We start from the raw sequence: 57,671 nt of genomic DNA, 5'->3' as shown, positions 1-57,671 counted from the left end.
CCGGTAACCCTGCTGGCTCCTGTCAAGGACGCCAACGGCATGGCCAGTACAGCGCCGGTCACCGTTTCTTCCGCAGACGTTGTGGCGCGCCCCTTGCCCCTCACGCCGGACAACGTGGCCGCCGTGGGCAATGTCATGATGGGCCAGCGTTACGGCTGGGGGGGCATGTTTGGCGAAAGGGACTGCTCTGCCCTCACCCGCGACCTGTTCACGCCATTCGGCCTCTGGCTGCCGCGCAACTCCAGCGGGCAGGCCCGCGTCGGAACCGTCAGTTCTCTCGAGGGCATGACGGCCAAGGAAAAAGAAGAGACCATCATGCGCTACGGCGTGCCCTTCCTGAGCCTTGTGGGCATGCGCGGGCACATCATGCTCTATGTGGGCAAATACAATGGCCGCCCTGCCATCTTCCATAATGTCTGGGGCGTCCGTACCGTGGAAGGCAATGACGATAACGCCCGCTTTGTCGTTGGCAGAGCGGTGGTCACATCCATCACGCCCGGCGACGAACTGAAAAACCTGTACAGGGGCACAACTTTTGTGGACAGGCTGCGCACGCTTTCCACCCCGGCGGACACGCTCCAGTGAACCGCCTGCAACTGGAAATCACAGCCGCGCAGGCGGGCCAGAGGCTTGACCGCATACTGAGCGCCGCGCAGCCGGACATGTCGCGGGCGGCCTTGCAGAAAGCCATTCAGTCCGGCCACTGCACGGTGGACGACCAGGCCGAAACCAAACCGGCAGCCAAGGTGAAAACAGGGCAGGTGGTCGAGTTCCACCTGCCGGAAGTATCGGGCCAGCTTGCGCCTGAAGACGGGGAACTGGAAGTGCTCTGGCATGACGAGCACCTGGTGGTTTGCAACAAACCCGCAGGCCTCACCGTGCACCCCTGCCCCTCCTGCCCGGAACAGACGCTGGTGCAACGACTGCTTGCACGTTTTCCACAACTTGGTAAGATTGAGGGGCAACGGCCTGGCATTGTGCACCGGCTGGACAAGGATACCAGCGGCCTGCTGGTTGTGGCCCTGACCGAGACCGATCGACTCATCCTCAGTCAGGCCTTTGCTGATCGTCAGGTTCACAAGGAATACCTGGCCCTTGTGGCCGGGCTTCCCCCTTTGAGTGGTCAATGCCTTGAACCTGTGGGGCGTCACCCCACGGCCAAGGTAAAAATGGCGGTTGTTCCAGAGAACAGGGGCGGCAGAAACGCCCATACGGAATGGCGGCGGCTCTGGCATTCAGAAGATAACAGCGTTTCACTGCTGGCCGTACGCATCCATACCGGCCGCACCCATCAGATCCGGGTGCATATGTCCCATCTGGGATACCCCTTGCTGGGCGACAAACTCTACGCACCCAAGGCAGTGCAGGCCATGGCCCCGCGCCAGATGCTGCACGCATGGCGGCTGACATTTGCCCATCCTGTCAGCAATGAAACCATGAGCTTTACCTGCCCGCCGCCGCAAGACATGCCCGATGCGGCCCTGAAAGCCAACCTGCGCATGCAGAGGCTGATTGTTACAGGTAACCCCGGCAGCGGTAAATCCGCCCTCACGGCCCTTCTGGGCCAGATGGGCGTGCCCGTTGTCAGCGCCGATGCTATTGTGGCAGACCTCTACGCCCCTGGCGGCGCTGGCAGCCAGTGGATAGGACGCCTGCACGGCGGCAGCCTGCTTGAGGCGGACGGGGCTGTAAACAGAAAGGCGCTTCTTGCCGCCATGCAGCAAGACATGGTCTTGCGCCGCGATGTGGAACAGGTTGTTCATGCCCTGACCCGGCAAGCCCTGGAGGATTTCTGGCGGCGCACGGAAGCGGCAGGCGCGCCGCTGGCCGCTGCGGAAATCCCCCTGTATTTCGAATGCAGCTGGCAACAGTTGTTTTCTCCGCCGCCCCTGACCGTGGGGGTCTCCTGCCCCCTGCCCCTGCGCAGCGCGCGCACAGCGGAAACCAGAGGCTGGGATCAGGAAAAAATGGCCGCGCTCGAGTCATGGCAGTGGCCTGAAGACCGCAAGATGGCTGCCTGCGACATAGTGCTAAAAAATGATGAAGATTTGCAGCATCTTAAAGACGAAGCTATTTGCCTGCTTGAAAGACTGCGCCTCCATGACCAAAAAAAGCGTCAGGAACTGTTCCAACGCTTGAATTTACTTTGGATTTAACCTCGAAAAATAAGGCTCTACAGAGCCTCTTTCATTGACACCTCTTACTCCAAGCGGATATGCTGATTAATTATCACAAGAATTTGCTAACCTTTTTGGAGCGCGCCGCATGTCAGTCCCTTTCAAGGCCTCTGACGGCCCTTTTGCCAATCCTCTGATTCTGGCACTGGAAATTTCCAGTTCAGCGCTCCTGCACGATCGCAAGGAACCTTTCCTGCGGGCCAGCCTGTCCAGCATTGGCGAAACCCTGCACTGCGGCCAGGTGCTCCTCGTTGAGTACATCAACGACCAGTGGGCAGAGCCATATATCTGGACAAGCTCCCTGCAGAGTATGGCCTGCAACCTGCTCCCGCCCGATCTTGCTGAGATGGAGCCCATACTGCAAGCCTTCAGCGAACACAGAAGCATTTGCATCGCCGATGTTGAAGACCTGCCCGAAGGCCCGCAAAAAACAAACTTTCAGGCCCGCCAGATCAAGTCTGCTTTCTGCATACCCATTTTGCACGAAGGCCAGCTTTGTGGTGGCCTCTGCCTTGCCCGGCGCGCCTCCGAACAGCAATGGGCAGTGGAAGAAACCAGCATCTGCCACCTGCTGGGCAATATCCTGGCCATGGTGCTGACGCATTTTCGCCTTTACGGCCAGTTACGGCTGAAACACAGGCAACTGCGCGACATCCTGGACGCTTTTTCCAATCCTGTCTGTATTATAGACATGGAAACCAACAAAATACTGTTTTCCAACAAAAGCGTGCAGGAAAATTTTCCCGACTCGGACGATCCAGAAAACGAATTCTGCTACAGCAAACTCATGGGCCGCGACAGCCCATGCCCCTACTGCACCAACTCCATCATTTGCGAAACGGGCGAACCCTATCAATGGACCTACCAGAACGAACTGTCCAAACGCACCTATTCTGTGGTGGACAAGGTCATCAAGTGGGACAACGACAAACCCGTGCGCCTGTCCATTTCCACGGACGTCACCGACATCCTCCGCACCAGGCATGAAAAACAGTCGGCTGTCATAGCCTCCCAGGCCAAAAGCGAGTTTCTGGCCCACATGAGCCACGAAATACGCACGCCGCTCAATGGCATCATTGGCCTGACCCATCTGGCCCTGCAAAGCGCCCCCGCCGGAGAACTCAAGGACTACCTGCTCAAAATCCGCTCTTCTTCCACCAATCTGCTCGCCATCATCAACGATATCCTCGATCTCTCAAAAATCGAGGCCAACAAGATGGTGCTGGAAAACGTCAACTTCAGGGTCGAGGAAGTCCTGGACTTTGTGCACACCTCAATACGTTTTCCCCTTGAGCAAAAGGGGCTTGAGTACACCTGCGAACTGGCGGAAGATGTCCCCCTCAAGCTCTGGGGCGATGGCTTGCGGCTCAAACAGGTGCTGCTCAACCTCATGAGCAACGCCGTCAAGTTCACGGCCAGAGGCAGCGTTGGCCTGCGGATCGCGAGAGAACAAACTCAGGGAGTCGATAGCCTGCACTTTGTGGTTTCTGACACTGGCATGGGCATCAGCCGCGAATATCAGAGGCATCTTTTCGATCCGTACACGCAGGCCAGCTCCAGCATCAGCCGCCGCTTCGGAGGCACGGGGCTTGGCTTGACCATCTGCAAACGCATTGCGGAACTCATGAAGGGCAGCCTGTGGTGCGAGAGCGAACTCGGAACCGGTTCACGGTTCCACCTGTGCATCCCCTGCGCGCCAGCCCGCAACGTTTTTTGCCAGACAGACGATGAGTCGCACAACGTGCCGCCGCTGGAAAACACAGAGGATCTCAAAATCCTCCTGGTGGAAGACAATGAGATCAATCAGGAAATCGCCAAGGCCATGCTGCGCCACCTCAACATTGAGCACGACCTGGCCAGTAACGGGCGCGAAGCCGTGCGCATGGCTCTGGCAGGCTCGTACGACGCCGTCCTTATGGACGTGTATATGCCGGTTATGGACGGCATGAGCGCCACCAGGGAAATCCGGCAGCAGATGAAAACCGGCAAAAAAGACCTGCCCATCATTGCCATGACCGCCGTGACCCTGCCTGAAACTGTAGACGAAATCATGCGCTCCGGCATGAACGACCACATTGCAAAACCCGTCAACCTCGCGGCCTTGCGAAAAACACTGGCCCACTGGCTCAACCGCTCCTGACCGTTTCGCCTCAGCCGCCGCAATAACAGAATAATGGCACCCAAAATCAGCAAAACCAACGCCGCCCGGCAACTGGAAAATCTGGGCATAGCCCATACCCTGCACCAGGTCGCCGTGGATGAAAACGACCTCTCCGGTGTCACCATGGCCCGCCAGTTGGGGGTCGCCCCGGATATTGTATTCAAAACCCTTGTGGCACGGGGCGACAAAACGGGCGTGCTCATGGCGTGCATCCCCGCCCATGCCGAACTGAATCTCAAGGCCCTGGCCGCCGCTTCCGGCAACAAGCATGTGGAAATGACGCCCCTCAAGGACGTGCGCCCCCTCACAGGCTACGTGCGTGGCGGCTGCTCCCCCCTGGGCGGCAAGAAGAACTATCCCGTATACCTGGATGTCAGCGCTCTTGCGCATCCGCAAATCTACATAAGCGCGGGGCTGCGCGGCGTGCAGATTTTTCTGAACCCCGAAGACCTTGTGCGGGCCGTGAATGGCACTGTGGCCGAACTGGCCCGCAACCCCGGCGCATAGAGCATTTTACCTTTGAAAGATGAAGCATTTAAAGGAAGCACTGGTTAAAGAGCCTCCTGGAAACGCGCTGGTATTTCCTTTGGCAAGGCGCAATCTTTTTTCAAGCAGGAGTGGACTCTTCCGTCCTCGACTGTTCAAAAAAAGTGAAGCAAGTCCGCCAAACGGAATACATCAGCGTTTCCTAAAGGTAATCTGCTCCAGTTGTCGCAGCCCTTTATCAACCCGCGCGTAGGGAGAAAAGCATGCCCAGGCCCCGCATTCTCGTGACCGACTTTGACGGCACCATCACTGCGCACGATTTTTATAAGCTGGTGGTCGGCAGCCTGCTGACGCCCCAGGATATTGCCCCCTGGCAGGAATACCGGGATGGTAAAATCACGCATCTGGCCGCCCTGCAGCAGATTTTCGCCAAGCTCCGCGCTCCGGAGTCTGAGTTGAACCGTCTGGCTCTGGCCATGCAGCCCGATCCACGCCTCGGCAGCGCTGTCGCCAGCCTGCGGGAGGCGGGCTGGGAAATCGTGGTGGCTTCCGCCGGATGCGACTGGTACATCCGCCGTGTGCTGGCCGCAGCCGGGGTCAGTCTTCCTGTTTACGCAAATCCCACAAGCCATGAGCCCAACGGCAGCCTGCGCATGCTGGCCCCCACAGACTCACCCTTCTATTGCGCCGAAACAGGTGTGGACAAGGCGGGCATTGTGCGCTCATACATACGCCGTGGTTTTACGGTCGCCTTTGCTGGCGACGGCTTTGCCGACCTGCCTGCAGCCCTTGGCGTATCCCCGAACCTGCGCTTTGCGCGGGCGGATCTGGCTGTGGCTTTGGGCCGCTACCACGAAGATTTTCACACCTTTTCCGTCTGGTCGGATGTGGCCGACGCCCTGCTTGCCATGGAAAATCAAGGTAAACTCCAATGAACAACAGCCAGATCCGCGTCCCCAGTCTTGTGCGCATCAAGCCGGGCGCGCTGCCGCGCCTTGGCACCTACCTGAGCCGCTCCGGCTTTACCGATGTTCTTGTGGTGTCCGGGCAACTTCCCGAAGCGGTCACCCAAATGGCGCGGCAAGGGCTGGAAAACAACCGCATACACTCCGGCCCCTGGGTTGAGGTGGACGACAACAGCTTTGAAAACGTGGTGGAGCTGTTCGCCCTGCTGCCCAAAAAGACCATGGCCATTGTGGGCCTTGGCGGCGGCAAGGCCCTGGACATGGCCAAGTATCTGGCCTTTCTGGCCCGCCTTCCTTATTTCGCCGTGCCCACGTCTCTTTCCAATGACGGATTTTGCAGCCCGCAATCAAGCCTGACCATGCACGGCAAACGCCGCTCCCTGGCAGCCACCCTGCCCCAGGGCGTCATTATCGATGTGGACGTGTGCCTTTCCGCCCCTCGCGCGCTCTGGCTGTCCGGCGTGGGCGACCTCGTTGCCAAGCTCACCGCAGTTCATGACTGGAAGCTGTCCTTTCACAACACGGGAGAGCCGGTCAACGACCTGGCGGCCCTGCTTTCTGACGCCACTGTGCACCAGTTTCTGGCCAACCCCACCCACGATGCCTCGGGCATGGCCCTGTTGGGCACGGCCCTCATGCTTAACGGCATAGCCATGGAAATTTGCGGCAGTTCGCGCCCCACCAGCGGCAGCGAACACCTCATCTCGCACGCCCTGGACGCCACGTCCGCCCACCCCCGCCTGCACGGCCTCCAGGTGGGCATGGCCGCCTACTTTGTCAGCAAGTTTCAGGAGCGCAACACAGAACTTCTGGCTCATGTCTTTACCAAGACCGGTTTTTGGGATGCCGTGCGCGCTGCCCCCTTCTCCAGGCAGGAGTGGCTTCACGCCATAGCACTTGCCCCCGACATGAAGGAAAACTTTTTCACCGTGCTTTCTTTGCGGGACTGGCTGCCCGAGACGCTCCGCATCCTCGACAACGATCCCTTGCTGGCCGGCTGCTTTGTATAGACCTGCCGCCTGATGCGCGCGCTTTTCACTGCCGGAATGACACACGCCCGTCCGCGCTTGTCATTCCGGTTCAAATTCTGTACTTAGCAGCCAAACCGGATCCGGCTTGTGCCAGACAAGGTTTCCCGCCACTCCCGGCAGTGTTGAAACAACACATCCTGTGGTCGAGTGGTGGCATGCTCCTGGATATTTTAGAGCATTTAACGCCTGACCTACCCATTCAAGCAGGCAAAAGTCCGTCTACGCATATTTCATGGCACGGATGGGTGTGATCTTTGAGACGCAGATTCTCAAGAAAGCGCTGATTTATTCCGTTTGGCGGACTTGCTTCACTTTTTTTGAAACAGTCGAGGATGGAAGGGTCCACTTCTGCTTGAAAAAGAATCGCGCCTTACCAAAGGAAATAACTGCGCGTTTCCAGGAAACTCTTTAATCAGTGCTTCCTAAGGGGCTGTTTTCAAATTAATGATTTTGCGCAAAGGGCAAGGAAAAAGGCTTTTTACGAAAGGAGTGTACTTTTGCGGTACATGACGAGAGTAAAAAATGGCCTTTTGACGCAGCCAATTGAACAAAAGAATTATTTAGAAACAGTCCCTAAAGACCCTATACTCAAGATGCCGTTTTACAGGCACTCCCTATGCAGCCCGATATCGCTGCCAGCAATCAATAGCAAAAAAGTATGTTATGAGCATCAAGCAAAAGCTGTTTACAATTTTTATCGTTGCGCTTCTTGGTTTCACGGCCGTTTTCCTCGTGAACTACTTTGGAACGCAAACAATAAACAGGGCATTACAGGCCAGCCTGAACGCACAGCAGGCAAAAATATTCATGCTTGAAGCCCGCCGTTCCGAAAAAGATTTCCTGTCAAAAAAGGCGCTGGATCTGCTGGAAAAAAATGACATTGCCGTTTCCAGCGCCATGCAAACCCTTTCGGCTGTCGCGCAAGACCAACCAGACCTGTCCAGCGCCAGCAATGGGGCAAAAACCCTGCTGCAAAGCTACCGTGACAGGTTCAGAACAGCTGCCACCGATGTGCAGGTCATGGGCCGCAACGAAAATGAGGGGCTCAGCGGCAAACTGCGCACCGCCATCCATCAGGCAGAGAGCATTTTCTCGGCAGCGGGGGATGATGCCCTTATGGCGGGCATGCTCATGCTGCGCCGCCGCGAAAAAGACTTCATGCTGCGAGGTGACCCCAGCTATCTGGCATCTTTTGAAAAAGATACAGCGGCGCTACGCCAGAAAATCGCTGCATCTGAAAAATACCCGCAAGATCGTAAAGAGTTGCTGACGGGCTTGCTTGAAACTTACCGCTCCGCTTTTGCCGAATACGGCAAAGGGGCCGCTGCGCTTGAAAAAACCATGGGCGAACTTCAGGAAACGAGCCGGACTCTGGAACCCCTGCTGGACGAACTGGCCGTTCAGGCCGCCAATGAACTGCAACAAGTCCGCAACCAGGTAGCCTTCATGATGGACGGGGCCGAACTGGGTACGGTACTTCTGCTTGCCGGGCTTATCCTGTGGGCCATCCGCTCCATTCTCAATTCGCTGGCGCGGCTCCAGAACTGCTCGCGCAGGGTTGCCTCCGGGCAGTACGAGGCTTGCGAACAAGAGCGCTTTACCGCTGAACTGGAATCGCTGCGTAAAGACATTTCCACCATGGTGGCGACGCTGCGCACCAGTATGGAGGAGGCCGCGCGGCAAGAGGCGCAGGCAAAAACCGAATCCGCAAAGGCCCATGACGCCATGCGCGAGGCCGCACGCGAAAAAGACACGGCGCACAACCTGCTTATTACCATGCAGGATGCGGCGCGCACGGCTGAAGGTATTTCACGCCAGCTGACGGAATCCGTTGCCGCGCTCGTGGTGCAGACGACCCACGTACGCGATGGCGCTGAAGACCAGAAGGGCCAGATTCAGGAAGTCTCCATTGCTATGGAAGAAATGAATTCCACCGTGACGGATGTGGCGCGCAACGCCGCTGGCGCAGCCGCAGGCGCGGAACAGGCCCGCGCCATCGCCTTTGAAGGGGGTCGGCGCATGGGCGAGGTGGTGGCCGCCACCGGCTCCGCCCATCAGGAAGCGCTGGTCATGAAGCGGTCATTGCATGCGCTTGGCACAAGTGTCGCGTCCATTGAGCAGATCATGGACCTGATTACCGATATTGCCGACCAGACCAACCTGCTGGCCCTGAACGCGGCCATTGAAGCCGCCCGCGCGGGTGAGACCGGACGCGGCTTCGCTGTGGTGGCTGACGAAGTGCGCAAGCTGGCTGAAAAAACCATGGGCGCCACCAGCGACGTTAACAAGGCCATCCGGAACATACAGCAGGGAACCGAAGACAACATGGCCGCTATGGACAAGGCCTCCGCCACCATAGAAAAAAGCACCGCCCTGGCCGACGAAGCGCAGCACTCGCTGAACGCCATTGTAAAAATCGTTTCTGACACGGCGGATCAGGTCCGCTCCATTGCCACCGCTTCTGAGGAGCAGTCTGCCAGCAGTGAAGGAATCGTCCGTTCATCGGAACGGATTCGCATGATTGCCGAAACCACCACGAACGAGATCGGGCACGCCGCCCTGGCCATCGAAAAACTGAACGCGCTGGCGCTGGATCTCAAGAACATTATCGCCAATCTCCACAGCTCCTAATAGCCACCTTTAGTTCAGCGTGTCTTCTGGCCGCGGTGCAGTCCTGCACTGCGGCCTCATTCATGCGATCACCCACATCCCCCATGCCTGCGCCCCCGGTCTTCATCCAGAACCGCGTAATCCACGGCCTCGCGGCATCTCCGCTTGATTCCGACCGCACACTTCGGCCTGCACGATTCGGCCCACGTCACCTGCACCCCGCGCTCACTGCTTCCAGCCCTAAAACAGCGTCAGGCTTGACTTGAGGGCATAGTGCGCTACCTTTTTTACACAGTAACGCCCCGGTGCTTCTTATTTTCAAGAGCACTTTCATTTTACAGTTGCTCGGATAATTGTGGGAACAAATGTGCGACAAAAGGCGCGACAGTGCAGATGACCTGTGCTGCCTGGAACCCCAAAGAAGGAGTGCGTAATGCGTTGCGGATGCCTATTTTCAACGTGAATTTCCCCAAAGATCAGCTGAGCTGTTTTCGCTCGGCTCGCACTCTGCCCGACGGCCCACATTGCAAACGGGATATGCTGATGACAATGACAAATAACACCGCAGCGTCCATGCCGGACTTACAGCCCGCTCTGGATGCAACCCTTGAAAAAATACCCTCCTTTCCCAGGGATTTTGTCCAGCACCGCCAGCTGCTTTCAGACCTCAAGGAAGAGCTTGTGGATCTTTGCGCCGCAAAAGCCGCCAGCGCCGATATCCCGGAAGACCTCCGCTGGAGCCTCGCACGCGACATGCCCGATTTTTCCACTGGTGCCCTCTATGTGAAGCGCTACTCCCTGCCGAGCATGGCAGGCATCGTTTTTCTTGGCTTTTTTGTTGGCGGCCTGCTGTCAAAACTGCTGGGGCTCATTGATATGGGCGGGGAAATCATAAGGGTGGCCACGGTGCTCGGCATGCTTTACGGCGCGGAGTTTCTGGCGGGCAACCCCAGGGCGCGCAGCCGCCTTTTGCTTCTCCTTGGCCTTGGCGCGCTGACAACCTTTGCCGCCAGCATGGTGGCAGGCGTGTTACGGCTGGCTTCCTGGGCGGACTTCAAAAGCGCCGTCTTTGGTTCCAGCGGCGCACCGGGCCTGCTCAAACGCCTGTACCTGCTGCTTGGGGCCGCCTTTCTTTTTGTGCTGCTTGCCAAAAAAACCACCGCGCTCGATATGGCGGCGTTCAGGATTTCGCTGGAGCAGCAGGCCCAGGCCCGTGCGCGGAATCTCATGACCTTTTTCACGGCCTGGGAGCAGTTGCGCACTGAACTGGACAGCCTCAGGGAACAGGGCCAGGTAGATACGCACACAGGCAGATGCCCCAGAAACGACTGCCCGCTGGCCCTTGGCGTCATCCATCTGCTGGACGGCATGAATACGGAAGCCAGGCGCTTTCTCTCGGAACAGCTTGCTTTTATGGGCTATAACCCCGGCGAGGGGCTCAGCCACATTGTGTGGGACGACGCCCTGCATGCCGAACTTTACGACACCGTCGGGCTTGTGCGTAACGGTGACCGCTGCCGCGTTTTGCGCCGCTATTCCCGTTCTGGAGACACTGTCGTCAAAGGGCACGTGCAAAAAGAATTCCCGCCAGCCAAGGGGGCGCATCCACCGGGGGGGGCGTCCACAGCGGAAGCATCTGCAGGGGGAGCATCTGCGGGGGGAGCATCTGCGGGGGGAGCCACGGCATGAAGATACTGGGCATCGACCTTGGCACCAGCAATACCTACATCTATGGCGCACACAAAAGCTCCACGGCCCCGCAGCCTGTGCTGCTGCCCCGCGTCAGCGCGCCGGACGGCTGCGTCGAAACCGCCATCCTTTATGAAGACGGTTCGCCCCTGCTTATCGGGCATCTGGCGGAGAGCGAGTATTACGCCAACCCCGGCATGCGGACGCGCCGCAGCCTGCGCTGCCAGTTCAAGCCCGAAATAGGCGAAGAAAATGCCGAAGCGGTTGGCTGGATGACGGACTTTCTGCGCATGCTGCGCGAGGCCTTGCCGCAGGACACGCTTGAGCCCGACAGCCAGCTGTATGTGGGCATTCCCGCCCGCACGCGCGAAAGCTTCGGCATACAGCTCGCGCACTGCTTCAGGGATGCGGGCTGGCCCGTGCCCGCTCTTATCAAGGAATCCGACGCGGCCATGATCTCCTGCCTGCAGTCCGGGGCCATTGAACTGGATGATCTGGAACACAGCCTGCTTATTCTGGACTTCGGCGGCGGCACCTGCGACTTCACCCTGGCGGAAAACTCCAACATCCTGCACAGCGGTGGCGATCGGCTTTTGGGCGGGCGTCTGTTCGACGATCTGTTCTTTCAGCTTTTCTGCCGCCAGAATCCCCACTTGCAGCAAGAGGTGCAGGCCGACAATTGCGAGTATTATGTCCATTGGGTTTTGTGCAAGGCGGAAAAGGAACGCTTTTCCAAGATACTGCAAAAGGATGCCGACAGCGACGTAAGCCTGCACCTTTCGTGGTACGATGCGGCGGGCACGCAAAAACACGCCTATCTGCACGAACTCACCAGGCCGCAGGTGGTCAGCGCGGCGGAAAGCTATGTGGCTTCAGAATCCCTGCTAACCATGCTCAGCCAGTATGCCAACAGGGGTTCGCTGGGCACTGTGGCCGGAGAAATGCTGCAGGGCCGCCAGGTGGGCCTCATCTCCTGGTTCAAGGACGTGCTTTACGACATACGGCGGCTAAAAAGCGTCGACAAGGTCATCCTCACGGGCGGCAGCAGCGGCTGGTTTTTCGCCAGCGAGGCTGTTCGCGATGTTTTCGGCACCGACAATATCGTCATGAGCCCGCGTACCTACGAGGATATTGCCTTTGGCCTGGCCCTCTACCCCATGCTGCTGCACACCCACCTCAAGATAAAAAACCTGCTTGAAAAACAGAGCGAAGACTTCTGCCTGCGCGTTGCCGACCTTGCGCAGGGCATCTTTGAAAAACACACAAAGATGGCCGCCAAAACCTGCGCCGAACGCATCGCGGTCAAGGATATCCTGAGCGTTCTTGAGGCCGCCCAGGAGGACAGAAAAACCGTTGAAGAGATCGAGCGGGAAATCAGTGAAAAAATCCAGAATGATTCCGGTCTGCTGGCTATTGTTCAGGAACGCACGGAAGCCGCCCGCAAGGAAATTGAAAGGGAATTGCGCCTGCAGTTCAGCCGCTGGCTGCGTGAAAATGGCGTGTACCTTGTGCCGAGGCTGAATTTTTCCGCCCGCACGCTCAGCACCAGTTTTTTCGACGCGGTACAGGTGAAAGTCTCGCGCCTTACCTTGCTCAACACCATGGATGTGATGGCTGTGGCCGTGCTGCCGGGCATTGCGGCCCTTGCCATTGGCGAAAAAATGCTGCTCACCACGGCTGAGCCGGTTTCCGCCGTCATCGGCGGCGCTGCGGCTTTTGCGGGCACATGGGCGCTGGGCAAATTCGGCAAGAATTTTCTTCGACGGCAAAAGCTGCCCAAATTTCTTCTCAATGAAAAAAACCGTGAAAAAATCACGGCCAAAAACAGGGAATATATTGAAGAAATTCTGGGGCAGGCCTTTCAGGAGATTCGTCAGGATCTCATGGAAGATGCCAGGGGCAAGATACGGTATTCCCTCAAAGCCCTGCTGCAAAGGCTTACGGTATTGAACCATATCCGCGTGGAGCGCGGCGCGTCTCCGGCAGGCCAGGCAGGCCAATGACGTCTTGAAGTGGACGTTTCAGCACGTCGCCCGCGTCAGCAGGAACAGTGCAAAGGTACGACGAGGTACTGCCTTGAAGCCGCGGCGGCTGCCCTCTCTTGAGATCAGAACATTCGCTATACTATGCCAAAGTACAGCAAGCACTCAGACAGTGTCGCAATGGGATGAATTTCCTGCTATATCAAGGAGAACGAACCTTTTATGCAGGGAGTGTACTCTACTGGTACTCGACCGGAATAAAAGGTGAAGTTCGACGCAGAAATAACTGGAAAGGCGCTCGTGGCGACACTGTCGAGGATGGCCGCCCCTTGTGGAGGCGGCCATATCTGTTTGTGCAACTCTGCGTGAAAAGGCGGCTTTTTAGCACCGCACGTCTGTTATAACCAGTTGTCAGCGTCAAGCCGGGGGGGCCTTTTCCACAGAATATCCTGTGCCCCGAAGTAGAGCCTTGATGGAAACCCGTGCCATTGCGGCGCTCCATCAGGCATTACGGCATGCTGTACTCACGCACAAAATTGAACACGTTGCCTTCCACTTCCAGGCCCTGCGCCCTGGCCTTGCCATACCAGACCTGCGCTTCGGCCTTGTTTTCCGGCACACCCACGCCATGGTCATAGCAGGCCCCTACATAGCGCTCGGCCTGCGCGTAACCCTTGTCAGCCGCCAGCTTGGCCAGGCGGAAACTTTCAGCGGGGTCTTTGGCAAAACCATACTTGCCCTGGCCGTGATACAGTGCCAGGTTAAACAGGGCTTCGGCATTGCCCGCATTGGCCGCGCGGGTCATAAGGTCCACCACGGTCGCGTCGTTTCTGGCTACGCCAATGCCCAGTTCGTACTGGTAGGCCAGAAGCACCTGGGCTTCGCTATTGTTCTGTTCCGCCGCAAGACGAAACCACTTGGCAGCCATTTCCATATCCTGCGGCACGCCAAGGCCGTTCTCATAGCAGCGGCCCAGGATGATCTGGGCGCGGGCATTGCCGTCCGAGGCCAGGGGCTGCACCAGTTGCAGAACTTTCTGGTATTGGCCGATATTGTAAGCGGTCCAGGCCTCGTCAAGCTTCTGTTCCACCTTGTCCACGGGTTGCGCGCCCACAGTCAGGGCCGAAAACACAAAAAACGTCATTGTCAGAAAAATCGCAGCAAAATTTTTTTTCATAAAAACCTCCTCATGGTCGCGGCCAAACGGCCACGCCTGATACCTGATACCTGATGCCCAAAAGAATAGCGCTGCCAAATGGACTTGGCAAGGCGGGCCAGGTTCGTCACCCAGGCTCGTCGCCCCCTTGCGGCGCTTCCGCGCCTGGCAGCCTGACCACGGCCATGCCCTTGACGCCCCGCCATGGAGCAGGCACAACCACGGCAAGCCCTTATTCATTTCCAGCAATAATCCGCCCCCAAGGCTGACATACATCAGGAGGCCGAGCATGAGCCACCCCCCGAACAAGCCCCCCCAAGGCTCCGACAACGCGCATACGCCGCACGATGCCAATCTGCCCGTGCCATCGGGGCAAGAGCACGGCGGCCAAGGCTCCGGGGAAGAGCAAAGGCGCGTGATCGACGCTGAAGTGGTTTTTATGTCGGACAGGCAACAGAACCAGGAGCAACATCAGGATACGACATATGGCCGCAACGGCCGTCAGGACGGGTCTGAAGGATACGGCCAGACCGACGGGCGGGGCCGTTTTTATCAACGAACCTTTGGCGGACGCAACTTCGGCGGCTTTCAGTCAGGATCGCCCCTGGGGCAGATATGGATTACCGGTCGGGACAGCTCCAACGCCTGCCTCGCCCCCTGTATCACCTTTGCCATTTTTCTTGTGTGCCTTGCGCAGTTCGGCTTTCTGGCGGGACTTGGCTTTGTGTTCTTTCACACCATAGGGTCACTGGCGGGGACGCTGCGGCAGATGCGCCTCATGACGGCTGGCGTCATGCCCAACCCCTGGCTGTGGCGCATGGGCAACTGGATGCTGTCTTTTCTTGTTACCGTCTGGCTTGCCGGAGGGTTTGACTAGAGCAGATGAACTTTGAAATGCTTCACATTTCAAAGTTTTCATTCAGCCGAGCTTTAGCCGTTGCGACGAAGGAAGCTACGGCTAAAGCTCGGCTGAATCCACGCCACGTTGTGGCGCGCTGCACCTTCGTGCAGCGTTAGAGCATTTACACTTTTTCAAAGTTAAAATGCTCTAACACCGTTTCTCCGTGAAGGCGCTCGGCGTCTGCGAAAGCAGGCGTGCGCCGTGAGGGTGGAGAGGATTTTTGTCCGCGCCGCCAAAGGAAATACCTGCGCGTTTCCAGGAGGCTCTTTAATCAGTGCTTCCTAAAAAAGTCTGGCCGCAGGCGAAGACGGCTTTGCAAGCCCTTCCGGACGGCATCATGAAATTGTGGAGAAGCCAATGACGCCTGACAGCTGGCAGGTCTATGTGCTGGAATGCGCCGACGGCACCCTGTACTGCGGCATCACCTGCGATATGGAGCGGCGTCTTGCGCAGCACAATGGCGCAGCGCCCGGCGGCGCGCGCTATACGCGCGGCAGACGCCCGGTACGCCTGCTGGCCAGCCGGGCATGTTCCTGCAAGGCGGACGCCCTGCGTCTGGAATGCGCGGTTAAGGCCAAACCGCGCAACGCAAAAATCACTTTTTTGCTTGAGGGAGAAAAAAAGCAATGCTGACGGTGGACATAGCTCTGGCTTTTTTTGCGGCGTCTCTTCTGCTTGGTATTGCTCCGGGGCCGGACAATATTTTTGTGCTTACCCAGTCCGCCGTCTATGGCGCAGGCGCGGGCATGGTCACAACACTTGGCCTCGTCACGGGGCTCTGTGTGCACACCACGGCCGTAGCGCTGGGCGTGGCCGCCATTTTTCAGACATCGCCCCTGGCCTTCACCATACTCAAGGCCGTGGGCGCGGCATATCTGCTATGGCTGGCCTGGCTGTCGTTCAGGGCTGGCGCTGCGCTGGCCGTCACCAAGGGCGACGGCGCGCCCTTTCCTGGCTATGCCTCACTGTACCGGCGCGGCATTGTCATGAACGTGACCAACCCCAAGGTTTCGCTTTTTTTTCTCGCTTTTCTGCCGCAGTTCTGCACTCCGGCACGGGGCAGCGTGGCTTTGCAGGTTCTCAGCCTGGGGCTGCTGTTCATGCTGGCCACCATTATTGTTTTTTTCAGCGTGGCCCTGCTTGGCGGCAAGCTGGCCGTGTGGTTCAACAAATCTCCGGGCGGTCAGGTGTTCATTCACCGCGCCGCAGGGCTGGTCTTTGCGGGGCTGGCGCTGGCACTGCTTTTTGCCACGCATTGACAATTGCCATCAGACACTTAAAGCATAGATTACTTCAATCATAGATTGCTCAAGGACGGAACGGCGCAAAATGTCCGCATCCACCGGCACATGTTCTTTCGCACCGGAACGCAGGGCGTTTTTGGCAAAAATGACGGGCCTTGCCTGCCTTGCCGGATTAAGCGCCCTCGCTTCCCCTCTTGGCGCAGCAGCATTTTCAGGGGGCATGGATACTGATCTCACGAATGCCGGTCAGACAGAACTTATTGAAAAAATTTCGCGGCTTGAAAAATTATCTGGCGGCAGACTCGGGGCGGCCCGCCTTGATTGCGCCACAGGCAGCCTGTTCACATACCGGGGCGATGAAGCCTTTCCCATGTGCAGCACATTTAAGGTGCTGGCTGCGGCCGCTGTGCTCAAGCTGCATCCGCAGAAACTGGACAGTCTTGTCCGCATCGGGCCGAAAGAAATTGTCGCGTGGTCGCCTGTAACTGAAAAATTCGTGAACAAGGGCATGCGTGTGCGGCAATTGTGCGCTGCGGCCCTGCAATACAGCGACAATACGGCTGCCAACCTGCTTTTGGGAATGATCGGCGGCCCTTCGGGCCTGACGGCCTTCGCCCGTTCGCTGGGGGACGGCAGCTTTCGCCTGGACCGTACGGAACCCGCCCTGAACAGCGCGGAACCCGGCGACATGCGGGATACGACAAGCCCCACGGCCATGGCGGTTACGCTTGATGCACTGCTGATGGGCGCCGCCCTGCTCCCTGAGCACCGTGAACTCTTGAGGCAATGGCTGACGGAATGCGCCACCGGAGCAAGCCGCATACCCGCGGGAGCGCCCGTCGGCTGGAAGGTGGGGCACAAGACCGGCAGCGGGGCCAACGGCACCTCCAATGATGTGGGCATACTGTTGCCTGCGGCAGGAACGCCGGTCATACTGGCGCTATATCTTACGCAATGCACGGCAGCCCCGAGCGATCGTGATGCAATTCTGGCCGCGACCACCAGCCTGCTTTGCCCGGCAGGGGCGTGAGCGCAAGTTTTAGCGTCTTCTTGACAACTGTTATGGGCAAGGGTATGTAGCCAGACTTTCGAGGTACCTCATGCAGAATTACCGCATATTACTCAACGAACTGCCCCCCGAAGGCAGGGAGTTTCATCTGGACGATCAGGCCATCTGGCAGAACTCCATTGAGGAGTTTCAGATGGACTGCCGGATTACCAAACCCCTGAGCGCCAGTATCAGCGTGCTGCCCACTGACGGCGGCTGGCTTGTACGCGGCAGTCTGACAGGCGAGGTGGTTCTGCCGTGCAGTCGCTGCACCGAGGATGCCCTGGCTGTGGTCAACGCGCGCTTTGAAGATTTTGAGGAACTGCCGGAGAGCGACGAGCTTGACGACGCTGCCGGGCCTTCCGCCGAGCGCTTGCAAGAAGACACTCCGGAAAGCCGCCTTGTTTTTGAGAACAACGTGCCACTGCTGGATCTTGCGGCCATCTGCTGGGAAGAGCTTATGCTCGCCCTGCCCGTGACGCCCCTGTGCGCCGCCACATGCAAGGGGCTTTGCCCCAGCTGCGGAGCCAACCTCAATGAGGGGCTCTGCGCGTGCGAGCACGAAGAACTTGACCCCCGCATGGCTGTCTTGCGCGGGCTCACGCTGCACAAGAACTGAATGGGCATCACAGGCCGCCCCCTGAGATGATATGGCGGCTGTGAAAAAATGGTTTCCGCTGACGGATTGCCGCAGACGGAGCCTAGACATTTCTAAACTTTTTTACTAAACTGCTGAGTCTTGCGGGCAAGTCCTACCTCTGGTCCTGCCCGCCATATCTTTGCCTTACGTGTCCGCAAGGACTGAAAAGGAGAACACCATGGCTGTGCAACAGAATAAAAAATCCCGCTCCCGCAAGGGAATGCGCCGCTCTCACGATCGTGTGGCCATTCCTGCCGTTATTTACTGCTCCTGCGGCGAGCCCACCGTGCCCCATTGCGTCTGCCCCAGCTGCGGCACGTACAAGGGCCGTCAGGTCGTTGCCAAGACCGATAGCGAGTAATGAGCGAGCGCCCCATCATCGCCGTAGATGCCATGGGAGGGGACTTTGGCCCCTCCGTGGTAGTGCCGGGTGCCGTTGAGGCCGCCCGACTTCATGATCTGCATATCCAGCTTGTGGGCGACACCCCCAAGCTTGAGGCCGAGCTGAACAAGCTTGACCTCAAGGACGTGCATTATGATATCGTTCAGGCCGATGATGTGGTGCACATGAATGAAAAGCCCTCGGACATTCTGCGCCGCAAAAAGAACGCCTCCATCCAGGTGGCCTGCCGCCTGGTGAAGGACGGCGCCGCAGACGCTGTGGTCAGTGCCGGACATTCCGGCGCCACAGTGGCTTGTGGCATGTTCATCATGGGGCGCCTTCCCGGAGTGGAGCGTCCTGCTCTGGCCGCGTTGCTGCCTACGGAAAAAGACCCCGTGGTTGTGCTCGATGCCGGAGCCAATGTGGATTGCCGCCCCTATCATCTCTTTCAGTTCGGCCTTATGGGAGACGCTTTTGCCAGGGATCTGCTGAGCTATCCTTCGCCCCGCGTCAGCCTGCTGAGCATTGGTGAAGAAGAAGGCAAAGGCAACTCTCAGGTCAAGGAAGCCTATGAACTGCTAAAGATGGCCCAAAACCTCAACTTTGTGGGGAATGCCGAAGGGCGGGACATCTTTACCGGCGATCTTGATGTCGTGGTATGTGACGGTTTTGTGGGCAACGTCGTGGTCAAGATGAGCGAGGGCCTGGCGTCATCGCTGGTGCGCATGCTCAAGAAAGTCTTTACTACCGGCGTGCTGCCCGCTCTTGGCGGCATGCTGGCCAAGGGCGCTTTCAAAAAGTTTGCCAGCACCATTGACTATGCCGAGTACGGCGGCGCGCCGCTGTTGGGCCTTCAGGGCCTGGCCATAGTCTGTCATGGTCGTTCCAGCTCGCTTGCCATGACAAATGCCATCAAAATGGGCGGTACTTTTGTTCGCAAAGGCACCAACAGCCACCTTGCCGAGACCATCCTGGCCAACGAGGAGCTCACGCGCTTCTCACGCGCCATCTAACCGGCGGTACTACAGAATGAACCCTCTCTGCCATTTGCTTGCGCTGAGCGCCTATGTGCCGGACGCGGTCCTGACCAACGAAGACCTCGCCAAGGTGGTTGACACCAACGAAGAATGGATTGTTACCCGTACTGGCATAAAGCAGCGACACAGGCTGGCCGATGACGAGAACGCTTCCGACCTGGGCCTCAAGGCCGCCCGCAAGGCCCTGGCCGACGCAGGTATGGAAGCCTCTGAACTCACCCACGTTATCGCGGCCACCTGCACGCCTGACGTGCTTTCGCCTTCCCTGGCCTGCATCATGGCGGGGCAGCTTGGCACAGGGCCGGTCATGGCCTTTGATTTTGGCGCAGCCTGCTCCGGCTTTATCTACGGCCTTTCTATCTGCCGCGCCCTTCTGGCCCAGCAGCCAGATGCCAAAATTCTTTTTGTCTGCACCGAGGCCCTGACCCGCCGCGTAAACTGGGCCGACAGAAGCACCTGCGTGCTTTTCGGCGATGCGGCCACGGCCTGCATTGTCGCCGGTTCACCGGGCAATGTTGTGGCCGGGCTTGAAGACGTCATCTGCCAGAGCGACGGCACGCAGCGCGATCTTATTGTGGTGGGCGGCGGAACCAGCAGCCGCTACGCCAAGGGCGATCCCGTCGGCGACGACTTTTTCATCACCATGCAAGGCCGCGAGACCTACAAGCATGCCGTGCGCAACATGGTGCACATTTGTGAAGATGTGCTGACACGCAACGGCCTTACCGCCAAAGACGTGAACCTGCTTGTGCCCCATCAGGCCAATATGCGCATCATTGAGGCTGTGGGCAGCCGCCTGGACATGACCGGCGACCGCGTCTTTGTCAATGTTGACAAGTATGGCAATACGTCCTCGGCCTCCATCCCCCTGGCTATTACGGAAGCCCGCGCCGCCGGGCGCATCAAGGCCGGCGACCGTATGCTCGTCACCGCCTTTGGCGCGGGTTTGACCTGGGGCGCGGCCCTGCTGCGGTTTTAATATTTTCAGGGCTATCCGCGCTCAGGCCGCCAACCTGTAACCACTTTGCCGCGCGGATTTTACACAGACGTCGCGGGATAGAGTCACACTCCATCAAACGATGTTGTGCAGGCCAGAGCGCAGGCCGCCGCGCAATTTTTTTCTTGTCGGCGGCATTGAAATGAGCGCATGGTCACGCTATAAACAGCACACTCAAGCAAAGGCAGAACGAGCATGAGTACAGAGCATTCCGCACCCACCGCTACGCCCACCGCCATTGTTACGGGCGGCTCGCGCGGCATCGGGCGGGCCATTGCCCAAACCCTTGCCCGCGACGGTTTTCAGGTTTTTCTTACCTATGTGAGCCGCCCCGCTGAAGCGGAACAGGTGGCAGCCGAAATCAGGGCACAGGGCGGTCATGCCAGGGCTTTTGCCCTGAATGTCAGCGACAGCGCCGCTGTTTCTGATTTTTTTGCCAATGAAATCAAAGATAAAGTCAATCTTGCCGTATTGGTCAACAATGCGGGCATCACCAAGGATGGCTTTCTTGTGCGCATGAAGGACGAAGACTTTGATCAGGTCATCAACGTCAATCTGCGCGGCGCTTTCATCTGCACCCGCGAAGCCGCCAAAATCATGAGCAAGGCGCGCAAGGGCCGCATTGTAAATATTTCTTCGGTGGTGGGCCAGATGGGCAACGCTGGCCAGGCCAACTACGCCTCGGCCAAGGCCGCCCTGTTGGGCCTTACCAAGTCCTGCGCCAAAGAACTGGCTTCCCGGCAGATCACGGTTAACGCCGTGGCCCCCGGGTTCATCGAAACGGACATGACCGCCGCCCTCAGCGACGAAGTGCGCAAAAGCTATGAAGAATCCATTCCTCTCAAGCGCATGGGCACTGCTCAGGATGTGGCCGAAACCGTCGCCTTTCTCGCGTCGGACAAAGCTGCCTATATCACCGGGCAGGTGCTCGGGGTGAATGGGGGCATGCACTGCTAGGCGGAAAGTCCGGAGACTCTCCCGGCGCACCCCTGAGGCCGGGTTTGGAAGTGATCATTAAATTACCTGGAGGATACCATGTCTGATGTCGCTGAAAAAGTTAAAAAAATTATTGTTGACCAACTTGGCGTGAGCGCTGATGAAGTGAAGCCCGAAGCCAGCTTTGTGGAAGATCTGGGCGCTGACTCCCTGGACCTGACCGAGCTGATCATGGCCATGGAAGAAGAGTTTGAAGTCGAAATCGCTGACGACGATGCTCAGAAACTTCTGAAGGTTCAGGACGCCATTTCCTATATTGAAGAAAAGAAATAGCCAGAGTTTGATCGCCAGATCTGCTGCGTGTGAGGGGGCCTGCAAACCCCCTCCCGCATCAAAGGAGCATGCATGACCCGTCCCCGCGTAGTAATCACTGGTGTTGGCGGCGTTACGCCCCTCGCCAACGATATTGAGAGCACATGGAAAAAACTGCTCGCAGGCGAGTCGGGCATTGCGCCCATCACGCTTTTTGACGCCTCGGCCTATGATTCACGGATCGCGGGCGAGGTGAAAAATTTTGCGCCCGAAGAGTTCATGCCTGTCAAGCAGGTTCGACGCATGGACCGCTTTACCCAGTTTGCCGTGGCTTCGGCCCAGATGCTGCTCAAGGACTCGGGCTATCAAGTGACGGACGCCAATGCCTACGACACCGCCGTGATACTCGGCATCGGCCTTGGCGGCCTGCACACCATTGAGACCTACCATGCCAAGCTGCTGGAGTCTGGCCCCAACAAAATTTCGCCCTTCATGATTCCCATGCTCATTTCCAACATGGGGCCTGGGCAGATATCCATCTTCACAGGGGCCAAGGGCCCCAACATCGTCACCACCACGGCCTGCGCCTCGGGCATTCACGCCATGGGCACGTCCTTCAGCGAGCTTTTGCTCGGCAGGGTCACGGCCGTTATCACCGGCGGCGTCGAAGCCACGGTCACGCCCCTTGGCGTGGCGGGCTTTACGGCCCTCAAGGCCCTTTCGACCCAGCACAACGATGAGCCCACCAAGGCTTCACGTCCCTTTGACGCCAACCGTGACGGTTTTGTCATTGGCGAAGGCGCGGGACTGCTGCTGCTTGAAACGCTGGAATCGGCCCAGGAGCGCGGCGCGAAGATTTACGCTGAAATGGTTGGATACGGCGCTTCCGGCGACGCCTACCATATGACCGCCCCCTGTGAAAACGGCGAAGGCATGGCGCGCGCCATGCAGAACGCCCTGCGCGAGGCGGGCATTGCCCCCTCGGCCATCGGGCACATCAATGCCCACGCCACGTCCACAATGCTCAATGACAGCATTGAAACCAAGGCCATCAAACTGGTTTTTGGCGACCATGCCAGAAAAATCAAGATTTCGGCCACAAAATCCATGACGGGACATCTGCTTGGCGCTGCCGGCGGTATCGAATCCGTGTTCACGGCGCTGGCGCTGCATGACGAAATGCTGCCCGGCACCATCAACCTCGACACCCCCGACCCGGCCTGTGACCTTGATTACATGGCTGACGGTTCAAAGCATATCGCCTGCGAGTATGCCATGTGCAACTCCTTCGGCTTTGGCGGCACCAATGCCAGCCTGATTTTGAAGAAATGGGATAAATAGCGCCCTGTCGCCGCCCTGCCTGAACCAGCAGGAGCGCTCGGGAAACGCGCTTCCCACAGATCCGCCCCCCTCCGCCGGGTCCAGCCTATCCACAACACTGCCCGCCACTGTGGCGGGCAGTATATTTCACTGAGGACCACGTTCATGGATGAAATTCTCCTTCAGGACCCGGAAATCGCACGGGCCATCTTTCTGGAATCGCAAAGGCAGATGGGTAAGCTTGAGCTTATCGCTTCGGAAAACATTGTTTCCACTGCCGTGAGGCAGGCTCAGGGCAGCATACTCACCAACAAGTATGCAGAAGGGTATCCCGGCAAACGCTATTACGGCGGCTGCGAATATGTGGATATGATCGAAACCCTTGCCCAGGAGCGTGCCAAGCTGCTTTTTGACGCCCAGTACGTCAACGTGCAGCCCCACTCCGGCTCGCAGGCCAATATGGCCGCGTACCTGGCTTTTCTCAAGCCTGGCGACACCATTCTTGGCATGGACCTTTCCCACGGCGGGCACCTCACCCATGGCAGTCCGGTGAACTTTTCCGGCCGCCTCTTCAACATCGTGTCCTACGGCGTGCAGCGTGAAACCGGTCGCATCGACTATGACGCGGTGGTCGAGAAAGCGCGTGAACACAGGCCCAAGGTCATCGTGGCCGGTGCCAGCGCCTACCCCCGCGCCATTGACTTTGCCCGCTTCCGTGCCATTGCCGATGAAGTTGACGCCAAGCTGGTGGTCGATATGGCGCATATCGCCGGTCTTGTGGCCGCCGGTCTGCACCAGAGCCCCGTGCCCTACGCCCACGTCACCACAACGACCACGCACAAAACCCTGCGCGGCCCCCGTGGCGGCATGATCCTCTCCACCGAAGACATGGCCAAGACGCTGAACAGCCAGATCTTCCCCGGCATTCAGGGCGGCCCCCTGATGCACGTGGTGGCAGCCAAGGCCGTGGCCCTGGGCGAGGCGCTGCACCCCTCCTTCAAGGCCTACCAGCAGCAGGTGATGGACAATGCAGCCACCCTGGCGGCATGCCTGACCGAAGCCGGATACGACCTTGTGTCCGGCGGCACCGACAACCACCTCATGCTGGTAGACCTGACCCGCAAGGACATCACCGGCAAGGACGCTGAAATAGCTCTGGATACCGCTGGCATCACGGTCAACAAAAACACTGTTCCTTTTGAAACACGCTCTCCCTTTGTGACGTCGGGCGTGCGCCTGGGCGCTGCGGCCCTCACCACGCGCGGCATGAAGCAGGATCATATGCGCACTGTGGGCCAGTTCATTGTAACGGCCATTGAAAACCGTAATGACGCTGCTGCCCTTGAAAAAATTCGTGCGGAAGTTGAAGAGTTCGCCCTTCAGTTTCCCCTGTTTGCCCACTAGGGCCTGACGCTTTTTATGGCCTTTGGCGGCCCGAAGGCTCACCACCTTCGGGCCGCCCCTGCTAGAGCATTTTACCTTTGAAAAAGTGTAAATGCTCTGACGCTGTACGAAAGTACAGCGCGCCACAACGTGGCGTGGATTCAGCGGAGCTTTAGCCGTTGCGACGAAGGAAGCTACGGATTAAGACAGCAATTGGTTAATAGAGCGAACAGCCTGCTGATGGCTGGCGCAAATCGCATTTTTCGGCTGAATGAAAACTTTGAAATGTGAAGCATTTCAAAGTTAATCTGCTCCAGAAATCGGCCTCTGCGCCCTTACGTAAGCACCGTGTTTTTTCGCTCTCAAGGCCCCGGTTCTCCGGCTTGGCTTTTGTGTCTCCACTATGTACACTGTGTGAAATTTTAACGGGTATCTTATGCAACGTCTGCCTTGGCCTGAATATTTTATGAACATCACCTACCTTGTCAGCGGGCGCTCAACGTGCACGCGCCGCAAGGTCGGCGCTGTGGCCGTGAAGGACAAACGCATTCTCGCCACAGGGTATAACGGCGCACCCGCTGGCGTCCCGCACTGTCTTGACATCGGCTGCCTGCGTGAGCAGATGGGCATTCCCTCTGGCCAGCGGCATGAAATCTGCCGGGGCCTGCATGCGGAACAGAATGTCATTATTCAGGCTGCGGTACACGGCATCAATATCAGCGGCGCTGAACTGTACTGCACGACCCATCCCTGCGTTCAGTGCAGCAAAATGCTTATCAACTGCGGCATACGGCATATTTATTACACGGAATACTATCCTGACGAACTTGCCACCACCATGCTTGCTGAAGCGGGGGTGCACGTGGAACGGCTCAACTTCATTCCACCAGTCATCAGCCCCCAGCCGGAGTAGATCCCATGTCTGAACTGGATTACGCCCCCTTCATGCGCGAAGCCATCGCCCTGGCGCGGAAGGGCCGCTGGAAAACCTGCCCCAACCCCATGGTGGGCGCGGTGCTTGTGCGTGACGGCCATGTTGTGGCCAGGGGGTGGCACCATGCCGCAGGGCTTGACCACGCCGAGGTGGCCTGCCTGAAAGACGCTGCCGCCAGGGGAGTGGATCCGTCCCAGTGCACTCTTGTTGTGACGCTGGAACCCTGCTGCCACCAGGGCAAGACGCCTCCCTGCACCGATGCCGTGCGCCAGGCGGGGATCAAGAAAATCGTGGTGGGCCTTGCCGACCCCAATCCCGAAGCCTGCGGCGGCGCATGCCAACTGCGCGAAAGCGGCCTGGAAGTTATTGAAGGCGTCTGCGCTGATGCCTGCCGTGACCTTGTGGCCGACTTTCTGGTCTGGCAGCAAAAGCAGCGGCCCTACGTTATCCTGAAGATGGCTGCCACTCTTGATGGCCGCATTGCCACACGCCGGGGCGAATCCCAGTGGATCAGCTCCGAAGAATCGCGGCAGGAAGTGCAGCGACTGCGGGCTGGCATTGGCCGTTGCGGCGGCGCTGTGCTTGTGGGCGGCGGCACCTTTCGCGCGGACAACCCGCGCCTCACCGTGCGCCCCCTCAGCGATGACGAGCCTGACTGCCGCCAGCCTCTGGCGTGCGTGCTCACATCGCGCCTGCCGCAGCCCGACGCGGATTTTTTCCTGCTGAAAGAGCGGCCCGAGCAGACAGTGTTTCTGGCTTCGCCCGCTGCCGCCGCTTCGACCACGGCCAAAGCCCTGCGCGATATCGGCGTGCGTGTGCTTTCTCTTGGCCCGGCGCTGCGCGGCGGCCCCGACCTGACCCACATGCTCAAGGCCCTGTGGGAAGAACTGCACTGCCCCTACCTTTTGTGCGAAGGGGGCGGGCACCTGGCTCTCAGTCTTCTGGAAGCCGGAGTTGTTGACGAATTTCGCCTGCACATGGCGCCCATAATCCTGGGTGATGAAGACGCGCACCCGCTTTTTTCCGGCCGGGCTCCCCTGAGTCTGGACGAAGCGCTGCGCATGCGCGTTATGGGAACCCATACCAGCGGCGGCGACATCCATATAGAACTGCGCCCCCTGCACACTGCGGAAACAAAGTAGGACACATGTTTACAGGCATTATTCAGGGGCAGGGCGAGGTGCGCTCCTTGCGCAAAACCGGCAACGAGTGCCGTATTTGCCTGCGTCCTCTTTTTACCCTGCCTGACATTGTGGATGGCGAATCCATTGCCGTCAACGGAGCCTGCCTTTCCGTGGAAGAACACGGGGCAGACACCTTTACGGCCTACGCTTCAGGTGAGACGCTCTCGCGCACTACCTTGGGGACGCTGCAAACAGGGCATCTGGTCAACCTTGAACGGGCTCTGGCCCTGGGCGACCGCCTGGGCGGCCACCTTGTGAGCGGCCATGTGGATTGCATGGCCACTGTGCGCGAAGTGCGCCAGGCGGGCCAGTCCCTGCGCTGCCGCATTGCCTTTCCCGCCGAATTTGGCGTCGAGGTTATTCCCAAGGGTTCGGTGACCCTTGACGGCATCAGCCTTACAGTCAATGATTGCGGCCCGGATTTTCTTGAGGTCAACATCATACCCGATACCCAGAAGCGCACCACCATGCTGCACTGGCGTCCGGGTGTGGCCGTCAATATGGAAACTGACCTCATCGGCAAGTACGTGCGCAACCTGCTGCGTCCGTGGGCTGCCGCCGCCAGCGGCGATACCGCCGCGCCCAAAGCCTCAGGGCTGAACATGGATTTTCTGCTGCGTCAGGGTTTTTTGTAGGCGTGACCCGGGGTCGTGCCCTCTGTCGTTTTTGCAATCGTATCACTATAGAATGAACTGCGCACACCATGCGCCGAGGAGTTGCCATGAGCACTATGACAACCATTGCGGGCCAGTTGGACGCCAAGGGCCTTAAAGTGGCCATTGTGGCCACCCGCTTCAACGACTTTATTGTGGACCGCCTGGTGGGCGGCGCACTCGACTATCTGGAGCGCCACGGCCTTGCCTCCGAAAACATCACGCTTGTGCGTATTCCCGGCGCTTTCGAAATGCCCCTGATTTGCAAAAAGCTCGTGGCCTCCGGCAAATACGACGGCGTTCTCGCCCTTGGCGCCGTCATCCGTGGCGGCACTCCGCATTTTGAATATGTCTGCGCCGAAGCCACCAAGGGCATTGCCCACTGCATGCTGGAGCACAGCACGCCCATCGGTTTTGGTCTGCTCACCTGCGACAATATCGAGCAGGCCATTGAGCGTGCCGGTTCCAAGGCTGGCAACAAGGGCGTGGAAGCTGCCGCCGCCATGCTGGAAACCATCCGCGTCATGGAGCAGTTGTAAACCCATGGCCAAGGCCAAGAATGCAACACGGCGCGGCGAACGCGAACTGGCTTTTCAGGTTTTGTACGGCCTTTCCTTCACGCCGGCCCGCACCCTTGAAGAGCTGCGCCGCAGTTTCCGCACCTCGCCGGACAACCTTGCGCGCAGCGAAGAAAGCGGCGTTCCCGTTGATGCCAGCGGCTTTTCCTGGGAACTGGTGCAGGGCGTATGGAGCAACAGCGCAGCCCTGGACGATGCCATCACCCGCTTTTCGCACAACTGGCGCGTGGACCGCATGGGCCGGGTGGAACTGACACTGCTGCGTCTGGCCGTGTATGAGCTTTTGTTCCGCAACGACGTACCGCCGAAGGTCTCCATCAATGAGGCCCTGGAACTAAGCCGCCAGTTCGGCGAAGGCAATGCCAAGAATTTTATCAACGGCATTCTCGACGCCGTGGCCAAGGCCCTTGATGCAGGCGAACTGCAAAGGCTCGCCCCGTCCGCCAATCCCTCCATCTGAATCGGTATGCCCCATGACACAAGAACGCTATAATCCCGAAGCTATAGAAGAAAAATGGCAGGCCCGCTGGCAGGCTGACAATTCTTTTGCCTGCAGCCATGAAAGCAGCAAGCCCAAGTACTATGTGCTGGAGATGTTCCCCTACCCTTCGGGCAACATCCACATGGGGCACGTGCGCAACTATTCCATTGGCGACGTGGTGGCGCGCAGCAAGCGCATGCAGGGTTTCAACGTGCTGCACCCCATGGGCTGGGACGCCTTTGGCCTGCCCGCTGAAAACGCGGCCATAAAAAACAATACCCACCCCGCCGAGTGGACCTACGCCAACATACGCAATATGCGCGCCCAGCAGAAACGCCTGGGCTATTCCTACGACTGGTCCCGCGAAATCGCCACCTGCCGTCCCGAATACTACCGCTGGGAACAGATGTTCTTTGTGCGCATGTTTGAAAAGGGCCTTGTCTACCGCAAAAAAGCCCCGCAGAACTGGTGCCCTTCCTGTCATACGGTGCTGGCCAACGAGCAGGTCATTGACGGCCTGTGCTGGCGCTGCGACAGCCGTGTGGAGCAGAAAGACCTCACGCAGTGGTTTCTTAAAATCACCGCCTACGGCGACGAACTGCTGGACGATCTCAACAAGCTTGAAGGCGACTGGCCTGACCGCGTCATCGCCATGCAGCGCAACTGGATCGGCAAATCCACAGGCGCGGCCATTACCTTTGGCCTTGAAAAAGCCATTGAAGGCGTAGAGGGCATAGACGTCTTTACAACCAGGCCCGACACGGTGTTCGGCGTCACCTTCATGACGCTGGCTCCCGAGCATCCCCTGGTGGAAAAGCTCATTGCGGACTATTCTAACGCTGCTGAAGTGCGCGCTTTTGTGGAACGCATCCGCAATATGGACCGCCTTGACCGCCAGTCCGACAGTGCGGAAAAAGAGGGTATCTTCACCGGCGCTTACGCCATTCACCCCTTCACGGGGCAGCGTGTGCCGCTGTGGCTCGGCAACTTTGTGCTGGCCGACTACGGCACGGGCGCGGTCATGGGCGTACCTGCCCACGATCAGCGCGATTTTGAATTCGCCCGCAAATACGACCTGCCCCTGCGCGTGGTCATAAGCCCCGCTGGCGAGGTGCTGGATTCGGAAAGCATGACCGAGGCCTTCACCGCTGACGGCGTCATGGTCAATTCCGGCTCCTTTGACGGCATGCCCAATGAAGACGGCAAAAAGGCCGTGGCCCAGAGCCTTGAAAAAGAAGGCAAGGGCAAGGCCACCGTGCAGTTTCGCCTGCGCGACTGGAACATCTCGCGCCAGCGCTACTGGGGTTCGCCAATCCCCATGATCTACTGCGATGCGTGCGGCGTTGTGCCCGAAAAGGAAGAAAACCTTCCCGTGCTCCTGCCGCTGGACGTAAAAACGCACAGCGACGGACGCTCGCCTCTGGCCGACACCCCCTCGTTCGCTAACTGCGCATGCCCCAAGTGCGGCGGCCCTGCCCGGCGCGAAACAGACACCATGGACACCTTTGTGGAATCGTCCTGGTATTTCGCCCGCTACACCAGCGCCCGCGACACACAAGCGCCTTTTGACGCGGACGCCATCAAATACTGGCTGCCCGTGGATCAGTATATCGGCGGCGTGGAGCACGCCATCCTGCACCTGCTCTACTCCCGCTTTTTCACCAAGGTGCTCCGCGACATGGGCTTCTTCCCGGCGGAACTTGCCGAACCCTTCAAGAACCTGCTCACTCAGGGCATGGTGCTTAAAGACGGCGGCAAGATGTCCAAATCCAAGGGCAACGTGGTCGATCCCACGACCATGATCCAAAAATACGGCGCGGATACCGTGCGCCTGTTCTGCCTTTTTGCCGCCCCTGCCGAGCGGGACTTTGACTGGTCCGATTCCGGCATCGAGGGGGCCTCACGCTTTATTGGCCGCGTATGGCGACTGTTTATGGAAGAGCAGGAACGCCTGCTGCCCCTCACGGCCTGCGCCGCCACCGATCAGGACGCCACAAGCCCTGAAGCCCGCGACCTGCGCCGCCGCGAACACCTCACGGTGAAGAAGGTCAGGGAAGACATGAGCGACCGCTTCCAGTTCAACACGGCCATTGCCGCTGTTATGGAACTGGTCAACGCCATGTACCTTTCGCGGGAAAAACTGAGCATGAGCGAGGCTGATCGGCGTGTGTTCTCTTCTGCCATGAGCACGGCCATAACCCTGCTCGCCCCCATTACGCCGCACATCTGCGAAGAGCTCTGGGAACGCCTTGGTCACAAGACCTCTGTTTCTGGAGAAATCTGGCCCCAATGGAGCGAGACCGCCATGGCTCAGGACATGCTTACCGTGGCGCTCCAGGTCAATGGGAAGCTGCGCGGCACGGTGGAAATTCCCGCCGAAGCGGACAAGGCCGCCATGGAAGCCGCGGCCCTGGCCGACAGTTCGGTACAGCGCCATCTTGCCGGTCTCACCGTGCGCAAGGTGGTGGTGGTGCCGGGCAAACTGGTCAACATCGTGGCCAACTAGGCCATTACGACTAACTGGAGAAGTGCTTTGTGGGGAGGAAGGCTTTGTGGGGGAGGGACCCTTTTGCAAAAGGGTCTCCTCCCCCACGCCCCCACCCCCTAAAACTCTTGTCATAGTACAAAGCGTTTTCTGATTCGGGGCAGGAATTTCGACGGCAGCGCCTACCAGACTTCACGCCGTATCAAAGTTTATCCACTCTGGTCAGGGCTGTCCGGCCATGCAAAACCTACCTGTAAAGGGGCGCTTTTTTCAAAAAGCGCCCCTTCTCCTTTCCTCTTCCCTGAAAATGCGTTTATCGGTATGGTACTTTCTTGGCTGCTTTCTTTCTAAGGAAGCACTGATTAGAGCAATTTAATTTTTAAATTGCTCTGACGGCTGCGTGAGCAGACGCCCGCTACGAAGGCGCAAGCGCAGTTTACCTGCGCGGTTAAACGCCGTAGTGAGCGTGCCTTAAACTTTGAGAATGAAGCAACGCCGCCAAACGGAATACATCAGCGTTTCCATAACAGCACGGCATACAAACATGAGTACTCCCCATCCAGGATTTTCCTTTCTTGTCTGCCCTGACGGACAACTGCTGCGCGCCCATCTCAACAGGATGCTGGCAGCCCATCCTCCTGCAGCCGGAGGCGGCCTCATGCCCCAGACCGCTCCTGCGCAGTGGGAAAGGCATGTCTACTGGGGGGATGAAGAACCGCCGCAGCGCTTCTGGGAGCAACTGACGCTTCAGGGGCTCTTTGGCGCTCCGCGCGCCCTGATTATCAGGCAGGCCAACCAGTGGCCGGCGGCAATATGGAAAAAGATCTCCCACGCCCTGGCCCGCCCCTCGGATCAGTGCTGGCCCTTCTTTTGCCTTGAGGTCAACTGGGAACGGGGCCAGCCCAAGATTCCGGCCCATCTCGGCAAATTGCCCTGCATGGCCTTTGCCGACAAGCAGGGCTGGATATGGCGGCATGAAGGGCTCAATGAACGCACGGTGAAAAAACACGTGCTGCAGCGCTGCCAGACGCTGAACCTGCGCTTTGAACCCGACGCCCTTGAGCAGTTCTGCGCCTCCGTTCCGCCCGACGCCCTGGCCATTGAAAACGAACTGGAAAAGCTGCTTCTGCTCCGCGCCGCCATGCTGGATGCTGATGAAGCCGCTGGCGCTGCTTCCGGCAGCCGGGAGCAGGACATAAGCCTGGCCATGATTTCCACAGCCTCGTGGAGCCCGGAATGCGACGTTTTCGCCTGCATCCGCCACATGCAGGCAGGCAATCTGCCCGCTGTGTGGAGAGAGCTTGCGCGCAGCAAGGACGGCGACAGCCTGCTCTTTTCGCTTCTGGCCCTGCTGGCCCGTGAACTGCGCCTTTTATGGCAGTGCCAGGCTGGTGAAAATCCTCGTATGCGCCCCCAGGAAGCCGGGGCCAAAAAACAGCTTGCCCAGCGCCTCGGGGCTGAAGGCATCGCGCAGGGCATGTCCCTTGTGGTGGATGCCGAACTGCACGTCAAAAGCGGCCGCCGCAGTCCCGAACAGAGTCTGGATTTTCTGGCCACGCGCATGACGACCCTTTTTGCCCGGGCCCAGGGCCGGGCTCAGGGCAGGCCATGACCGTCGTGCTCACAGAAATCCCTTTGTTTATTGGCCCAAAACGGGCAAAATCCCTATAGTCATATCCCTGCCTCTTGCATAACCTCCAAGACTGCTTACATTATGACAGCAAAGCCAGGCACCATACAACTGCACGCAGGCCACAGAACCCGACTGCGTGAGCGTTTCGAGCATGAACCCGCCGCTGTGGCCGACTATGAGGTTCTGGAACTGCTGTTGGGCTATGGGCTCACCCGCAAGGACACCAAACCTCTGGCCAAGGAATTGCTCCAGCGCTTTGGCAGCATCCGGGGCGTCATGGACGCCCGGCCCGACGAACTTCTTGCAGTGCCCGGTTTTGGACCGGGACTGATGACCTTTTTTCGGGTCCTGCGCGAAGTCCGCAGCCGCTATGTGGATTCGGCCATGCGCAAAAGAGAAGTGCTGGTCACGCCGCAAGCTGTGGCCCGTATGGCCCAGAGCCGGTTGGCGGGCTGCCCGCACGAGGAGTGCTGGCTGGCGCTGGTGGACCAGCGCAACAGGCTTACCGCCTGGGAATGTTTGCGGCGCGGCGGTGTCGCAGAGGTTTCAATGCAGCCCAGAGAAGTATTCGAGGCCGCGCTGCTGCGCAAGGCCAGCGGCATCATAATGGTGCACAACCATCCCGGCGGCAACCCCGCGCCTTCCGAGGCGGACAAAGCTTTCACCGCCGAACTGCAAAGACTTGCACCGCAACTGGGCCTGCGCTTTCTGGATCACGTTATCGTTACTGAGGGAGACTGCTACAGCATCACGCAGATGCAGACCATATAAGGCAGTCAGGGAGAGTATATGGCTGATTACAATGACAAGAACCATTTGTTGCACCTGGACGGAACCGGTTCCACTGCGGGTCCGGACGTTGAAAACGAAGAACAGCGGGACCCCAACCCTCTCGCTCAGGATATGACCGAGGGCGAAGGCGGTCTGACCGCCGCCATGCAGAGCATACCCGACACCTTGCCGGTTCTGCCCGTGCGCGACGTGGTTATTTTTAACTACATGATTTTGCCCCTCTTCATCGGGCGTGAAAAATCGGTTCAGGCAGTGGACGCCGCTCTCAAGAACGGACGCCATCTGCTCGTTTGCGCCCAGAAAGAAGAAAGTACCGAAGACCCCGGCCCGGACGACCTGTATTCGGTAGGCACCGTGGTGCAGGTCATGCGCATGCTCAAGATGCCCGACTCGCGGGTGAAGATTCTTGTGCAGGGCGTAAGCCGCGCCCGTGTGCGCAGCTTCAGCCAGGTTGAGCCCTTCCTTGAGGCACATATTGAAACCCTGCCCGAAACCACGCCCAAGATAGACCCCACCGTGGAGGCGCTGTTGCGCTCCGTGCGCGAGCAAAGCGAAAAAGTGCTTTCTCTGCGCGGGCTCTCCTCGCCTGACGTGCTGGCAGTTTTGCAGGGTGTGGACGACCCCGGCCGCCTGGCTGATCTCATTGCCGCCAACATGCGCATGAAGACGGCCGACGCCCAGCGCATCCTGGAGGCCGAAGATCCGCTGGATCGCCTTATGCTGGTCAACACCCAGCTGCAGCGTGAAGTCGAGGTGGCCACTGTCCAGGCGCGTATCCAGAGTTCTGCCCGCGAGGGTATGGACAAGGCCCAGAAGGACTACTTCCTGCGCGAGCAGCTCAAGGCCATCCGCACCGAGCTTGGCGACAAGGACGAAGAAGGCGAAGAAGAACTGGAAACCCTCAAGGCCGCCCTGAACAAGGCAGGCCTGCCCAAGGACGTGCGCAAGGAAGCCGACAAGCAGCTGCGCCGCCTGGCGGGCATGCATGCGGACTCCTCCGAGGCCAACGTGGTGCGTACCTACCTTGACTGGCTGGTGGAACTGCCGTGGAAGAAGCTCTCGCGCGACAGGCTGGACATAGCCTATGCCAAGCAGATTCTGGACGAAGACCACTGCGGCCTGGAAAAGGTCAAGGATCGCATCCTTGAGTTCCTGAGCGTGCGCAAGCTGAATCCGCAGTCCAAGGGCCCCATTCTCTGCTTCGCCGGCCCTCCCGGCGTTGGCAAGACGTCTCTTGGCCGCTCCATCGCCCGCGCTTTGGGGCGCAAGTTCCAGAGGCTCTCACTGGGTGGCATGCACGACGAGGCTGAAATACGCGGCCACAGGCGCACCTATATCGGCGCCATGCCTGGCCGCATCATCCAGAGCCTCAAGCAGGCTGGCACCCGCAACCCGGTTGTGGTGCTGGACGAAGTGGACAAGCTCGGCTCGGATTTCAGGGGCGACCCGTCTTCGGCCCTGCTGGAAGTGCTGGACCCGGAACAGAACCACACCTTCAGCGACCACTATCTGAATGTGCCCTTTGACCTTTCAAAGGTTATGTTCCTGTGCACGGCCAACCACCTTGAGACCATCCCGGCGGCCCTGCGCGACCGTATGGAAGTCATTACCCTGCCGGGCTACACCATGCAGGAAAAGGCCGAAATAGCGCGCAAGCATCTGCTGCCCAAAAAGATCAAGGAAAACGGCCTGGAAGAAAAGGACGTGATTCTGGAAGCAGCTGCCCTTGACAAGGTCATCAAGGAATACACGCGCGAAGCGGGCCTGCGCAACCTTGAACGCGAACTGTCGTCCATCTGCCGCAAGCTGGCCCGTCGCAAGGCCGAAGGCAAGAAGGGCCCCTTCAGGGTGGACGCGGCCGATGTGGAAAAGCTGCTGGGCGCGCCGCGCTTTATTGAAGACGAAAAGGAAAAGAAGCTCATGCCCGGCATGGCTCTTGGCCTGGCCTGGACTCCTGCTGGCGGCGAAGTGCTCACTGTGGAAGCCACCGTCATGAAGGGCAAGGGCGGCCTTACCCTCACCGGCCAGCTCGGCGACGTCATGAAGGAAAGCGCCCAGGCTGCCCTGAGCTACATCCGCAGTCGGGCCGACGATCTGGGCGTGAATCCGTCCTTTGTGTCGGAGTTTGACATCCATGTGCACGTGCCTGCCGGCGCTACGCCCAAGGACGGCCCCTCGGCGGGCGTTACGCTCACGACGGCCCTCATATCTGCCCTCAGTGGACGCCGCGTGCGTGCAGACCTGTGCATGACCGGTGAAATCACCCTTCAGGGCAGGGTGCTGCCCGTGGGCGGCATCAAGGAGAAGATTCTGGCGGGTGTGGCGCGCGGCCTCAAGCACGTGATCATTCCCTGGCAGAACACCAAGGATCTTGAAGACGTGCCCAAGGAACTGCTCAAGCGCATAGCCGTGCACCCTGTGCATCATTATGATGAACTGCTGCCCCTGGTCTTTGAGGACAAGGGCAGCCGCGGCGGAACCTCCGGAACGGACAAAAACCGCAAGAACAAGGAAGAAAGCAAGAAGGAAACCGTGGCGGCCCGTCCACGCAAGCCTGCCGCCTCTGGCGGCGGCCGCAAGACCGGGCGGCCCCAGCCCCAAGCCGGAGCCGGAGCCTGAATCCTGTGAAGCTGCGCCAGTATCTTGCTGAATCCGCGCAAAAAATGACAAAGGCGGGGGTGGACAGCCCCCGCCTTTGCGCGCATGTGCTGGTGCGCCAGGTACTCGGTCTTGACCGCATAGGCTGCGTCACACAGGCTGACCGCCAGCTGTCGGCCAGCGAGATGGAAGCCCTGGACGCCCTTGTGGCCCGGCGCGCGGCAGGTGAGCCTCTGGCGCACATAACGGGCAGCAGGGAGTTCTATGGGCGAGATTTTCGAGTAACACCCCACACGCTCATTCCCCGCCCGGAGACGGAACTGCTAATAGATAAAGCCCTTGAGGCAGCGGCAAAGCTTGAATCCGGGGGCAGACTGACGGAGCGTGGCCTGCATTTCGCCGATCTGGGCACTGGCTCGGGCTGCATTGGCATTACCCTTGCCCTGGAGCTTCCCCGCTGGCGCGGCCTGCTCATGGACATCAGCGGTGAGGCTGTGAAAACGGCGTGGCACAATGCCCGGACGCTGGGGGCGCAGGCGAGTGTTGTCTGCATCGAGGGCGATCTGTACAGGCCGCCCCTGACGCCCGGCGCATATGCCCTGCTGGCGAGCAACCCCCCGTATATTGCCGAAGACGAGCGTCCCATGGTAATGCCTGAAGTACTGGCACACGAACCCCATGGCGCGCTTTTTTCGCCTGCCGGTGGGCTGGCCCACCTTGAGGCGGTCATCACGGCAGCGGCCAGTGCGCTTGCGCCCGGCGGCTGCCTGTTACTGGAACACGGCGCGGCGCAGGGTGCGGAAACACGCCGCCTGCTGCGTGCCCACAGTCTTTTTGAGGCTCCCGTGACCCACCGGGACATGGCTGGCCTTGAACGCTGCACCGTGGCGTACCGGGCCCACTGAGGCATTGTCGGGAGAGCGTGCCAAAAAGTGGCGGTTCACGCGGCTCTCCCCATAATTCAGGGGGCTTGCGCATAACGGTTGTGCAGTGAAATTTATAAAAAAATGCGGGAAAATGCATTTTTTACTTGCCAAGCAGGTCGGAAGTGGCTAAATAGCACTCTTGCCGCTGGCGTAGCTCAACTGGCAGAGCAGCTGATTTGTAATCAGCAGGTTGCGGGTTCAAGTCCCATCGCCAGCTCCAGAGAATTACGCCGGTCAAAGGAAGGACACTTGCCCTACCTTAGCGGCACGAGTGGAGGGGTTCCCGAGTGGCCAAAGGGAACAGACTGTAAATCTGTCGTCGTAAGACTTCGGTGGTTCAAATCCACCCCCCTCCACCACCACTTTTCCGTCTTCCGTAAATCAGACGGGTGGTGGCTGGTTACAAAAAACTGCCTTGGCTGTAGGAGACAGGGAGCCTGTCGGGGAACTACGGTAGCGTGCGGGAATAGCTCAACGGCTAGAGCATCAGCCTTCCAAGCTGAGGGTTGCGGGTTCGAATCCCGTTTCCCGCTCCATTCCTGCTGAATTCCTCCCCCTCAGTCAACCCGTCCGCCAATGCACGTTCCCTGGTGTCCAGGGACTGAATGCGGACAGCGGGCCGCCCAACGGTTTTTTTCCACTGCCGCAGCCGTTACGCGAGGAGCAGGCGTTACACACGCAAAGCTTGAAGCACTTTTTTGTAACGCAGGTAAAACGCAAACATTATTTTCTCCAGGGAGACGTACAATGGGCAAGGAAAAATTTGAACGCAAAAAGCCCCATGTAAACATCGGCACCATCGGCCACATCGACCATGGTAAGACCACGCTGACCGCCGCCATCACCAAGGTGGCGAACATGAAGAACGGCGGCAAGTTCATTTCGTATGACGAAATCGACAAGGCCCCCGAAGAAAAGGAACGTGGTATCACCATCTCCACCTCGCATGTTGAGTACGAGACCCCCAATCGTCACTATGCGCACGTGGACTGCCCCGGCCACGCCGACTACATCAAGAACATGATCACCGGCGCTGCCCAGATGGACGGCGGTATCCTGGTGGTGGCCGCCACTGACGGTCCCATGCCCCAGACCCGTGAGCACATCCTGCTCGCCCGTCAGGTCGGCGTGCCCCAGCTCGTGGTGTTCCTGAACAAGTGCGACCTCGTTGACGACGAAGAACTGCTCGAACTGGTGGAACTGGAAGTGCGCGAACTGCTGTCTTCCTACGACTTCCCCGGCGACGACGTTCCTGTCATCCGTGGTTCCGCGCTGAAAGCTCTGGAAACCGACAGCCCCGACTCCGCTGAAGCCAAGTGCATCATCGATCTGCTGGAAGCTTGCGATACCTTCATTCCCACGCCCGAGCGTGACATCGACAAGCCCTTCCTTATGCCCATCGAAGACGTGTTCTCCATCTCTGGCCGTGGCACCGTTGTGACCGGTCGTGTGGAACGCGGCGTGGTCAAGGTCGGCGAAGAAGTGGAAATCGTGGGCATCAAGCCCACCGTCAAGACCACCTGCACCGGCGTTGAAATGTTCCGCAAGCTGCTCGACCAGGGTGAAGCCGGCGACAACATCGGCGCTCTGCTGCGCGGCGTCAAGCGTGACGACGTGGAACGCGGCCAGGTTCTTGCCGCTCCCAAGAGCATCACCCCCCACAAGAAGTTCAAGGCTGAAGTGTACGTGCTCTCCAAGGAAGAAGGCGGCCGTCATACCCCCTTCTTCACTGGCTACCGTCCTCAGTTCTACTTCCGTACCACGGACATCACCGGCGTTATCGGTCTGCCCGAAGGCGTGGAAATGGTTATGCCCGGCGACAACTCGCAGTTCCTGGTTGAACTCATCGCTCCCATCGCCATGGAAGTTGGCCTGCGCTTCGCTATCCGCGAAGGTGGCCGCACCGTTGGCTCGGGCGTGGTGACTGAAATCACCGAGTAGGCATATGAGAATCAACATACTTCTGGCTTGCACCGAGTGCAAACGCCGCAATTACAGCACCCGGAAGAACAAGAAAAACACTACCGGTCGGCTGGAAATGAAAAAGTATTGCCCCTGGGACAAGAAGCACACGTTGCATCGCGAAACCAGGTAACATAATTCCGCTGGGGGGGCCTCAAGCCCCCCCGGACGGCACGCAGGGCAGTAGCTCTAACGGCTAGAGCGGCGGTCTCCAAAACCGCATGTTGGGGGTTCGAATCCCTCCTGCCCTGCCATTTTTTATCTCCGGACAATACCATGGCAAAAAAACAAGCTCAGGCTGGCGACCTTAAGGCCGACAAAGCCCCCAACATTTTCGTGCGCTTCGCGCGCTACGTCGAGGATGCCAAGGCAGAGTTGCGCAAGGTGACGTGGCCCACGGTGAAAGAAACACGCAAGGCCACTCTGGCCGTGTTGGGCTTTGTCGCCGTGATGGCCGTTATTCTTGGGCTGGTTGACCTTGGTCTGTCATCACTGATCAAGACCATACTGTCCTGAAGGCCGATATGAAAGACCCCGCAATCGACGAAACTTCCGAGCTCTCCTCAAAGGCTCGTTGGTATATTGTGCACACCTACTCGGGTTTCGAGCAGCGTGTGCAAAAGACCATTAACGAGTTGCGCCGCACCGGGCAGGAACAGGGCCTTATTGAGGAAGTGGTGGTTCCCACCGAAAAGGTTATCGAACCCACCAAGGGTGGACAACAGCGCACATCCACGCGCAAGTTCTACCCCGGCTATGTGATGGTTCGCATGATCATGACCGACCTGTCCTGGCATCTGGTACAGTCCATCCCCAAGGTCACAGGCTTTGTGGGCGGCAAAAACCGTCCCACGCCCATGCGTGACGGCGAGGCCGAACGCATCCTGGAACTGATGGAAACACGTCAGGAAACCCCGAGACCCAAGTTCAATTTTGACAGGGGCGACGAAGTGCGTGTCATTGAAGGACCCTTTGGGGGCTTTAATGGCGTGGTTGAAGACGTTAACTACGACAAGGGAAAGCTGCGCGTTTCCGTATCCATCTTCGGGCGTCAAACGCCGGTTGAGCTGGATTTCGCTCAGGTTTCCAAAGGCTAGGCCCCTTTCGCACTGAAGGGTTCTGCGGACAAGATTGCTCTTTGTCCGCACGGCACGTTTGTATATCCATACAGAACATGCCGGGGCACATATCACCTAACCTTGCTTAATGACTTGCCCCCGCGCGGCGGCCCAAGGCCGGTCGGCGCGAGCAGCGATGAAGGATAAAGCAAATGGCCAAAAAAGAAGTTGCCAAGATCAAATTGCAGATTCCTGCGGGTGCGGCCAACCCCTCCCCGCCGGTAGGTCCCGCCCTGGGTCAGCATGGCCTGAACATCATGGGCTTCTGCAAAGAGTTCAATGCCCGTACCATGGACCAGAAAGGCATGATCATCCCCGTGGTTATCACGGTGTATGCCGACCGTTCCTTTACCTTCATCACCAAGACCCCTCCGGCCTCGGTGCTGATCATGAAGGCCGCCAAGCTGGAAAAAGGTTCTGGCGAACCCAACCGTAACAAGGTGGGCAGCCTGACCATGGCTCAGATTGAAGAAATCGCCAAGCTGAAGCTTCCCGATCTCAATGCAGCCACCCTTGAATCTGCGGTGAAGTCCATTGCGGGCACCGCTCGCAGCATGGGCGTTGACGTTAAGTAAGGCCATGCCGCAGCGCGGGCCTCACGGGGCTTTGTGCAATTTGCAGGTTTATCGGTCTTGAGGCGACAGCCGGGTGGTTCTGCCATTAACCCGCCGCCGTTGCCATCGTTGAAATCAATTGTACTGCCGCCTTCGCGCAAGACGATGTGTGGCAGGAGATGCAAAACGACAAGGATTATCTCATGCCTAAACATGGCAAAAATTTTCGCAAGGCTCTCGAAGGCACAGACCTTCAGGAGCGCTTCAGCATAGAAGACGCTGTGAGCAAATCGCTCGGCGCGGCCTTTGCCAAATTTGACGAAACCGTAGATGTGGCCATTCGCCTTGGCGTTGACCCCAAATACTCCGACCAGATGGTGCGCGGCGCTGTCACCCTGCCCCACGGGCTTGGCAAGACTGTGCGCGTTGCCGTGTTCTGTAAGGGCGAAAAGCAGGCCGAGGCCCGCGAAGCTGGCGCTGACGTGGTTGGTGCTGAAGATCTGGTCGCCCAGGTCAAGGAAGGCAACCTGAACTTTGACGCCGCCGTAGCCACCCCCGATGTCATGGCCCTTGTGGGTCAGATCGGCCGCGTGCTTGGCCCCCGTGGTCTTATGCCCAACGCCAAGACCGGCTCGGTTACGTTTGACGTGGCCAAGGCCGTGACCGAACTCAAGGCTGGCCGCGTGGACTTCAAGGTAGACAAGGCTGGCGTGCTGCACGCTCCCCTGGGCAAGGCCTCTTTTGGCGCCGAGAAGATTCTTGGCAACCTCAAGGCCCTGCTCGACGCGGTGAACCGCCTCAAGCCCTCTGCCGCCAAGGGCGCCTACCTGGTTTCCATGGCTGTTTCCACCACCATGGGCCCCGGCTTCAAGGTCGACATGTCCCAGGTCAAAAAATTTCTTGAGGGATAACTCTCAAGCGTGATGGCGGCCTGGTTTGCAGGCCGCCATCATAATGTCTGAGGAACGGAATACGAGTCGAAGACGGCAGGCGGGTTAACCCCCTTAATTGCCCTGCCCAGACGCTTCTACTTTGGCTCGGCATTCCACCTGGCAACCCCGAACGTGAGAGGTATCACGTGAACAGGTCTGAAAAAGCAGCAATCATTGGAGCCATCAAGGCCAAGGCCGACAGTGCTTCCTTTGCTGTGCTGACGGACTTCAAGGGTATGACGGTGGAAGAGCTGACAAACCTGCGTGTAAGCCTTCGCAAGGCTGGCGGCGAATATCTCGTCGTTAAAAACACGTTGGCGCGTATAGCTCTGACCGACGGCACGCATGATGTCATCAAGGATAACTTCCATGAGAACATCGGCGTGGCCTTTGGGTTCGATGACCCCGTGGCGGTGGCCAAGGCGTTGAGTGATTTTGCCAAGCAAAGCAAGCTCTTTGAGCTTCGCTGCGCCAGCCTGGACGGTAAGGCCCTGAATGCCGCCCAACTGGATGCACTGGCCAAGCTGCCCGGAAGGGAACAGCTTCTCGGTCAGCTGCTCGGCACCATGAACGCCGTGCCCACCAACTTTGTGTCGCTGTTTGCCAACATGCTGCGTGGCCTGCTCTATGCCCTCAAGGGTATCGAAGAGCAGAAGTCCAATGCCGCCTAGTTGGCCATCACCGAAAATCATCCGAATTTAAGCCAAAGATTAGGAGACTATCATGGCCGTTACCAAAGAAGAAGTTGTTGAATTTATCTCCAGCATGACCGTCCTCGAACTTTCCGAGTTCATCAAAGAACTGGAAGAAAAGTTCGGCGTGTCCGCCGCTGCCCCCGCTGCTGCCATGATGGTGGCCGCTCCCGCCGCTGCTGCTGAAGCTGCTGAAGAAAAGACCGAGTTCGACGTTATCCTGAAGGAAGCTGGCGCCAACAAGATCGGCGTCATCAAGGTCGTGCGCGCCCTGACCAGCCTGGGCCTCAAGGAAGCCAAGGAAAAGGTTGACGGCTGCCCCTCCACCCTGAAGGAAGGCGTGTCCAAGGACGAAGCCGAAGACGCCAAGAAGCAGCTGACCGAAGCCGGCGCTGTTGTCGAAGTGAAGTAAGTTCGGTTCTACCGTGCTTTATGGCGGGGCCTCTGGCCCCGCTTTTTTTTGGCCGATGGAGCATGACCCCTTTGATAAAAATACACGCTCCGGCGCGTCACAAAAGTTCTGTGCGACGCAAGGTAGCGTGAATTCTGACATAAAATGCCTGTTGTGACGGCATGACACATTGAAATGCCATGTATTTTAAGGACATTCTGCAAGGATGCTCTGTGTAGAAATTTCCTGTGGATCAGGCCAAATTCTTTTTGCCATTAACGCCGGTATTGTTTATGCTTCTGACGCGGTAAAAAAAACAGATCAAAAAAAGGCTTGCCATCGTTTAAAATTCGCATTATGTATCCTCTTTCATGAACGGCTTAGGAGGCCTTTTTCTGTTTAATATAACTTACTGCATCAGTACATATTTTTAAGGTTGACGCCTGAACCCAAGCCCTGTTTACCCAGACAGGGATGGGTTTTTTTCGCCTTCCCCGCGCAGTAAGCATTACCTCCCACCGTGATTTACGCTTTCAGGGTGCAGTGACAACAAGTTTTTGCCCGCCGGCTTCGGCAGATGCTTCACTTGTCGCTCCGCCGGGGCGCAACCGCTACCTATCTTGAGGTACCCATGGGCCAGCTCACCAAACAGTTCGGCAAGATCAAGATTTCCCTCCCTATTCCTCATCTGCTTAACCTGCAGATAGATTCATATGAAAAGTTTCTTCAGGAAGGCGTTCCGGAAGCCGATCGCCGCCCTGATGAAGGACTCGAAGGTGTTTTTCATACCGTTTTTCCCATTGAAGACTTCAACAAGACCGCCAGTCTGGAATTTGTCAGCTATGAAGTTGGCGAGCCCAAGTACGATCAGGCGGAGTGCATCTCAAAGGGACTGACCTACGAAGCCCCCATGCGCATCAAGGTGCGCCTTGTGGTCTATGATGCCGATGAAGCGTCGGGCAACCGTACCATTCGCGACATCAAGGAACAGGATATCTATTTTGGTACCCTGCCCCTTATGACCGAAAAAGGCACCTTTATCATAAACGGCACCGAACGTGTCATCGTCAACCAGTTGCAGCGTTCGCCAGGCATCATTTTCGAGCATGACGGCGGCAAGACGCATACCAGCCGCAAGGTGCTGTATTCGTGCCGCATCATTCCCATGCGCGGTTCCTGGCTGGACTTTGACTTTGACCACAAGGACATACTCTACGTCCGCATTGACCGCCGCCGCAAAATGCCCGCCACGATCCTTTTCAAGGCCATGGGCATGGGCAAGGAACAGATCCTCGACTACTTCTACTCGCGCGAAACCTACCGTCTGGAAGACCGTAACGCGATATACTGGGAAGTACGCAAAGACCTGTACCGCAAGGACAATGCCTATGCCGACATCGTTGACGGCGAAGGCAACGTCATTGTCAAGGCCGGCAAGCCCATAACCAAGCGTAGCTGGCGTCTTATCTGTGAATCGGGCATTGAAGCCATTGAAATGCGTCCTGATACCCTGGACAGCATGTTTCTGGCTGTGGACGTGGCCGATCCCAAAACCGGCGAACTTCTGGCAGAAGCCGCGGACGAAATCACTCCCGGTCTGCTGGACCGCATGCGTGAAGCCGGCATTAACCGGGTCAGCGTACTGCACACCAAGGGCACCGACACGTCGTCCTCCATCCGCGATACCCTCATGCTGGACCGTATCCCCGACCAGCAGAAGGCACAGGAAGAGATCTACCGTCGTCTGCGTCCCTCTTCGCCGCCCACTGCCGAGATTGCAGCCAGCTTCTTCGACAATCTGTTCCGCAACGGCGACTACTACGACCTGTCGCCTGTGGGCCGGTACAAGCTCAACCAGCGCCTTGAGCTGGACGAGTCTTCGGATCTGCGCACCCTGACGGACCATGACATTCTCACGGCCATCAAGGTGCTGGTGCACCTCAAGGACAGCCATGGCCCGGCCGACGATATCGACCATCTGGGCAACCGCCGCGTTCGCCTTGTGGGCGAGCTGGTGGAAAACCAGTATCGCATCGGTCTTGTGCGCATGGAGCGCGCCATCAAGGAGCGCATGAGCCTGCAGGAAATCTCCACGCTCATGCCGCACGACCTTATCAACCCCAAACCCGTGGCAGCCGTGCTCAAGGAATTCTTTGGCACATCCCAGCTGTCGCAGTTTATGGACCAGACCAACTCCCTGTCCGAAGTGACGCACAAGCGCCGCCTTTCGGCCCTGGGCCCCGGCGGTCTGACCCGTGAACGCGCGGGCTTTGAGGTGCGCGACGTGCATACGTCGCACTATGGCCGCATCTGCCCCATTGAAACGCCTGAAGGCCCCAACATCGGCCTTATCGTTTCCCTGACCACCTTTGCCAAGGTCAATGACTACGGCTTTATCGAAACGCCGTACCGTGTTGTCCGTGATGGCCGCGTCACCGAGGATGTGGTGCACCTTGACGCTTCGCGTGAAGGCGACCAGGTCATCGCCCAGGCCAACGCCCTTGTGGACGAGCATGGCAACCTGCTGGACGAGCTTGTCACCGTGCGCGTCAAGGGCGAAGTGGAAATGCGCCTGCGCGAAGAAGTGAACCTTATGGACATCTCGCCCAGCCAGATGGTCTCCATCTCCGCTGCGCTCATCCCCTTCCTGGAACACGACGACGCCAACCGCGCGCTCATGGGTTCCAACATGCAGCGCCAGGCCGTGCCTCTGCTGCGTTCAGAAAAGCCCCTTGTGGGCACTGGCATGGAAGTGGACGTGGCCCGCGACTCCGGCGCCTGCATTGTTGCCCCTGCCAACGGCAAGGTGGAATATGTGGACGCCGACCGCATCGTGGTGGCCTACGAGGGCGACGTGTACAAAAAGCAGGGCGGCGTGCGCGCCTATGACCTGCTCAAGTACCACAAGTCCAACCAGAACTCCTGCTTCGGGCAGAAGCCCAGCTGCTATCCTGGCCAGATTGTCAAAAAAGGCCAGATTCTTGCTGACGGCCCCGGCATCGACGACGGCGAACTGGCTTTGGGCAAAAACCTCGTGGTAGCCTTTATGCCCTGGTGCGGCTACAACTACGAAGACTCCATCCTCATCTCCGAACGCACGGTGAAGGAAGACGTCTTCACCTCCATCCACATCGAAGAATTCGAAGTGGTGGCGCGTGACACCAAGCTTGGACCCGAAGAAATCACCCGCGACATCCCCAACGTCAGCGAAGAAATGCTGCGTAACCTGGATGAAAGCGGCATCATTCGCATTGGCGCGGCGGTCAAGCCCGACGACATCCTCGTGGGCAAGATCACCCCCAAGGGCGAAACCCAGCTTACCCCTGAAGAAAAACTGCTGCGCGCCATTTTCGGTGAAAAGGCCAGGGACGTGAAAAACACCTCCCTCAAGGTCCCGCCGGGAGTGGAAGGCACCATCATTGACGTCAAGGTCTTCAACCGCCGCTCGGGCGAGAAGGACGACCGCACGCTGGCCATTGAGGTTCATGACACTGCGGTGTTTGACCAGAAAGAAGCCGACCACATGCGCGCCCTTACCGATCGCACGCGCGTTCTGCTGGCCCCGCACGTGTGCGGCAAGCAGGTCGCGACCTCCGTGCCCGGCAAAAAGAAGGGCGAAGTGCTGGTGGAAGCCGGTGCGGCCCTGACTGAAGAGATGCTTGACGAACTGCCCGTGAAAAAGCTCGCAGGCCTTTTCAAGAGCAAGGAAGTCAACGATGCCGTGACCGACATACTCAAGTCCTATGACCAGCAGATTGATTATCTGCGCGCCATATACGACTCCAAACGCGAAAAGGTCACCGAAGGGGACGATCTGCCCCCCGGTGTCATCAAGATGGTCAAGGTTCACATTGCCATCAAGCGTAAGCTCTCGGTGGGCGACAAAATGGCGGGCCGCCATGGTAACAAGGGCGTCGTTTCCTGCATCCTGCCGGAAGAAGACATGCCTTTCTTCGCCGACGGCCGTCCCGTTGACATTGTGCTCAACCCCCTGGGCGTGCCTTCGCGAATGAATATAGGCCAGATCATGGAAACCCACCTCGGTTGGGGAGCCAAAGAACTGGGCCGCCAGTTGGCCGAACTGCTGGATTCCGGCGCGGCCATGCAGGTACTGCGTGATGAAGTCAAGAGCGTTTACAGCTCTGAAGACATCAACAAGCTCGTGGACGAAATGGACGACGAAGAATTCAAGGCCTCCGTCCACAAGCTGCGCAACGGCATCGTGACCAAAACCCCTGTGTTCGACGGCGCGACCGAAGAAGAGATCTGGGGCTGGATGGAAAGGGCTGGCCTTGCCAACGACGGCAAGACGACCCTCTACGACGGCCGCACGGGTGAAGCCTTCAAGAACCGCGTGACCACAGGCGTCATGTATATGCTCAAGCTGCACCATCTGGTTGACGAAAAAATCCACGCCCGCTCAACGGGCCCCTACTCTCTGGTGACCCAGCAGCCCCTCGGCGGCAAGGCCCAGTTCGGCGGGCAGCGTCTGGGTGAAATGGAAGTGTGGGCGCTCGAAGCGTACGGCGCCGCCTACCTGTTGCAGGAATTCCTCACGGTCAAGTCCGACGACGTGACCGGGCGCGTGAAGATGTACGAAAAAATAGTCAAGGGCGACAACTTCCTTGAAGCCGGTCTGCCCGAGTCCTTCAACGTTCTGGTCAAGGAACTCATGAGCCTTGGGCTCAACGTGACCCTGCACCAGGAAGAAGGCAAAAAGAAACCCAAGCGCGTGGGATATATGAGAGATCGCGAGGATGAGGCATAAGCCGCCCGTTCTGGCGGACCCGGACATTCGTTGCGTTGCCCGCAAGTGGCGACCCCATTTGCGGGTGACGCAACATAGATAACGATTCCAACGAGCTTCTACCAAAGCAAGGTATATATATGAGCCTGGACGATCTTTTCACAGCACGCGGCACGTCGGCCAACGTGACCAATATCCGCAACCTGAAAGCCATCCAGATTTCCATCGCCTCTCCTGAAGCCATCCGCGAATGGTCCTATGGCGAGGTGAAAAAACCGGAAACCATCAACTACCGTACCTTCAAGCCGGAACGTGACGGCCTTTTTTGTGCCAAAATTTTCGGCCCCGTGAAGGACTATGAGTGCAATTGCGGCAAGTACAAGCGCATGAAGCACCGCGGCATCGTCTGCGAAAAGTGCGGCGTTGAAGTCATTGCCTCCAAGGTGCGCCGCGAACGCATGGGCCACATCGAACTGGCCGCGCCGGTGGCGCACATCTGGTTTCTGAAGACTCTGCCCTCCAAGATCGGCACGCTCCTTGACATGACCATGGCCGATCTTGAAAAGGTGCTGTACTTCGACTCCTACATTGTTCTTGATCCGGGCCAGACAAACCTGCAAAAGAGGCAGGTCATTTCTGAAGATCAGTACCTTCAGATTCTGGATCATTACGGCAGTGATGAGGTGCTTACTGTGGGCATGGGCGCGGAAGCCGTGCGCAGCCTGCTGGAAGAACTGGACCTCGAAAAGCTCCGTACCGAACTGCGTGAGGAAGGCGAAGCCACCAAAAGCCAGACCAAGAAGAAAAAACTTACCAAGCGCCTCAAGATCGTTGAAGCTTTTCTTGAGTCGGACAACAAGCCCGAATGGATGATCATGGAAGTTGTTCCTGTCATTCCGCCGGAACTGCGTCCCCTCGTGCCCCTGGACGGCGGGCGTTTCGCCACGTCCGACCTCAACGACCTGTACCGCCGCGTCATCAACCGTAACAACCGCCTGAAGCGGCTTATGGAACTCGGCGCGCCCGAAATCATCATCCGCAACGAAAAGCGCATGTTGCAGGAAGCCGTTGACGCCCTGTTCGACAACGGCCGCCGCGGCCGCGCCATCGCCGGCACCAATGGCCGCCCCCTCAAGTCCCTTTCGGACATGATCAAGGGCAAGCAGGGCCGTTTCCGTCAGAACCTGCTGGGCAAGCGCGTGGACTACTCCGGCCGTTCGGTCATCACCGTGGGCCCCTACCTCAAGCTGCACCAGTGCGGCCTGCCCAAGAAGATGGCGCTTGAACTCTTCAAGCCCTTCATCTACTCGGAGCTGGAAAAACGCGGTCACGCCTCCACCATCAAGAGCGCCAAAAAAATGGTGGAGCGCGAAGAACTGGTGGTTTGGGATATCCTTTCGGAAGTGGTACGCGAATACCCCATTCTGCTGAACCGTGCACCTACCCTGCACCGCCTCGGCATTCAGGCTTTTGAACCCCTGCTGGTTGAAGGCAAGGCCATCCGGCTGCACCCGCTGGTCTGCTCGGCCTACAACGCCGACTTCGACGGCGACCAGATGGCCGTGCATATCCCGCTGTCCGTGGAAGCGCAGATTGAATGCCGCGTGCTCATGATGAGCACCAACAACATTCTGTCCCCCGCCAACGGCGGCCCTGTCATTGTGCCTTCACAGGACATCGTGCTTGGCCTTTACTACATGACCGCCGAGCGCAGCTTTGAAAAGGGCGAAGGCATGTCCTTCTGCGCCCCCTGGGAAGTCGAGAGCGCGCACGATGCGGGCATCGTTTCCCTGCACGCCCGCGTCAAGGTGCGCATGCCCGACGGGCACACCTACAACACGACTCCCGGTCGCGTGCTGGTCAGCGATATCCTGCCGGAAAAGCTGTCCTTCGACTTTGTGAACTGCGTGCTGACCAAGAAAAACATCGCCCGCCTCGTGGGCGCTGCCTACCGCGACTGCGGCATCAAGGCCACCGTCATTCTGTGCGACAGGCTCAAGGACATGGGCTACGAGTTCGCAACCAGGGCTGGCGTGACCATTGGCGTGAAAGACCTGACCATTCCTGCCACCAAGAAGGGCATTCTTGCGGCGTCCCAGGCTGAAGTGGACGACATCGAACACCAGTACCGCGACGGTATCATCACCCGTACTGAAAAGTACAACAAGGTGGTGGACGTGTGGACCAAGGCCACTCAGGACGTTTCCACGGAAATGATCAAGGAAATATCTTACGATATCCTCACTGATCCCAAGACCGGCAAGCAGGAAAAGAACCAGAGCTTCAACCCCATCTTCATGATGTCCAACTCCGGCGCGCGAGGCAACCAGGACCAGATGCGTCAGCTTGCCGGTATGCGCGGTCTGATGGCCAAGCCTTCGGGTGAAATTATTGAAACGCCCATCACGTCTTCCTTCCGCGAAGGCCTGTCGGTGTTGCAGTACTTCACCTCCACACACGGCGCACGTAAAGGTCTCGCGGACACGGCCCTCAAGACGGCCAACTCCGGTTACCTCACCCGCCGTCTGGTGGACGTGGTGCAGGACGTCATTGTGTCCGAACTCGACTGCGGCACGGTGGACGGCATCGAGCTGACCCACCTCAAGGACGGCGGCGACATCAAGACGCCGCTGGCTGAACGCATCATTGGTCGCGCCCTGCTCTACCCGGTGTACGACCCCGATGATGCGGAAAAAGTCCTGCTGCCCGAAAACACCATTATTGGCGAAGAAGAGGCCCAGCTCATCAATGACAAGGGCATTTCCTCCGTCATGGTGCGCTCGCCCCTTACCTGCCAGGCCGAACGCGGCATATGCGCCCTCTGCTACGGTCGTGACCTTGGCCGTGGGCACCTTGTGAACACGGGTGAAACCGTGGGCATCATTGCGGCCCAGTCCATCGGCGAACCCGGCACGCAGCTGACCATGCGTACCTTCCACATCGGTGGTACGGCTTCGAGCACCATTGAAAAGAACAAGTTTGAAGCCCTCAACACCGGCCGCGTCATCCTCAACCGGGTCAAGGCCGTCACCAACAGGGACGGCGTGTACCTGGTGCTGGGCAAGAGCGGCCAGTTGGCCATTGTGGACGCCCAGGGCCGCGAACGCGAAAAATACATCCTGCCCAACGGCGCACGCCTGCTGGTGCACGATGGTCAGGAAGTGACCAAGGGTACAGTGCTGGCCGAATGGGACCCCTTCAACGAACCCTTTGTGTGCGAAGAAGAAGGTACCCTGCGCTTTACGGACATCGTCGACGGCAAGACCGTTCAGGAAAAAGTGGACGACATCACCCGTCAGGCCAGCTTGACCATTATGGAATACCGCACCACCAACTTCCGCCCGTCCATCTCCATCTGCGATGACAACGGCAACGTGAAGAAGCGCAGCCACGGCGGCGCGGCGGCCATTTACAGCCTGCCGGTGGGCTCGATCATCATGGTCAAGGACGGCGACAACATCCAGGCCGGTGACATCATCGCCCGTAAGCCGCGCGAAACCGCAAAGACCAAGGACATCGTGGGTGGTCTTCCCCGCGTGGCCGAACTCTTTGAAGTGCGCAAGCCCAAGGACATGGCCGTTGTTTCCGAAATATCCGGCACAGTCACCTATGCAGGCGAATCCAAGGGCAAGCGCAAGCTTGTGGTGACGCCTGAAATCGGTGAAGCCAAGGAATACCTGGTGCCCAAGGGCAAGCACATCACCGCTGCCGACGGCGACTTTGTGGAAGCCGGCGACCCGCTGACCGAAGGCTACCCCGAACTGCACGACATCCTGCGCACCAGGGGCGAGAAATACCTGGCCCGTTACCTGGTGGACGAAATTCAGGAAGTCTACCGCTTCCAGGGCGTGGGCATTGACGACAAGCATATTGAAGTCATCGTGCGCCAGATGCTCAAAAAGGTTACGGTTCTGGATTCGGGCGGCACCAGCTTCCTGGTGGGTGAACAGGTCGACAAGGGCGAGTTCAGGCAGGAAAACCAGAGGGCCATGGCAGAAGGGCGTCAGCCCGCCACTGCGGAACCGCTGGTGCTGGGCATCACCCAGGCATCCTTGACTACCTCCTCCTTCATCTCGGCGGCCTCCTTCCAGGAAACCACCAAGGTGCTGACCGAGGCTTCCCTCAAGGGCAAGATGGACTATCTGCGCGGCCTCAAGGAAAACGTCATTGTTGGCCGCCTGATTCCCGCCGGAACTGGCTACCGCGAATACGTCAATGGCGACATCGTGGTGCCGGATCAGAAGGAACGCCCCGACAAGTTCCTTGAAGAACTTGAAGAAAACCCCATACTGGTTGATTTGAACGGCTAGAACGGCCACACATAGCATACAAGAAGCGCAGGGAACCCCCTGCGCTTCTTTTTTATTCCCCGCTTATGTCATCCCCCACTTGCATGCCTTCGCGCGCCCGCTGCCAGGCGGATGCCCCCTTGCAGCCCTCTTCGCCTGCTGCCAGGCGGATGCCCCCTTGCAGCCCTCTTCGCCTGCTGCCAGGCGGATGCTCCCTTGCAGCCCTCGTGCGCCTGCTGCCACGCAGGTGTCCCCTTGCAGGCCTTTGCCCGCCTGCTGCCATGCGGATGCCCCCTCGCAGCCCTCGTGCGCCTGCTGCCATGCGGATGCCCTACCTTGCCGGGCCCTCGCAGGCAGCCCACAGCGCAGCACCACTGCCTCCCTGCACGGGCACTTTCGGGCCAGCGAGAGCAGCCCAGATTGTGAAAATAATATCAACAATAAAAATACTTATATTCCCCCAACATAAAATATGCAGTTTTATGCTGGTTTTCGCTTTCATCAGGGTTTTGACCTGTTGTTACAGGCAGTCCTACGCGTTGGAACACCAATACTGCTGATGACCATACTGCCTTGAACCACAAGCACCTCTTAAAGCTAAAATAATCGTAAATATATTCAGATAAATAAAAACACTACTAATTTAGTAAGTAACAATTGAATGTTCAAACGGTAAGTTGAGTAAAAAAATATGATTTCCATCTGCAAAAATCCCCTGGAACTCACGTACAACAGCACGTTTGTGACAAAAATACTATATCTTTTGAGTCCACTTTTATGTTTAACAAGTCAAATTAGTTATAATTTTTTAGCGCAAAAAAATAGAAACTTTATTGACGCAGTATTTTTTATATAATAATCTTTTGGTAGTGATTAAGTTGCTCAAGAATAAGAATGATTAATTGCTCTTTATCAGTGCCTCATGTACAGTGAGGCGTAACTGCGCGTGACGCAAGGGAGTTGCCATGTCTGCCTTATCAGAACGTGAGTACCTGGCGGAAGAAATTTGCGAACTGTATTCCAAGCTTGCTGGCGATGCGTATGCGGAAGACCTCAATCGGGCCAAGGATCTTGCACAGAGTGACGCGCCTCATGATCACTGGTTGCAAACCAACCGGCTGGACTATGAATCCCGCCTTTTTCTCTATCTCTCGGCAGCTTTTGCCATGAGGTGTATGAAGAATGAGCCTTACAAATGCGCTGTTTTCATGCGCAACGCGGCTGAGTCGCTTCACGGGGCCAAGTCGTAGATAAGCACAAAACCAGGGGAAATCCCGATGCATGGGCTCGGGATTTCCTTATAATTTGCGCCGGCCTGGTTTATACCGGGGCAACATCATTAGGATTATGCCAGGAAGTAAGGATTCACCATGCAGGAAAAACACATCGGACTCTGGATCACTCTCCCCTGCCTGTTGTTTTTGACCTTCGGCTTGGTGCTGTCTTCGGGCGAAGCATACGGTGAGGAGCGCATCCCCTTCACCTACCCGCCTTTCAGTGCCAAAAAAATGCCGCCGGTCTTCTTCACACACGATCAACACATAGCCTATCTGGCAGACAAAGGGCAGGACTGCACAGCCTGCCACCAGATGACGGACGAAGGCCTAGCCGAATCGTTCGGAAACGTCAGAAACGTCGCTCCAAGCAAACAGATGGACTATCTGCACGCTACCTGTACCGAATGTCACGTCAAACTTGCCAAGGGGCCCCGCCTTGTGGACTGCCGGACCTGTCATAGCGAGCGCATTGCATCTGAGAATGCCGCCAATAAGTAACTGGCTGTCACGTACAAGGTAGAAAGAAAGTAGGAGGCAAAATCAGATGGTTGATTTTATTACCGGACCCCTTTTTGTCATTTCACTCGTGATCTTTGTGGTCGGCATGCTGGCCCGCGTTTTCTGGTACGTAAACGGCCTGGACTGGCGCCTTGAACGCGTGGCCTACCGGTACCATGCCAACCGCTCCATCGCAGGCATCTTTGCGTCAATCTTCAAATGGCTGATCCCTGGTGGAACCGATGGCTGGAGAACACAGCCTGTAGCCGCTGTTTTATTTTTTCTTCTGCACTTTGGTGCCGTGCTCGTTCCGTTCTTTCTGCTTGGCCATACCGTGCTGCTTGAGCGCTATGTCGGCATAACACTGCCTTCGCTGCCCGGCACCCTGGCCGACATTTTTTCCGTCATGAGCATTGTGGCCATCGTTCTGCTGGCCATACGCCGCATGATTTCGCCTGCACTGCGCCAACTCAGCAACGGCGGGGACTGGCTCATACTGCTTCTGACATTTCTGCCCTTTGCCACCGGGCTTATGGCGCGGCTGGACATGTCCGCCTATCAAAGCTGGATGCTGGCGCACGTTTTGAGCGGTGAGCTTTTCCTTATACTGGCTCCCTTTACCAAGCTTTCGCACATAGTTCTCTTCTTCATGTCACGTGCCCAGATCGGCATGGACTTCGCCATCAAAAGGGGCGGAGCCACCCGCGGCGGCGCTTTTCCCTGGTAAGCGGGAACCTGTATCATTATTTTTTCGTCTGAAAGGAGCGGATTATGTCCGAATTGCTTTGCACCCCTACCCCAGTCACCACCAAAGAAGGCATTCTTGAACTGCTGAAGGACAAGGCCGGGGCGCAATATTATAGCCAGATGAAGGAAATGAAAGTGGACCAGGCAGCCCTGGCCCGCGATCTTGAACAGACCTGTAAATCGCGCACCCGCACATGGCTTAGTGTCTGTGCGCATTGCGCCATGTGTGCGGACAGCTGCTTTTTCTACAGAACCAATAACAATGATCCCACACAGATTCCGTCATACAAGATACAGGCCACCCTGGGCGAACTATTGCGCCGCAAGGGCAAGGTTGACACCGAATTCATGATCAAGTGCATGGACGCTGCCTGGGGCAAGTGCACCTGTTGCAACCGCTGCAGCGTCTATTGCCCCCATGGCATAGACACGGGCGTCATGTTCAGCTACCTGCGCGGCATACTGTTCAAGCACGGCTTTATTCCCTGGGAAATGAAGATCGGTTCCGGCATGCACCGCGTGTACGGCGCGCAGATGGACGTGACCGAAGAAGACTGGCTGGAAACCTGCGAATGGATGGTGGAAGAGCAGCAGGAAGAATGGCCTGATCTTGAAATCCCTGTGGAAAAAGAAAATGCCGACGTCATGTACGTTCTTAACGCCCGTGAGGTAAAGCACTATCCTGAAGACATCGCCCTGGCCGCGATTCTCTTCAGCGTGACCGATACCAACTGGACGGTACCCAGCGAAGGCTGGGAAAACACCTCGTTGAGCATGTTCGCAGGCGACTGGGAAGGCTGCGCGCAAAATGTCAAGCGCATCTATGCCGCTGTGGACCGCCTCAAACCCAAGGTTGTTGTGGGAACGGAATGCGGCCATGCCCACCGCGCCACCGTGGTTGAAGGCCCCTATTGGGCCGGACGTGAAAGCGGAGATCCGCCGGTGCGCTTCATGCACTATGTGGAGTGGGTGGCAGAAATGCTGCGCACAGGCAAACTCAAGATTGATCCCGCGAAGAAAATCAAGGTTCCCTGCACGTTGCAAGACTCTTGCAACTATGTGCGCAACCATGGCCTTGGCAGCGCCACACGTGAAATCCTGAGCTATATTGCTGAAGATTTCAGAGAGATGGACCCCAAGAGCGACCATAACTTCTGTTGCGGGGGCGGGGGCGGCCTTAACGGCATTGGCAAATATCGCCAGGAACGCAACGTGGGGCTCAAAAACAAGCTGGACCAGATCAAGGCCACCGGCGCGGAACTGGTTATCACCCCCTGCCATAACTGCTGGGACGCCATCCGCGATATGATGGAAGTGTATGAAGAACACAAGATCAAATGGTCTTTCTTGAAGCCCCTGCTGGCAGAAATGATCATCGTGCCGCCGCACATCCGGCATAACGAACTGGAGTAAGGCAAAATCAGCAGAACGGCGTCGCTTTGTCCTTTGCCGACCGCCGTTCTGCTTTGCAAGGGCACACCTAAGCCCGTTGGCCGGGCAACAATCCCATTGCCCGGCCAACAAAAAAATTCCAAGCAGCCATGCCGCACACAAAGGCCGATGCTGGCCCCAATCTTCAAGCAGTGCGGGGGCCGCGCGTTAACAGGCTACGGCGGCAGAAACAGCACCCAGCAGCACATCACCTGGGCAGTTTTTGCTCAAAACAGGAACGCCGGTTCCGAAGCAGATGGGCCTCGGCCCCACATTTGTGCAGACAATGGCTGGAATATCGCGCGTTTGCGAATTCCTGCGCAGGCGACTGTACAAAATGGTGCCCGAAGTACCCTGCAACTCAACATCAAAGATGATGCAGTCCGGTTTGCAACTGTTGACCAGATGAAGGCTTTCGTCACAGCTGGACGCGACGCTTACCTGGTAGTTAGATTGACGTAAGACTTGCGACATCCTGTTTAGGCTTTCGGCATCGCTGTCTACCAAGAGAATATGCTTTTGCATTGGTGCCTCCGGGTTCTGATTCTGGTCTTCTGGTGACTGAATGGCCCTGTTTGCGATGAGCAGCTTGACGCGGCGAAAACCCGGCGCTCTTACGAACAGAACTGAGCGTCACCGCATCCAAAGAGTTGTGCAAAGTCATGGCGGCCTTGTCCCAAACGTCAAAGGCGGCTTTGCCGACAGGAGCTTCGCTGTTGACGCCGGGCAAGGTAATGCCCCCTTCCACTGCGTTGATTATGTCAGCCAGCGTTATGGAATCAGGGCTGCGGGCAAGCATGTGCCCCCCGGCAATGCCCCGTACGCTCTTGATAATGGTCTCGGATTGAAGCAAGCGCATGATTTTCTGCACAAACTTTTCAGAAATGCCCGTACAAGCAGCAAGTTCAGAAGCGGATGCCGGCATGTGCTGATCTTGTTCAGAAAGGCACAACAGCAAATGCAGTGCGTGACAGGACATCGTTGAAATACGCATAGTTATTCCTTATTTAGCGGGAGGCGATAAAGTTAGCGATACCCGATGCATCTAATTTAGACTGCTTTACTCATGATTCTTAGCGTAAGCCACTTAGGGCGTCAAGCGGACTTGCCATATCCTTTCTTGAGGCGTGCCCTTGGCACAAGACGCTGAAAACAACTGTGAATGATTTCTCAAGCTACACGACAAACTAAAAAAACTTGTATCATAATAGCTATGTTGATGTTACTATTTGCCACACGCGCTTATGTTTCGGACGTCGAACTTCTGTCTCAGCGTGATGAGGCCATAGGTTCCTTTTGATTTCCCCTCTTACCGCTGCTCCATGGGGGATACGCAATGAAGCTTTCAGCCAAAACGCGCTATGCAGCTCGTATTCTACTGTATTTAGCAAACAATGGGTTTGATAAACCAGTTTCTTCAAGCTTGATCGCAAGCAAAACTGGCATCAGCTCTCAGTTTATTGAACAAATTTTGCGCCAGCTGCGGCTGGCGGGCATTACAGGCAGCGTTCGCGGCGCCAAGGGTGGGCATATCCTTATGCGCAAGCCTGAAGATCTTACTTTTGGTTGTATAGTCCGTCTGATGGAAGGGGGCATTGAGTTGAGCGGCTGCCTTGAAAAACCTGGCAACTGTTCACGCTTTGACGCCTGCGAAGTGCGCAAGGCCTGGGAAAGCCTGCAAGCTACGCTCGATGGCGTGTTTGAATCCATTACCCTTCGTGACCTCATGCACGATGACCGCCTTTTGCTTTGACCAACGAGGGCCTGCCTCTTTCATGCCCTTTCGCGGGCGTTGAACCCAACGAGCGTCTGGGCAGACGTTGGGCGCACTTGAAAGCGCTGGGGCGCACTGGGGCGCTTTAGGGCGCACTGGGGCGCTGGAGTACGTAGCAGCAGTTTCAGAAGCCCTGCCCGTTGAGGCAACATTCTTCAGTCATAACCATTCGCTGAGAATACTTTTTCTCAATGACTATGGTACGTCCTCAAGGCGTTTACCTCCGCCCCAAAGGCGTTTACCGCCGCCCCAGCGAGTTCACGCCTGCAGCCAGCCCCCGTCCGCGCACCATTGAGCTTGTAGCCAGCACGGGCACTGTGGCTGGAGAGACCAGCGCCCACCCCCGTCGAGCCATCAACGTGGAACTGGCTGCACTCCGGCAGCACTCGCCCCGCGCATCAGTCGGCTTTCCCGTCTGACCTCCAGCATTCCTGCCGTTCCGCCATCCCTTGAGTACGGGCATCGTGCTGAAATGCCCGCCCCTGAGCGCCATCCCTCCCGATCCTGCCTTCCTGTCGTTTCGCCCCCTTATATGGTC

General features: G+C 57.9%; 52 protein-coding genes and 4 tRNA genes (1 of these 56 only partly in view). 52 read left to right on the top strand and 4 right to left on the bottom strand.

Translation table 11 applies throughout. From position 1 onward, the window contains the following. From RBR41_RS00535 to RBR41_RS00490, 10 genes are all read left to right on the top strand, one after another. A protein-coding gene (locus RBR41_RS00535; RefSeq protein ID WP_320350145.1) for an NlpC/P60 family N-terminal domain-containing protein crosses the window boundary here: on the top strand, positions 1–585 show its end. The gene continues 831 nt to the left of window position 1, outside the view; 585 of the gene's 1,416 nt are visible here — the last part of the coding sequence; the start codon falls outside the window, past its left edge; its stop codon occupies positions 583–585. Further along, a complete protein-coding gene (gene coaE / locus RBR41_RS00530; RefSeq protein WP_320350143.1) occupies positions 582–2,156 on the top strand; it encodes a dephospho-CoA kinase in 1,575 nt (524 codons plus the stop codon). Before RBR41_RS00535 ends, coaE begins: the two co-directional genes overlap by 4 nt. A 109-nt stretch (positions 2,157–2,265) precedes the next feature. Further along, complete coding sequence (locus RBR41_RS00525; RefSeq protein ID WP_320350141.1) at positions 2,266–4,317, top strand: ATP-binding protein; 2,052 nt, start codon at positions 2,266–2,268, stop codon at positions 4,315–4,317. 33 nt (positions 4,318–4,350) lie between these two features. After that, positions 4,351–4,845 carry a Cys-tRNA(Pro) deacylase gene (gene ybaK / locus RBR41_RS00520; protein WP_320350139.1) on the top strand — a complete coding sequence of 165 codons (495 nt, stop codon included), beginning with the start codon at positions 4,351–4,353 and terminating at the stop codon, positions 4,843–4,845. Between the two features lie 242 nt (positions 4,846–5,087). Beyond that, positions 5,088–5,759 (top strand): HAD-IB family phosphatase, encoded by a 672-nt coding sequence (locus RBR41_RS00515; RefSeq protein WP_320350138.1) that lies wholly within the window; start codon positions 5,088–5,090, stop codon positions 5,757–5,759. Continuing rightward, positions 5,756–6,799, top strand: coding sequence for an iron-containing alcohol dehydrogenase family protein (locus RBR41_RS00510; RefSeq protein WP_320350136.1), 1,044 nt, complete (start codon positions 5,756–5,758; stop codon positions 6,797–6,799). The genes RBR41_RS00515 and RBR41_RS00510 overlap by 4 nt, the downstream gene beginning before the upstream one ends. A gap of 518 nt (positions 6,800–7,317) precedes the next feature. Then, positions 7,318–7,635, top strand: a complete 318-nt coding sequence (locus RBR41_RS00505) for a hypothetical protein (protein ID WP_320350134.1) — start codon at positions 7,318–7,320, stop codon at positions 7,633–7,635. Continuing rightward, positions 7,628–9,451 carry a methyl-accepting chemotaxis protein gene (locus RBR41_RS00500; protein ID WP_320350132.1) on the top strand — a complete coding sequence of 608 codons (1,824 nt, stop codon included), beginning with the start codon at positions 7,628–7,630 and terminating at the stop codon, positions 9,449–9,451. Before RBR41_RS00505 ends, RBR41_RS00500 begins: the two co-directional genes overlap by 8 nt. A gap of 522 nt (positions 9,452–9,973) precedes the next feature. Next, on the top strand, positions 9,974–11,119 hold the full coding sequence (locus RBR41_RS00495; protein ID WP_320350130.1) for an adenosine deaminase: 1,146 nt from the start codon (positions 9,974–9,976) through the stop codon (positions 11,117–11,119). Further along, positions 11,116–13,122, top strand: coding sequence for a molecular chaperone (locus tag RBR41_RS00490; protein WP_320350128.1), 2,007 nt, complete (start codon positions 11,116–11,118; stop codon positions 13,120–13,122). Before RBR41_RS00495 ends, RBR41_RS00490 begins: the two co-directional genes overlap by 4 nt. A gap of 487 nt (positions 13,123–13,609) precedes the next feature. On the opposite strand, the gene RBR41_RS00485 is transcribed toward RBR41_RS00490, so the two are convergent. Further along, positions 13,610–14,278, bottom strand: a complete 669-nt coding sequence (locus RBR41_RS00485) for a tetratricopeptide repeat protein (RefSeq protein WP_320350126.1) — start codon at positions 14,276–14,278, stop codon at positions 13,610–13,612. Between the two features lie 268 nt (positions 14,279–14,546). On the opposite strand from RBR41_RS00485, the gene RBR41_RS00480 reads away from it, so the two are divergent. From RBR41_RS00480 to RBR41_RS00470, 3 genes are all read left to right on the top strand, one after another. Next, complete coding sequence (locus RBR41_RS00480; RefSeq protein WP_320350125.1) at positions 14,547–15,134, top strand: hypothetical protein; 588 nt, start codon at positions 14,547–14,549, stop codon at positions 15,132–15,134. A gap of 381 nt (positions 15,135–15,515) precedes the next feature. Then, positions 15,516–15,791 carry a GIY-YIG nuclease family protein gene (locus tag RBR41_RS00475; RefSeq protein WP_320350124.1) on the top strand — a complete coding sequence of 92 codons (276 nt, stop codon included), beginning with the start codon at positions 15,516–15,518 and terminating at the stop codon, positions 15,789–15,791. Further along, the gene (locus RBR41_RS00470) at positions 15,785–16,417 is read left to right on the top strand and encodes a LysE family translocator (protein ID WP_320350123.1); all 633 of its coding nucleotides are present in this window, start codon (positions 15,785–15,787) and stop codon (positions 16,415–16,417) included. Before RBR41_RS00475 ends, RBR41_RS00470 begins: the two co-directional genes overlap by 7 nt. Positions 16,418–16,426: 9 nt before the next feature. Here the strand turns inward: RBR41_RS00470 and RBR41_RS00465 are convergent, their stop codons facing one another. After that, positions 16,427–16,624, bottom strand: a complete 198-nt coding sequence (locus tag RBR41_RS00465; RefSeq protein WP_320350121.1) for a hypothetical protein — start codon at positions 16,622–16,624, stop codon at positions 16,427–16,429. On the opposite strand from RBR41_RS00465, the gene bla reads away from it, so the two are divergent. From bla to hmcF, 37 genes are all read left to right on the top strand, one after another. Beyond that, positions 16,623–17,432, top strand: coding sequence for a class A beta-lactamase (gene bla, locus RBR41_RS00460; protein ID WP_320350119.1), 810 nt, complete (start codon positions 16,623–16,625; stop codon positions 17,430–17,432). The two genes, RBR41_RS00465 and bla, sit on opposite strands and share 2 nt — an antisense overlap. Positions 17,433–17,502: 70 nt before the next feature. Continuing rightward, positions 17,503–18,069, top strand: coding sequence for a DUF177 domain-containing protein (locus RBR41_RS00455; RefSeq protein WP_320350117.1), 567 nt, complete (start codon positions 17,503–17,505; stop codon positions 18,067–18,069). Between the two features lie 199 nt (positions 18,070–18,268). Then, entirely contained in the window at positions 18,269–18,451 is a 183-nt protein-coding gene (gene rpmF, locus RBR41_RS00450; protein ID WP_179981261.1) for a 50S ribosomal protein L32, read from the top strand. Then, entirely contained in the window at positions 18,451–19,485 is a 1,035-nt protein-coding gene (plsX, locus tag RBR41_RS00445) for a phosphate acyltransferase PlsX (RefSeq protein ID WP_320350114.1), read from the top strand. Before rpmF ends, plsX begins: the two co-directional genes overlap by 1 nt. A 16-nt stretch (positions 19,486–19,501) precedes the next feature. Then, on the top strand, positions 19,502–20,488 hold the full coding sequence (locus tag RBR41_RS00440; RefSeq protein ID WP_320350112.1) for a beta-ketoacyl-ACP synthase III: 987 nt from the start codon (positions 19,502–19,504) through the stop codon (positions 20,486–20,488). Between the two features lie 213 nt (positions 20,489–20,701). Further along, positions 20,702–21,463: a 3-oxoacyl-[acyl-carrier-protein] reductase gene (fabG, locus tag RBR41_RS00435; RefSeq protein ID WP_320350110.1), complete on the top strand. Its 762-nt coding sequence runs from the start codon at positions 20,702–20,704 to the stop codon at positions 21,461–21,463. 78 nt (positions 21,464–21,541) lie between these two features. Then, positions 21,542–21,775, top strand: a complete 234-nt coding sequence (locus RBR41_RS00430) for an acyl carrier protein (RefSeq protein ID WP_179981257.1) — start codon at positions 21,542–21,544, stop codon at positions 21,773–21,775. A gap of 72 nt (positions 21,776–21,847) precedes the next feature. Further along, positions 21,848–23,095: a beta-ketoacyl-ACP synthase II gene (gene fabF, locus RBR41_RS00425; RefSeq protein WP_320350108.1), complete on the top strand. Its 1,248-nt coding sequence runs from the start codon at positions 21,848–21,850 to the stop codon at positions 23,093–23,095. Between the two features lie 144 nt (positions 23,096–23,239). Then, positions 23,240–24,478, top strand: coding sequence for a serine hydroxymethyltransferase (gene glyA / locus RBR41_RS00420; RefSeq protein WP_320350106.1), 1,239 nt, complete (start codon positions 23,240–23,242; stop codon positions 24,476–24,478). A 415-nt stretch (positions 24,479–24,893) separates the two neighbouring features. Further along, positions 24,894–25,370, top strand: a complete 477-nt coding sequence (locus RBR41_RS00415) for a cytidine/deoxycytidylate deaminase family protein (protein WP_320350105.1) — start codon at positions 24,894–24,896, stop codon at positions 25,368–25,370. A 5-nt stretch (positions 25,371–25,375) separates the two neighbouring features. Then, positions 25,376–26,533: a bifunctional diaminohydroxyphosphoribosylaminopyrimidine deaminase/5-amino-6-(5-phosphoribosylamino)uracil reductase RibD gene (ribD, locus tag RBR41_RS00410; RefSeq protein WP_320350103.1), complete on the top strand. Its 1,158-nt coding sequence runs from the start codon at positions 25,376–25,378 to the stop codon at positions 26,531–26,533. 5 nt (positions 26,534–26,538) lie between these two features. Beyond that, positions 26,539–27,210, top strand: a complete 672-nt coding sequence (locus tag RBR41_RS00405; protein WP_320350101.1) for a riboflavin synthase — start codon at positions 26,539–26,541, stop codon at positions 27,208–27,210. 86 nt (positions 27,211–27,296) lie between these two features. Beyond that, positions 27,297–27,767 carry a 6,7-dimethyl-8-ribityllumazine synthase gene (gene ribE, locus RBR41_RS00400; RefSeq protein WP_320350099.1) on the top strand — a complete coding sequence of 157 codons (471 nt, stop codon included), beginning with the start codon at positions 27,297–27,299 and terminating at the stop codon, positions 27,765–27,767. Positions 27,768–27,771: 4 nt separating this feature from the next. Then, positions 27,772–28,266, top strand: coding sequence for a transcription antitermination factor NusB (gene nusB / locus RBR41_RS00395; RefSeq protein ID WP_320350098.1), 495 nt, complete (start codon positions 27,772–27,774; stop codon positions 28,264–28,266). Between the two features lie 13 nt (positions 28,267–28,279). Next, positions 28,280–30,793, top strand: a complete 2,514-nt coding sequence (leuS, locus tag RBR41_RS00390) for a leucine--tRNA ligase (RefSeq protein ID WP_320350097.1) — start codon at positions 28,280–28,282, stop codon at positions 30,791–30,793. A 523-nt stretch (positions 30,794–31,316) separates the two neighbouring features. After that, positions 31,317–32,384 (top strand): DNA polymerase III subunit delta, encoded by a 1,068-nt coding sequence (locus RBR41_RS00385; protein ID WP_320350095.1) that lies wholly within the window; start codon positions 31,317–31,319, stop codon positions 32,382–32,384. 102 nt (positions 32,385–32,486) lie between these two features. Then, a complete protein-coding gene (locus RBR41_RS00380) occupies positions 32,487–33,176 on the top strand; it encodes a RadC family protein (RefSeq protein WP_320350094.1) in 690 nt (229 codons plus the stop codon). 18 nt (positions 33,177–33,194) lie between these two features. Then, entirely contained in the window at positions 33,195–35,816 is a 2,622-nt protein-coding gene (lon, locus tag RBR41_RS00375; RefSeq protein WP_413785117.1) for an endopeptidase La, read from the top strand. Positions 35,817–35,821: 5 nt separating this feature from the next. Continuing rightward, entirely contained in the window at positions 35,822–36,700 is an 879-nt protein-coding gene (gene prmC / locus RBR41_RS00370; RefSeq protein WP_320350093.1) for a peptide chain release factor N(5)-glutamine methyltransferase, read from the top strand. A 165-nt stretch (positions 36,701–36,865) separates the two neighbouring features. Further along, positions 36,866–36,941, top strand: a tRNA-Thr gene (locus RBR41_RS00365). A 53-nt stretch (positions 36,942–36,994) separates the two neighbouring features. Beyond that, positions 36,995–37,080, top strand: a tRNA-Tyr gene (locus tag RBR41_RS00360). A 101-nt stretch (positions 37,081–37,181) separates the two neighbouring features. Continuing rightward, positions 37,182–37,257: transfer RNA gene (locus tag RBR41_RS00355), tRNA-Gly, on the top strand. 211 nt (positions 37,258–37,468) lie between these two features. Next, complete coding sequence (gene tuf / locus RBR41_RS00350; protein ID WP_320350092.1) at positions 37,469–38,662, top strand: elongation factor Tu; 1,194 nt, start codon at positions 37,469–37,471, stop codon at positions 38,660–38,662. A gap of 4 nt (positions 38,663–38,666) precedes the next feature. Next, positions 38,667–38,816, top strand: a complete 150-nt coding sequence (rpmG, locus tag RBR41_RS00345; protein WP_179981243.1) for a 50S ribosomal protein L33 — start codon at positions 38,667–38,669, stop codon at positions 38,814–38,816. 44 nt (positions 38,817–38,860) lie between these two features. Further along, positions 38,861–38,937 (top strand) — tRNA-Trp (locus RBR41_RS00340). Between the two features lie 22 nt (positions 38,938–38,959). Further along, positions 38,960–39,199, top strand: a complete 240-nt coding sequence (secE, locus tag RBR41_RS00335) for a preprotein translocase subunit SecE (RefSeq protein ID WP_179981242.1) — start codon at positions 38,960–38,962, stop codon at positions 39,197–39,199. 8 nt (positions 39,200–39,207) lie between these two features. Next, on the top strand, positions 39,208–39,780 hold the full coding sequence (gene nusG / locus RBR41_RS00330) for a transcription termination/antitermination protein NusG (protein ID WP_179981241.1): 573 nt from the start codon (positions 39,208–39,210) through the stop codon (positions 39,778–39,780). A gap of 173 nt (positions 39,781–39,953) precedes the next feature. Then, positions 39,954–40,376 (top strand): 50S ribosomal protein L11, encoded by a 423-nt coding sequence (rplK, locus tag RBR41_RS00325; RefSeq protein ID WP_320350084.1) that lies wholly within the window; start codon positions 39,954–39,956, stop codon positions 40,374–40,376. A gap of 182 nt (positions 40,377–40,558) precedes the next feature. Further along, on the top strand, positions 40,559–41,266 hold the full coding sequence (gene rplA / locus RBR41_RS00320; protein WP_320350082.1) for a 50S ribosomal protein L1: 708 nt from the start codon (positions 40,559–40,561) through the stop codon (positions 41,264–41,266). Between the two features lie 167 nt (positions 41,267–41,433). Further along, positions 41,434–41,958, top strand: coding sequence for a 50S ribosomal protein L10 (rplJ, locus tag RBR41_RS00315; protein WP_320350080.1), 525 nt, complete (start codon positions 41,434–41,436; stop codon positions 41,956–41,958). Between the two features lie 52 nt (positions 41,959–42,010). Beyond that, positions 42,011–42,391: a 50S ribosomal protein L7/L12 gene (gene rplL / locus RBR41_RS00310; RefSeq protein ID WP_179981237.1), complete on the top strand. Its 381-nt coding sequence runs from the start codon at positions 42,011–42,013 to the stop codon at positions 42,389–42,391. Between the two features lie 610 nt (positions 42,392–43,001). Further along, entirely contained in the window at positions 43,002–47,138 is a 4,137-nt protein-coding gene (gene rpoB, locus RBR41_RS00305; protein ID WP_320350076.1) for a DNA-directed RNA polymerase subunit beta, read from the top strand. 119 nt (positions 47,139–47,257) lie between these two features. Then, positions 47,258–51,427 (top strand): DNA-directed RNA polymerase subunit beta', encoded by a 4,170-nt coding sequence (gene rpoC, locus RBR41_RS00300; RefSeq protein WP_320350075.1) that lies wholly within the window; start codon positions 47,258–47,260, stop codon positions 51,425–51,427. Between the two features lie 944 nt (positions 51,428–52,371). Then, entirely contained in the window at positions 52,372–52,656 is a 285-nt protein-coding gene (locus RBR41_RS00295; protein WP_320350073.1) for a hypothetical protein, read from the top strand. A gap of 120 nt (positions 52,657–52,776) precedes the next feature. Further along, positions 52,777–53,181: a cytochrome c3 family protein gene (locus RBR41_RS00290; RefSeq protein ID WP_320350070.1), complete on the top strand. Its 405-nt coding sequence runs from the start codon at positions 52,777–52,779 to the stop codon at positions 53,179–53,181. Between the two features lie 46 nt (positions 53,182–53,227). Beyond that, complete coding sequence (gene hmcE / locus RBR41_RS00285; protein ID WP_320350069.1) at positions 53,228–53,908, top strand: sulfate respiration complex protein HmcE; 681 nt, start codon at positions 53,228–53,230, stop codon at positions 53,906–53,908. A 44-nt stretch (positions 53,909–53,952) separates the two neighbouring features. Next, the gene (gene hmcF / locus RBR41_RS00280; protein ID WP_320350068.1) at positions 53,953–55,341 is read left to right on the top strand and encodes a sulfate respiration complex iron-sulfur protein HmcF; all 1,389 of its coding nucleotides are present in this window, start codon (positions 53,953–53,955) and stop codon (positions 55,339–55,341) included. 186 nt (positions 55,342–55,527) lie between these two features. Here hmcF and RBR41_RS00275 read toward each other — a convergent pair whose 3' ends face one another. Together RBR41_RS00275 and RBR41_RS00270 are read right to left on the bottom strand one after the other, a co-directional pair. Continuing rightward, the gene (locus RBR41_RS00275) at positions 55,528–55,833 is read right to left on the bottom strand and encodes a two-component system response regulator (protein WP_320350815.1); all 306 of its coding nucleotides are present in this window, start codon (positions 55,831–55,833) and stop codon (positions 55,528–55,530) included. Next, positions 55,808–56,353 carry an Rrf2 family transcriptional regulator gene (locus RBR41_RS00270; protein WP_320350066.1) on the bottom strand — a complete coding sequence of 182 codons (546 nt, stop codon included), beginning with the start codon at positions 56,351–56,353 and terminating at the stop codon, positions 55,808–55,810. Before RBR41_RS00270 ends, RBR41_RS00275 begins: the two co-directional genes overlap by 26 nt. Before the next feature lie 342 nt (positions 56,354–56,695). Between RBR41_RS00270 and RBR41_RS00265 the strand changes: the two genes are divergently transcribed. Together RBR41_RS00265 and RBR41_RS00260 are read left to right on the top strand one after the other, a co-directional pair. Continuing rightward, the gene (locus RBR41_RS00265) at positions 56,696–57,112 is read left to right on the top strand and encodes an Rrf2 family transcriptional regulator (RefSeq protein WP_320350065.1); all 417 of its coding nucleotides are present in this window, start codon (positions 56,696–56,698) and stop codon (positions 57,110–57,112) included. Between the two features lie 212 nt (positions 57,113–57,324). Further along, the gene (locus tag RBR41_RS00260; RefSeq protein WP_320350063.1) at positions 57,325–57,552 is read left to right on the top strand and encodes a hypothetical protein; all 228 of its coding nucleotides are present in this window, start codon (positions 57,325–57,327) and stop codon (positions 57,550–57,552) included. Positions 57,553–57,671 lie beyond the last annotated feature (119 nt).

The sequence above is a fragment of the Desulfovibrio sp. genome (assembly GCF_034006445.1).
Classification (GTDB): Bacteria; Desulfobacterota; Desulfovibrionia; order Desulfovibrionales; family Desulfovibrionaceae; genus Desulfovibrio.
This window is presented reverse-complemented; position numbering and strand designations above follow the sequence as displayed.

Bases quoted from the DNA above. Each gene is read 5' to 3' on its own strand.
- rpoB (WP_320350076.1), top strand. From the start codon at position 43,002: ATGGGCCAGCTCACCAAACAGTTCGGCAAGATCAAGATTTCCCTCCCT.
- glyA (WP_320350106.1), top strand. From the start codon at position 23,240: ATGGATGAAATTCTCCTTCAGGACCCGGAAATCGCACGGGCCATCTTT.
- rpoC (WP_320350075.1), top strand. From the start codon at position 47,258: ATGAGCCTGGACGATCTTTTCACAGCACGCGGCACGTCGGCCAACGTG.
- RBR41_RS00490 (WP_320350128.1), top strand. From the start codon at position 11,116: ATGAAGATACTGGGCATCGACCTTGGCACCAGCAATACCTACATCTAT.
- RBR41_RS00500 (WP_320350132.1), top strand. From the start codon at position 7,628: ATGCTTGAAGCCCGCCGTTCCGAAAAAGATTTCCTGTCAAAAAAGGCG.
- RBR41_RS00525 (WP_320350141.1), top strand. From the start codon at position 2,266: ATGTCAGTCCCTTTCAAGGCCTCTGACGGCCCTTTTGCCAATCCTCTG.
- RBR41_RS00475 (WP_320350124.1), top strand. From the start codon at position 15,516: ATGACGCCTGACAGCTGGCAGGTCTATGTGCTGGAATGCGCCGACGGC.
- RBR41_RS00290 (WP_320350070.1), top strand. From the start codon at position 52,777: ATGCAGGAAAAACACATCGGACTCTGGATCACTCTCCCCTGCCTGTTG.
- rplK (WP_320350084.1), top strand. From the start codon at position 39,954: ATGGCCAAAAAAGAAGTTGCCAAGATCAAATTGCAGATTCCTGCGGGT.
- rplL (WP_179981237.1), top strand. From the start codon at position 42,011: ATGGCCGTTACCAAAGAAGAAGTTGTTGAATTTATCTCCAGCATGACC.
- RBR41_RS00260 (WP_320350063.1), top strand. From the start codon at position 57,325: ATGACTATGGTACGTCCTCAAGGCGTTTACCTCCGCCCCAAAGGCGTT.
- hmcF (WP_320350068.1), top strand. From the start codon at position 53,953: ATGTCCGAATTGCTTTGCACCCCTACCCCAGTCACCACCAAAGAAGGC.
- RBR41_RS00430 (WP_179981257.1), top strand. From the start codon at position 21,542: ATGTCTGATGTCGCTGAAAAAGTTAAAAAAATTATTGTTGACCAACTT.
- RBR41_RS00415 (WP_320350105.1), top strand. From the start codon at position 24,894: ATGCAACGTCTGCCTTGGCCTGAATATTTTATGAACATCACCTACCTT.
- RBR41_RS00275 (WP_320350815.1), bottom strand. From the start codon at position 55,833: ATGTCGCAAGTCTTACGTCAATCTAACTACCAGGTAAGCGTCGCGTCC.
- nusB (WP_320350098.1), top strand. From the start codon at position 27,772: ATGGCCAAGGCCAAGAATGCAACACGGCGCGGCGAACGCGAACTGGCT.
- fabG (WP_320350110.1), top strand. From the start codon at position 20,702: ATGAGTACAGAGCATTCCGCACCCACCGCTACGCCCACCGCCATTGTT.
- RBR41_RS00470 (WP_320350123.1), top strand. From the start codon at position 15,785: ATGCTGACGGTGGACATAGCTCTGGCTTTTTTTGCGGCGTCTCTTCTG.
- leuS (WP_320350097.1), top strand. From the start codon at position 28,280: ATGACACAAGAACGCTATAATCCCGAAGCTATAGAAGAAAAATGGCAG.
- secE (WP_179981242.1), top strand. From the start codon at position 38,960: ATGGCAAAAAAACAAGCTCAGGCTGGCGACCTTAAGGCCGACAAAGCC.
- ybaK (WP_320350139.1), top strand. From the start codon at position 4,351: ATGGCACCCAAAATCAGCAAAACCAACGCCGCCCGGCAACTGGAAAAT.
- rpmF (WP_179981261.1), top strand. From the start codon at position 18,269: ATGGCTGTGCAACAGAATAAAAAATCCCGCTCCCGCAAGGGAATGCGC.
- RBR41_RS00265 (WP_320350065.1), top strand. From the start codon at position 56,696: ATGAAGCTTTCAGCCAAAACGCGCTATGCAGCTCGTATTCTACTGTAT.
- RBR41_RS00515 (WP_320350138.1), top strand. From the start codon at position 5,088: ATGCCCAGGCCCCGCATTCTCGTGACCGACTTTGACGGCACCATCACT.
- fabF (WP_320350108.1), top strand. From the start codon at position 21,848: ATGACCCGTCCCCGCGTAGTAATCACTGGTGTTGGCGGCGTTACGCCC.
- ribE (WP_320350099.1), top strand. From the start codon at position 27,297: ATGAGCACTATGACAACCATTGCGGGCCAGTTGGACGCCAAGGGCCTT.
- RBR41_RS00465 (WP_320350121.1), bottom strand. From the start codon at position 16,624: ATGCCCCCTGAAAATGCTGCTGCGCCAAGAGGGGAAGCGAGGGCGCTT.
- bla (WP_320350119.1), top strand. From the start codon at position 16,623: ATGGATACTGATCTCACGAATGCCGGTCAGACAGAACTTATTGAAAAA.
- RBR41_RS00440 (WP_320350112.1), top strand. From the start codon at position 19,502: ATGAACCCTCTCTGCCATTTGCTTGCGCTGAGCGCCTATGTGCCGGAC.
- RBR41_RS00270 (WP_320350066.1), bottom strand. From the start codon at position 56,353: ATGCGTATTTCAACGATGTCCTGTCACGCACTGCATTTGCTGTTGTGC.
- RBR41_RS00380 (WP_320350094.1), top strand. From the start codon at position 32,487: ATGACAGCAAAGCCAGGCACCATACAACTGCACGCAGGCCACAGAACC.
- RBR41_RS00495 (WP_320350130.1), top strand. From the start codon at position 9,974: ATGACAATGACAAATAACACCGCAGCGTCCATGCCGGACTTACAGCCC.
- RBR41_RS00480 (WP_320350125.1), top strand. From the start codon at position 14,547: ATGAGCCACCCCCCGAACAAGCCCCCCCAAGGCTCCGACAACGCGCAT.
- RBR41_RS00405 (WP_320350101.1), top strand. From the start codon at position 26,539: ATGTTTACAGGCATTATTCAGGGGCAGGGCGAGGTGCGCTCCTTGCGC.
- lon (WP_413785117.1), top strand. From the start codon at position 33,195: ATGGCTGATTACAATGACAAGAACCATTTGTTGCACCTGGACGGAACC.
- RBR41_RS00385 (WP_320350095.1), top strand. From the start codon at position 31,317: ATGAGTACTCCCCATCCAGGATTTTCCTTTCTTGTCTGCCCTGACGGA.
- hmcE (WP_320350069.1), top strand. From the start codon at position 53,228: ATGGTTGATTTTATTACCGGACCCCTTTTTGTCATTTCACTCGTGATC.
- rplA (WP_320350082.1), top strand. From the start codon at position 40,559: ATGCCTAAACATGGCAAAAATTTTCGCAAGGCTCTCGAAGGCACAGAC.
- RBR41_RS00455 (WP_320350117.1), top strand. From the start codon at position 17,503: ATGCAGAATTACCGCATATTACTCAACGAACTGCCCCCCGAAGGCAGG.
- RBR41_RS00510 (WP_320350136.1), top strand. From the start codon at position 5,756: ATGAACAACAGCCAGATCCGCGTCCCCAGTCTTGTGCGCATCAAGCCG.
- tuf (WP_320350092.1), top strand. From the start codon at position 37,469: ATGGGCAAGGAAAAATTTGAACGCAAAAAGCCCCATGTAAACATCGGC.
- RBR41_RS00485 (WP_320350126.1), bottom strand. From the start codon at position 14,278: ATGAAAAAAAATTTTGCTGCGATTTTTCTGACAATGACGTTTTTTGTG.
- rpmG (WP_179981243.1), top strand. From the start codon at position 38,667: ATGAGAATCAACATACTTCTGGCTTGCACCGAGTGCAAACGCCGCAAT.
- plsX (WP_320350114.1), top strand. From the start codon at position 18,451: ATGAGCGAGCGCCCCATCATCGCCGTAGATGCCATGGGAGGGGACTTT.
- ribD (WP_320350103.1), top strand. From the start codon at position 25,376: ATGTCTGAACTGGATTACGCCCCCTTCATGCGCGAAGCCATCGCCCTG.
- RBR41_RS00295 (WP_320350073.1), top strand. From the start codon at position 52,372: ATGTCTGCCTTATCAGAACGTGAGTACCTGGCGGAAGAAATTTGCGAA.
- nusG (WP_179981241.1), top strand. From the start codon at position 39,208: ATGAAAGACCCCGCAATCGACGAAACTTCCGAGCTCTCCTCAAAGGCT.